General features: G+C 51.6%; 57 protein-coding genes, 1 pseudogene and 1 riboswitch (2 of these 59 running past the window's edge). Of the genes and pseudogenes, 28 read left to right on the forward strand and 30 right to left on the reverse strand.

What is annotated here, in order from left to right; translation table 11 throughout:
* Positions 1 to 145, forward strand: the end of a protein-coding gene (locus ACMGGP_RS22810) for a VOC family protein (RefSeq protein WP_498798951.1). The gene continues 236 nt to the left of window position 1, outside the view; the window shows 145 of its 381 coding nt (coding positions 237-381); its start codon lies off the left edge, out of view; the stop codon is at positions 143 to 145.
* Between the two features lie 205 nt (positions 146 to 350).
* Here ACMGGP_RS22810 and fetB read toward each other — a convergent pair whose 3' ends face one another.
* From fetB to ACMGGP_RS22830, 4 genes are all read right to left on the reverse strand, one after another.
* Complete coding sequence (gene fetB / locus ACMGGP_RS22815; protein WP_010247036.1) at positions 351 to 1,130, reverse strand: iron efflux ABC transporter permease subunit FetB; 780 nt, start codon at positions 1,128 to 1,130, stop codon at positions 351 to 353.
* Positions 1,117 to 1,785, reverse strand: a complete 669-nt coding sequence (gene fetA / locus ACMGGP_RS22820; RefSeq protein WP_182504804.1) for an iron efflux ABC transporter ATP-binding subunit FetA — start codon at positions 1,783 to 1,785, stop codon at positions 1,117 to 1,119. Before fetA ends, fetB begins: the two co-directional genes overlap by 14 nt.
* A 297-nt stretch (positions 1,786 to 2,082) precedes the next feature.
* The gene (locus ACMGGP_RS22825) at positions 2,083 to 2,571 is read right to left on the reverse strand and encodes a hypothetical protein (protein ID WP_187513810.1); all 489 of its coding nucleotides are present in this window, start codon (positions 2,569 to 2,571) and stop codon (positions 2,083 to 2,085) included.
* A gap of 430 nt (positions 2,572 to 3,001) precedes the next feature.
* Positions 3,002 to 4,360, reverse strand: coding sequence for an esterase-like activity of phytase family protein (locus ACMGGP_RS22830; protein ID WP_498798952.1), 1,359 nt, complete (start codon positions 4,358 to 4,360; stop codon positions 3,002 to 3,004).
* A 305-nt stretch (positions 4,361 to 4,665) separates the two neighbouring features.
* On the opposite strand from ACMGGP_RS22830, the gene ACMGGP_RS22835 reads away from it, so the two are divergent.
* On the forward strand, positions 4,666 to 5,265 hold the full coding sequence (locus ACMGGP_RS22835) for a hypothetical protein (RefSeq protein WP_033768909.1): 600 nt from the start codon (positions 4,666 to 4,668) through the stop codon (positions 5,263 to 5,265).
* Positions 5,266 to 5,789: 524 nt separating this feature from the next.
* Here ACMGGP_RS22835 and ACMGGP_RS22840 read toward each other — a convergent pair.
* The gene (locus ACMGGP_RS22840) at positions 5,790 to 6,968 is read right to left on the reverse strand and encodes a methyl-accepting chemotaxis protein (RefSeq protein WP_010247031.1); all 1,179 of its coding nucleotides are present in this window, start codon (positions 6,966 to 6,968) and stop codon (positions 5,790 to 5,792) included.
* A gap of 818 nt (positions 6,969 to 7,786) precedes the next feature.
* On the opposite strand from ACMGGP_RS22840, the gene ACMGGP_RS22845 reads away from it, so the two are divergent.
* A complete protein-coding gene (locus ACMGGP_RS22845; protein ID WP_010247030.1) occupies positions 7,787 to 8,959 on the forward strand; it encodes an EAL domain-containing protein in 1,173 nt (390 codons plus the stop codon).
* Positions 8,960 to 9,126: 167 nt separating this feature from the next.
* Here ACMGGP_RS22845 and ACMGGP_RS22850 read toward each other — a convergent pair whose 3' ends face one another.
* A complete protein-coding gene (locus ACMGGP_RS22850) occupies positions 9,127 to 9,990 on the reverse strand; it encodes a LysR family transcriptional regulator (RefSeq protein ID WP_498798953.1) in 864 nt (287 codons plus the stop codon).
* Between the two features lie 101 nt (positions 9,991 to 10,091).
* Between ACMGGP_RS22850 and ACMGGP_RS22855 the strand changes: the two genes are divergently transcribed.
* From ACMGGP_RS22855 to ACMGGP_RS22865, 3 genes are all read left to right on the forward strand, one after another.
* A complete protein-coding gene (locus ACMGGP_RS22855; RefSeq protein WP_187513813.1) occupies positions 10,092 to 10,943 on the forward strand; it encodes an alpha/beta fold hydrolase in 852 nt (283 codons plus the stop codon).
* Between the two features lie 4 nt (positions 10,944 to 10,947).
* A complete protein-coding gene (locus ACMGGP_RS22860; protein WP_163641302.1) occupies positions 10,948 to 11,550 on the forward strand; it encodes a glutathione S-transferase in 603 nt (200 codons plus the stop codon).
* 918 nt (positions 11,551 to 12,468) lie between these two features.
* The gene (locus ACMGGP_RS22865) at positions 12,469 to 12,816 is read left to right on the forward strand and encodes a hypothetical protein (RefSeq protein ID WP_167423149.1); all 348 of its coding nucleotides are present in this window, start codon (positions 12,469 to 12,471) and stop codon (positions 12,814 to 12,816) included.
* A gap of 163 nt (positions 12,817 to 12,979) precedes the next feature.
* Here ACMGGP_RS22865 and ACMGGP_RS22870 read toward each other — a convergent pair whose 3' ends face one another.
* The gene (locus ACMGGP_RS22870; RefSeq protein WP_498798954.1) at positions 12,980 to 14,380 is read right to left on the reverse strand and encodes an MFS transporter; all 1,401 of its coding nucleotides are present in this window, start codon (positions 14,378 to 14,380) and stop codon (positions 12,980 to 12,982) included.
* A gap of 426 nt (positions 14,381 to 14,806) precedes the next feature.
* Entirely contained in the window at positions 14,807 to 15,970 is a 1,164-nt protein-coding gene (locus ACMGGP_RS22875; protein WP_050679309.1) for a mandelate racemase/muconate lactonizing enzyme family protein, read from the reverse strand.
* Between the two features lie 171 nt (positions 15,971 to 16,141).
* On the opposite strand from ACMGGP_RS22875, the gene ACMGGP_RS22880 reads away from it, so the two are divergent.
* Entirely contained in the window at positions 16,142 to 17,089 is a 948-nt protein-coding gene (locus tag ACMGGP_RS22880) for a LysR family transcriptional regulator (RefSeq protein ID WP_498798955.1), read from the forward strand.
* A 161-nt stretch (positions 17,090 to 17,250) separates the two neighbouring features.
* On the opposite strand, the gene ACMGGP_RS22885 is transcribed toward ACMGGP_RS22880, so the two are convergent.
* Positions 17,251 to 17,403 (reverse strand): DUF1232 domain-containing protein, encoded by a 153-nt coding sequence (locus tag ACMGGP_RS22885; RefSeq protein ID WP_080701291.1) that lies wholly within the window; start codon positions 17,401 to 17,403, stop codon positions 17,251 to 17,253.
* 223 nt (positions 17,404 to 17,626) lie between these two features.
* The gene (locus ACMGGP_RS22890) at positions 17,627 to 18,247 is read right to left on the reverse strand and encodes a TetR/AcrR family transcriptional regulator (protein WP_033773452.1); all 621 of its coding nucleotides are present in this window, start codon (positions 18,245 to 18,247) and stop codon (positions 17,627 to 17,629) included.
* A 173-nt stretch (positions 18,248 to 18,420) separates the two neighbouring features.
* Between ACMGGP_RS22890 and ACMGGP_RS22895 the strand changes: the two genes are divergently transcribed.
* Positions 18,421 to 19,629: an MFS transporter gene (locus ACMGGP_RS22895; RefSeq protein WP_033768890.1), complete on the forward strand. Its 1,209-nt coding sequence runs from the start codon at positions 18,421 to 18,423 to the stop codon at positions 19,627 to 19,629.
* Positions 19,630 to 19,735: 106 nt separating this feature from the next.
* Here the strand turns inward: ACMGGP_RS22895 and ACMGGP_RS22900 are convergent, their stop codons facing one another.
* The 3 genes from ACMGGP_RS22900 to ACMGGP_RS22910 form a co-directional block, all read right to left on the reverse strand.
* Complete coding sequence (locus tag ACMGGP_RS22900; RefSeq protein ID WP_498798956.1) at positions 19,736 to 20,728, reverse strand: MFS transporter; 993 nt, start codon at positions 20,726 to 20,728, stop codon at positions 19,736 to 19,738.
* On the reverse strand, positions 20,709 to 21,173 hold the full coding sequence (locus ACMGGP_RS22905; protein WP_229518700.1) for a cytochrome P450: 465 nt from the start codon (positions 21,171 to 21,173) through the stop codon (positions 20,709 to 20,711). The genes ACMGGP_RS22900 and ACMGGP_RS22905 overlap by 20 nt, the downstream gene beginning before the upstream one ends.
* A 186-nt stretch (positions 21,174 to 21,359) precedes the next feature.
* Entirely contained in the window at positions 21,360 to 22,313 is a 954-nt protein-coding gene (locus ACMGGP_RS22910) for an MBL fold metallo-hydrolase (protein ID WP_495920127.1), read from the reverse strand.
* 81 nt (positions 22,314 to 22,394) lie between these two features.
* Between ACMGGP_RS22910 and ACMGGP_RS22915 the strand changes: the two genes are divergently transcribed.
* Positions 22,395 to 23,321 carry a LysR family transcriptional regulator gene (locus ACMGGP_RS22915; RefSeq protein WP_498798957.1) on the forward strand — a complete coding sequence of 309 codons (927 nt, stop codon included), beginning with the start codon at positions 22,395 to 22,397 and terminating at the stop codon, positions 23,319 to 23,321.
* A gap of 5 nt (positions 23,322 to 23,326) precedes the next feature.
* On the opposite strand, the gene ACMGGP_RS22920 is transcribed toward ACMGGP_RS22915, so the two are convergent.
* Positions 23,327 to 24,196 carry a LysR substrate-binding domain-containing protein gene (locus ACMGGP_RS22920; RefSeq protein WP_249654877.1) on the reverse strand — a complete coding sequence of 290 codons (870 nt, stop codon included), beginning with the start codon at positions 24,194 to 24,196 and terminating at the stop codon, positions 23,327 to 23,329.
* 198 nt (positions 24,197 to 24,394) lie between these two features.
* On the opposite strand from ACMGGP_RS22920, the gene bla reads away from it, so the two are divergent.
* A complete protein-coding gene (gene bla / locus ACMGGP_RS22925; protein ID WP_418795626.1) occupies positions 24,395 to 25,234 on the forward strand; it encodes a class A beta-lactamase in 840 nt (279 codons plus the stop codon).
* 99 nt (positions 25,235 to 25,333) lie between these two features.
* Here the strand turns inward: bla and ACMGGP_RS22930 are convergent, their stop codons facing one another.
* The 6 genes from ACMGGP_RS22930 to ACMGGP_RS22955 all read right to left on the reverse strand — a co-directional run bounded on the left by ACMGGP_RS22930 (position 25,334) and on the right by ACMGGP_RS22955 (position 31,438).
* Positions 25,334 to 26,758 (reverse strand): alpha,alpha-trehalose-phosphate synthase (UDP-forming), encoded by a 1,425-nt coding sequence (locus ACMGGP_RS22930; RefSeq protein WP_476446911.1) that lies wholly within the window; start codon positions 26,756 to 26,758, stop codon positions 25,334 to 25,336.
* Positions 26,759 to 27,212: 454 nt separating this feature from the next.
* Positions 27,213 to 27,722: a GNAT family N-acetyltransferase gene (locus tag ACMGGP_RS22935; RefSeq protein WP_498798958.1), complete on the reverse strand. Its 510-nt coding sequence runs from the start codon at positions 27,720 to 27,722 to the stop codon at positions 27,213 to 27,215.
* Positions 27,723 to 27,768: 46 nt separating this feature from the next.
* Entirely contained in the window at positions 27,769 to 28,446 is a 678-nt protein-coding gene (locus ACMGGP_RS22940; protein ID WP_498798959.1) for an anti-sigma factor, read from the reverse strand.
* Complete coding sequence (locus tag ACMGGP_RS22945; protein ID WP_167430097.1) at positions 28,443 to 28,991, reverse strand: sigma-70 family RNA polymerase sigma factor; 549 nt, start codon at positions 28,989 to 28,991, stop codon at positions 28,443 to 28,445. The genes ACMGGP_RS22940 and ACMGGP_RS22945 overlap by 4 nt, the downstream gene beginning before the upstream one ends.
* A 61-nt stretch (positions 28,992 to 29,052) precedes the next feature.
* The gene (locus ACMGGP_RS22950; protein ID WP_498798960.1) at positions 29,053 to 29,613 is read right to left on the reverse strand and encodes a fasciclin domain-containing protein; all 561 of its coding nucleotides are present in this window, start codon (positions 29,611 to 29,613) and stop codon (positions 29,053 to 29,055) included.
* Between the two features lie 328 nt (positions 29,614 to 29,941).
* Positions 29,942 to 31,438, reverse strand: coding sequence for a methyl-accepting chemotaxis protein (locus ACMGGP_RS22955; protein ID WP_498798961.1), 1,497 nt, complete (start codon positions 31,436 to 31,438; stop codon positions 29,942 to 29,944).
* 389 nt (positions 31,439 to 31,827) lie between these two features.
* On the opposite strand from ACMGGP_RS22955, the pseudogene ACMGGP_RS22960 reads away from it, so the two are divergent.
* A pseudogene (locus ACMGGP_RS22960) lies at positions 31,828 to 32,094 on the forward strand (GrpB family protein); the annotation flags it as partial.
* A 27-nt stretch (positions 32,095 to 32,121) separates the two neighbouring features.
* Here ACMGGP_RS22960 and ACMGGP_RS22965 read toward each other — a convergent pair.
* Together ACMGGP_RS22965 and ACMGGP_RS22970 are read right to left on the reverse strand one after the other, a co-directional pair.
* On the reverse strand, positions 32,122 to 32,643 hold the full coding sequence (locus ACMGGP_RS22965) for a GNAT family N-acetyltransferase (protein ID WP_050679304.1): 522 nt from the start codon (positions 32,641 to 32,643) through the stop codon (positions 32,122 to 32,124).
* Between the two features lie 109 nt (positions 32,644 to 32,752).
* Positions 32,753 to 33,427 carry an SOS response-associated peptidase family protein gene (locus ACMGGP_RS22970; protein ID WP_022624407.1) on the reverse strand — a complete coding sequence of 225 codons (675 nt, stop codon included), beginning with the start codon at positions 33,425 to 33,427 and terminating at the stop codon, positions 32,753 to 32,755.
* 133 nt (positions 33,428 to 33,560) lie between these two features.
* Between ACMGGP_RS22970 and ACMGGP_RS22975 the strand changes: the two genes are divergently transcribed.
* Positions 33,561 to 33,995, forward strand: coding sequence for a hypothetical protein (locus ACMGGP_RS22975; protein WP_163763368.1), 435 nt, complete (start codon positions 33,561 to 33,563; stop codon positions 33,993 to 33,995).
* A 525-nt stretch (positions 33,996 to 34,520) separates the two neighbouring features.
* Here ACMGGP_RS22975 and ACMGGP_RS22980 read toward each other — a convergent pair.
* The gene (locus ACMGGP_RS22980) at positions 34,521 to 34,937 is read right to left on the reverse strand and encodes a cell envelope integrity TolA C-terminal domain-containing protein (protein ID WP_033743904.1); all 417 of its coding nucleotides are present in this window, start codon (positions 34,935 to 34,937) and stop codon (positions 34,521 to 34,523) included.
* A gap of 339 nt (positions 34,938 to 35,276) precedes the next feature.
* On the opposite strand from ACMGGP_RS22980, the gene ACMGGP_RS22985 reads away from it, so the two are divergent.
* Together ACMGGP_RS22985 and map are read left to right on the forward strand one after the other, a co-directional pair.
* Complete coding sequence (locus ACMGGP_RS22985) at positions 35,277 to 35,522, forward strand: ParD-like family protein (protein WP_010247005.1); 246 nt, start codon at positions 35,277 to 35,279, stop codon at positions 35,520 to 35,522.
* Entirely contained in the window at positions 35,519 to 36,304 is a 786-nt protein-coding gene (map, locus tag ACMGGP_RS22990) for a type I methionyl aminopeptidase (RefSeq protein ID WP_010247003.1), read from the forward strand. Before ACMGGP_RS22985 ends, map begins: the two co-directional genes overlap by 4 nt.
* A gap of 35 nt (positions 36,305 to 36,339) precedes the next feature.
* Here the strand turns inward: map and ACMGGP_RS22995 are convergent, their stop codons facing one another.
* Both ACMGGP_RS22995 and ACMGGP_RS23000 read right to left on the reverse strand, forming a co-directional pair.
* Positions 36,340 to 37,434 (reverse strand): sensor domain-containing diguanylate cyclase, encoded by a 1,095-nt coding sequence (locus ACMGGP_RS22995; RefSeq protein ID WP_033773481.1) that lies wholly within the window; start codon positions 37,432 to 37,434, stop codon positions 36,340 to 36,342.
* Between the two features lie 202 nt (positions 37,435 to 37,636).
* The gene (locus tag ACMGGP_RS23000) at positions 37,637 to 37,945 is read right to left on the reverse strand and encodes a hypothetical protein (protein ID WP_498798962.1); all 309 of its coding nucleotides are present in this window, start codon (positions 37,943 to 37,945) and stop codon (positions 37,637 to 37,639) included.
* A gap of 230 nt (positions 37,946 to 38,175) precedes the next feature.
* On the opposite strand from ACMGGP_RS23000, the gene ACMGGP_RS23005 reads away from it, so the two are divergent.
* The 3 genes from ACMGGP_RS23005 (at position 38,176) to ACMGGP_RS23015 (ending at position 39,425) form a co-directional block, all read left to right on the forward strand.
* Positions 38,176 to 38,400 carry a hypothetical protein gene (locus tag ACMGGP_RS23005; protein ID WP_010246998.1) on the forward strand — a complete coding sequence of 75 codons (225 nt, stop codon included), beginning with the start codon at positions 38,176 to 38,178 and terminating at the stop codon, positions 38,398 to 38,400.
* 2 nt (positions 38,401 to 38,402) lie between these two features.
* Positions 38,403 to 38,645, forward strand: a complete 243-nt coding sequence (locus ACMGGP_RS23010) for a hypothetical protein (RefSeq protein WP_498798963.1) — start codon at positions 38,403 to 38,405, stop codon at positions 38,643 to 38,645.
* A gap of 93 nt (positions 38,646 to 38,738) precedes the next feature.
* Positions 38,739 to 39,425 (forward strand): RipA family octameric membrane protein, encoded by a 687-nt coding sequence (locus ACMGGP_RS23015; RefSeq protein ID WP_010246994.1) that lies wholly within the window; start codon positions 38,739 to 38,741, stop codon positions 39,423 to 39,425.
* A gap of 219 nt (positions 39,426 to 39,644) precedes the next feature.
* Here ACMGGP_RS23015 and ACMGGP_RS23020 read toward each other — a convergent pair whose 3' ends face one another.
* Positions 39,645 to 40,694, reverse strand: coding sequence for an NAD(P)-dependent alcohol dehydrogenase (locus ACMGGP_RS23020; protein ID WP_498798964.1), 1,050 nt, complete (start codon positions 40,692 to 40,694; stop codon positions 39,645 to 39,647).
* A gap of 111 nt (positions 40,695 to 40,805) precedes the next feature.
* On the opposite strand from ACMGGP_RS23020, the gene ACMGGP_RS23025 reads away from it, so the two are divergent.
* Complete coding sequence (locus ACMGGP_RS23025; protein WP_010246990.1) at positions 40,806 to 41,198, forward strand: winged helix-turn-helix transcriptional regulator; 393 nt, start codon at positions 40,806 to 40,808, stop codon at positions 41,196 to 41,198.
* Positions 41,199 to 41,227: 29 nt separating this feature from the next.
* On the opposite strand, the gene ACMGGP_RS23030 is transcribed toward ACMGGP_RS23025, so the two are convergent.
* Positions 41,228 to 42,106: a Cof-type HAD-IIB family hydrolase gene (locus ACMGGP_RS23030; RefSeq protein WP_010246988.1), complete on the reverse strand. Its 879-nt coding sequence runs from the start codon at positions 42,104 to 42,106 to the stop codon at positions 41,228 to 41,230.
* Positions 42,107 to 42,304: 198 nt separating this feature from the next.
* Here ACMGGP_RS23030 and ACMGGP_RS23035 point away from each other — a divergent pair, with 198 nt between their 5' ends.
* Positions 42,305 to 43,567, forward strand: a complete 1,263-nt coding sequence (locus ACMGGP_RS23035) for a DUF1479 domain-containing protein (protein ID WP_124890637.1) — start codon at positions 42,305 to 42,307, stop codon at positions 43,565 to 43,567.
* Positions 43,568 to 43,643: 76 nt separating this feature from the next.
* Complete coding sequence (locus ACMGGP_RS23040; protein ID WP_124890638.1) at positions 43,644 to 44,393, forward strand: DeoR/GlpR family DNA-binding transcription regulator; 750 nt, start codon at positions 43,644 to 43,646, stop codon at positions 44,391 to 44,393.
* On the opposite strand, the gene ACMGGP_RS23045 is transcribed toward ACMGGP_RS23040, so the two are convergent.
* Positions 44,390 to 45,409, reverse strand: a complete 1,020-nt coding sequence (locus tag ACMGGP_RS23045) for a LacI family DNA-binding transcriptional regulator (protein ID WP_060679288.1) — start codon at positions 45,407 to 45,409, stop codon at positions 44,390 to 44,392. The two genes, ACMGGP_RS23040 and ACMGGP_RS23045, sit on opposite strands and share 4 nt — an antisense overlap.
* Positions 45,410 to 45,665: 256 nt before the next feature.
* Here ACMGGP_RS23045 and ascF point away from each other — a divergent pair, with 256 nt between their 5' ends.
* The 6 genes from ascF to ACMGGP_RS23075 all read left to right on the forward strand — a co-directional run bounded on the left by ascF (position 45,666) and on the right by ACMGGP_RS23075 (position 52,032).
* Positions 45,666 to 47,132 carry a PTS cellobiose/arbutin/salicin transporter subunit IIBC gene (gene ascF, locus ACMGGP_RS23050; protein WP_498798965.1) on the forward strand — a complete coding sequence of 489 codons (1,467 nt, stop codon included), beginning with the start codon at positions 45,666 to 45,668 and terminating at the stop codon, positions 47,130 to 47,132.
* Positions 47,133 to 47,168: 36 nt separating this feature from the next.
* Positions 47,169 to 48,599, forward strand: a complete 1,431-nt coding sequence (locus tag ACMGGP_RS23055; RefSeq protein WP_187492885.1) for a 6-phospho-beta-glucosidase — start codon at positions 47,169 to 47,171, stop codon at positions 48,597 to 48,599.
* Positions 48,600 to 48,705: 106 nt separating this feature from the next.
* Positions 48,706 to 48,808, forward strand: a riboswitch (TPP riboswitch).
* 68 nt (positions 48,809 to 48,876) lie between these two features.
* A complete protein-coding gene (locus ACMGGP_RS23060) occupies positions 48,877 to 49,578 on the forward strand; it encodes a TenA family protein (RefSeq protein WP_346556504.1) in 702 nt (233 codons plus the stop codon).
* Positions 49,575 to 50,315 (forward strand): ABC transporter ATP-binding protein, encoded by a 741-nt coding sequence (locus tag ACMGGP_RS23065; protein ID WP_122889427.1) that lies wholly within the window; start codon positions 49,575 to 49,577, stop codon positions 50,313 to 50,315. Before ACMGGP_RS23060 ends, ACMGGP_RS23065 begins: the two co-directional genes overlap by 4 nt.
* On the forward strand, positions 50,312 to 51,073 hold the full coding sequence (locus ACMGGP_RS23070) for an ABC transporter permease (RefSeq protein ID WP_060679294.1): 762 nt from the start codon (positions 50,312 to 50,314) through the stop codon (positions 51,071 to 51,073). Before ACMGGP_RS23065 ends, ACMGGP_RS23070 begins: the two co-directional genes overlap by 4 nt.
* Before the next feature lie 23 nt (positions 51,074 to 51,096).
* Positions 51,097 to 52,032 (forward strand): ABC transporter substrate-binding protein, encoded by a 936-nt coding sequence (locus tag ACMGGP_RS23075; protein ID WP_498798966.1) that lies wholly within the window; start codon positions 51,097 to 51,099, stop codon positions 52,030 to 52,032.
* Positions 52,033 to 52,074: 42 nt separating this feature from the next.
* On the opposite strand, the gene ACMGGP_RS23080 is transcribed toward ACMGGP_RS23075, so the two are convergent.
* Positions 52,075 to 53,841, reverse strand: a complete 1,767-nt coding sequence (locus ACMGGP_RS23080) for a sensor domain-containing phosphodiesterase (RefSeq protein ID WP_033768844.1) — start codon at positions 53,839 to 53,841, stop codon at positions 52,075 to 52,077.
* Positions 53,842 to 53,993: 152 nt separating this feature from the next.
* Positions 53,994 to 55,220, reverse strand: coding sequence for an FAD-dependent oxidoreductase (locus tag ACMGGP_RS23085; protein WP_187496406.1), 1,227 nt, complete (start codon positions 55,218 to 55,220; stop codon positions 53,994 to 53,996).
* A 165-nt stretch (positions 55,221 to 55,385) separates the two neighbouring features.
* Here ACMGGP_RS23085 and ACMGGP_RS23090 point away from each other — a divergent pair, with 165 nt between their 5' ends.
* Positions 55,386 to 55,694 (forward strand): YicS family protein, encoded by a 309-nt coding sequence (locus ACMGGP_RS23090; RefSeq protein WP_033780336.1) that lies wholly within the window; start codon positions 55,386 to 55,388, stop codon positions 55,692 to 55,694.
* A gap of 94 nt (positions 55,695 to 55,788) precedes the next feature.
* On the forward strand, positions 55,789 to 56,157 hold the start of the coding sequence (clcA, locus tag ACMGGP_RS23095; RefSeq protein ID WP_132499168.1) for a H(+)/Cl(-) exchange transporter ClcA. The gene runs 1,020 nt beyond the window's last position; 369 of the gene's 1,389 nt are visible here — the first part of the coding sequence; its start codon is at positions 55,789 to 55,791; its stop codon lies beyond the right edge, outside the window.

The following is a 56,157-nucleotide window of genomic DNA, read 5'->3' on the forward strand; positions in this document are numbered from 1 at the left end:
TGACTTCTGGCGAGACTATAAAGCCATGAAATCGAAAGGCGTTACATTCTCCCAGGAGCCTCGTGAAGAGGAGTACGGAACCGTGGTGGTTTTTGAAGATCTGTACGGCAACCGCTGGGACCTTTATCAGAACAGGCAGAATTAAACACCAAAGCCAGTTGTGTATCAGGCATTCAGATGAACAATCAAAGCACGAACCCTGCCGGGATACTTCAGATCAGCGGGGAGTTTTTTGCAGCATCCCCTGAGCACTCAGCTGTCAGTTAAGCGCTCGCAAGCAACCGAGCGCGTCTGATAACAGACTTACTTTCCTCACCAGCTATAACATTCAGATCCGCAAATCAGTTTCACTAATCCAGCGATCTATCCGATATTTTTAGCTGCGCCCTGGCATTATAAAAACGACGATAGGATAAATAGACAGCAATGATCGTTGACAGACTGGCAGTTCCTATCAGCATAAACGTAACCATAATCTGATACTTAATCGCCTTGAGCGGATCTATTCCGGCGAAAATCAGTCCGGACATCATCCCTGGCAGGCTGACCAGTCCGACGGTTTTGGCAGCGTCCACCGTCGGCATCATAGCTGTACGAATGCTGTCGGCAATGATGCGGCCCGATGCCAGCTTCACCGATGCGCCAAGGCTCAGCATCTCCATAATTTTCTGCTGGTTGTCGCTGAAGCGCTGGTTCAGGTTGCTGTAACAGAGCCCTACTGCGACCATGGCATTACCGGCGATCATGCCCGTGATGGGGATGACCTGCATCGGAACAAACGCTATCGCTCCGCTCAGCACCAGAATCGTTAGCGTGATAACGGTGCCACTAAAAATAGCGACAAACGATATCGTAAAGGCGTTATCAATATTTCGTCCGCGTTTACGGGCGTTGATCGCGGCATTAACGCAGATAAACAGCACCATCAATACCGTGAGCCAGCTGTTATTAACATCGAAGATCGACTTTAATACAAAGCCGACAATGACCAGCTGAATTATCGCCCGGGATACACTCCAGAGAATATCTTTGCTCATGCCGAGCTTTTCTTTCTGGCTGATAAGCAGCGCTATAGCCACCAGCGTCAGTGACAGTAACAGCGAGGTGTCACTGATATTATGCTGATTCACGCTTATTCTCCTTTTCTGGCGGCTCAAGCCGAAGCACCTGCTCAGCCTGCTGGATATCGTTAACGTCATGGCTAATCCGCACCACGGCTACCTTTTCTTCAGCTGCGATCCGGTTAATCAGTGAAAGTACTGATAGTCTGTTCTCTTCATCAAGTGCGCTGGTGACTTCATCCAGCAACAGCACCTCAGGCATAAACTGCAGATTGCGCAGTAGTCCGACACGCTGTTTTTCTCCGCCTGAAAGTTGTTCAACAGGTTTATTCAGCACATCCCCTGAGAGATTTACGCTTTCCAGCGCAGCAACAAGTTTGTCCCGCTGAGGTTTCTGACGGCGAATCTGCCATGGCAGCGCCAGGTTGTCATATACCGTCTGACCAAACAGTTGCGGCGTCTGAAAACAGTACGAGACCTGCTGGCGATAGGCCTCTGCTCTCAGCGTGGTGATATCACTGTTCCTGAAGAAAAGTTGCCCGGAGGTGGGGGTAATCAGCGAAGCAAGGATTTTGAGGAAGGTACTTTTTCCGCTTCCGGATGGGCCGGTCAGCAAGACGCAATCACCCTGATATAACTGCAGGGAGACCGGTTTCAGTAGCTGCCTATCCCCGACTGAAAAAGCGACATCCTGCACATCCAGCAGGAGTGAAACTCTGTCCATATTTACGCCTCAGGACCTGACAAATTGAGTGTTGGCATTATCAAAAAAAGCAGGAGTTACCCTTCACAGTCAGATTACCGGTACTGCATGTTGCAGCGCGATCGCACTGCTGTCGTGGGCGCGGCAAATGTACATCAGACTATGAAATATAAGGCATTTAATTGCGGCTATGCATCTTCTGAGTAAAAAATCAGTGTGTGGAGGTGTCCGCCAGCCAAAACTCAATATGATCCTGCGCGAGGAACGTGGCAGGCATCGGGTTTAAATCAGAGTGGCAGACACGCTGCCACCCGACAATTATTTGTTTTTCCAGCTGGTAGAGACCGGGTTGGTTACGGTGTTTTTTTCCTGAGTATAGGTGCCGTTCTGCTGCGCAATGGCTTCACCGGTATCCACAATGGCATTCTGAATAAAGACGTTCTGCTCGTCACCCCTGATAAAAGTTAACTGATGAAAAGCCGTTTTATTGCCCCAGTCAGCAGAAGGCAGAGAGATAAAACGCACCGTGAAAGTTTCATCATCAAACTTGCCCTGCATGACGTAAACACCGTAGTGGTTTTCGCCCTGAGAAATGATTTTATAGGTACCGTTGTCGTAATAATAAATCTCCGCATCCGGAAACGGCTTTTTGTCATACATTTTTCGGTAGTGCAGCACCTGTTTGATGGTGGGCTGGCCGAAGCTGACGGTGAGGTTGTTACCATCTGCCGACGTCGTCAGACCTTCAGCGTGAACACTGCTCATCAGCATTAACAGACTTGTAGCGGCCATTGCGGTTGCTTTCACTCTCTTTCTCCTCAGCGGATTACGGGGACAACAAGCGTATGAGACCCCAGAACTTACACGGTGGTGAGTATCTGTTGAAGAGGCAGATAACATATTATTACACAATGTTATAATCACCCCCTGCAACCTGGCGACTTGAGCCGTAGTTGACCGGGTTGCCCGATATCGAAAGCGCTCGGATGCAGAAGGAAGCGGTTATCGCATTGAAAATAAAAAATAAACGCCAGGCTGACGTTTAAAGTTCGCCAGTGACGCTTAATGCCGCAACGCGGTGGAAAGCTGTTTAACTGCTTAAACGAATATCGGTCTGCTGCCGGCCGCTATAACAAAACGGCGCAGACCGATCTTTCGCGGGTAAATCCGGGCTGTATCCTGCTCTTTTACAGAAAATCAGGCACTAAGCGCAGACAGCCCAGGGCAAGGGGAACGTTTATTTCAGCGGTTCCGGCAGCGTTACGATCCACAACTCGCTGTCCGACTCCGGTTTCTTCAGCGGCTTCACGCCGATCGTCGTTGCAACCGGCTCACCCTCTACAGTAAGTTCCCCCTTTTCGTTAAGCCGATAATCCTTGCGCTTCTTACCTTCCACCGGATTTTGCATGACCGTTTTCACGCCGAAGTCATTGTCATTGGCGACCGCCAGGGTTTTACTGTCGATAAGCGCCAGTCCTTCGGCCTTCTCCTGCTGCCAGCCGAGTTGACGTAAATCGACCACCAGCGTTTTAGCTGCGAGCTTAATGCCTCGCTGCGCCAGCGCTTTCTCGTCGTCCGACTCCGGATACTCACCAGGCTTATCGAATGCGGCAAGATCGGTAGCCGCACTGAGGTCCACCTTATAGATAAGGTTGCGCATCGCGTCGTTTTTATCGCTGCCTTGTTCAATCAAGAGAATATGCTGATTATCGAGCGCCACGATATCGCCAATTTTGGCGTCGCTGTTTTTACTATAAGCCTGGCTGTCGATAGGGTATCCATACATCGCGGTTTTCCCGGTCGCCGGATCGAAGCTCACCAGGCGGGTAAAGCGCGCCTGCTTTTTACTTTTACCGTTGATATCCAGCGTACTCTGCACCGCGGCGATGATGCGCCCGTCCGGCATACGGGTAAGCCCTTCAAAACCACGATTAGGCTGACGCCACTTAAGAATATTAGGCAGTCCGCCCGCAATGGATTTTTCCCCTTCATTAGCCTGCGGCCCGTGAATCGCCAGAATCTTGCCGCGTTGATCAACGTTAATCAGAAACGGGCCATATTCGTCGCACAACCAGTACCCGCCCTTCCCGTCCGGCGTAATTCCTTCCGTATCCAGACCACGGTTATCGCCCTTCAGCACTTTCAGTGTGTCGCTTAACGCGACTTCATTGGTTGAGCCGATGACACCATCCTGTAGCGGCAATCCGTTAATATTGCCCTTGTCGTCATGCAGCGGTCGGGCATCCGTGGCTTCTGCTTTGCCGTTCTGCACCCGAATATTCATCAGCAGCGGAGCGAAATCTGGCGTGACGAAAATTTTTGACTCATGTTTGCCCACATCGGGTGAGTCGGCATTCGGCCCACGATCGGTGACGGTCGCGAAGGTGAGCGCATCCCCCTGCTTACCGGTAAAAAGCAAACCGGAGCCGATTCCCACCGGCAAACCATCCGGAAACGCACTGGCGAACGCGCCGCTGTAGCTGACGCGCGCACCTTCCGGAAAACTGACGATATAGTGCTCAGCCTGAGGTTGCGCCGCAAGACCAGAAAAAGAGAGCGCACAACTGATAATCAAAGAAATCGTTTTTATTTTCATAATATTAAAATCCATGAGGGAAAGCTGACAGCGTAAAGACGATAAATGACAGGAAAATGATATTTGCGGTAAAAACGGACTGCTAACAGGTTGATTTTTCCACCGTTAAGGCGCCGGCTGGTGAGGTGGTGAACGTAGAGTGTACGTTGCCTTGTGCACAACGCTGTCTCCTCAGTGCCAGGATCTGACATTGGCAGAAAAATGATTTTTATTCATCACCCTATTGCTATCATTATGCACTTCCGGATGTGAACCACAGTTGAGAAAGCTTGCGGGCTACTCACTTTTCAAAAAAAGGATTTGATATGTTTATGCGCCGTGCTTCTCTGTTTTTAATGTCAATGATGGCTATATCCCAGGCCCATGCTGCTAACCTGCGGGCTGCCGATGTAATCACCTTTGATGTTGCCGGGGTAAAAACCGGTATGGATTATGATGAGGCCGTAAAAGCCATGACTGAGCACTTTCATGTGCCAGCATCATCGTTAGACGTTGATAAATACCCGGCTCTAAATGTGGTAACAGGAGATAAGCAGCCACAGTATATTGCTTACGAAAAAAACGGCGTCAAACTGCTTGTACATTTTGAAGGCCGTGTTCCTGCAGATCCGAAACATGCGCTGGCTGTGTCTCAGATTTCTTACGAGCTCCCATACTCCACTGAGAATAAAAATGCCATGGCCAAAGCCGCCGTTGAAAAATATGGTGTCCAGTCAAATGCACCTTATACACCAATGGTTTGGTGTAAAGCGCCCGGAAAAATGGCAACCATGGCATGCGGCCCGGATCCTGAGCAGCCGGTACTGAAATTATCAGGCACATCCCTGGAGATGAATGACCCATCGTGGACAAATGCCCGTATTAAACTGATGGACAGTAAACAAACCCGCACACCTGGTTTCTAAAGTGACTGATGCCGCCAGATGATCTTCTGGCGGCTAAGTGCCAGACGCTGATCATGGTTTTATGACAAAGGCTGAAGAGCAGCAGGTGATATTCAGGCGAGATGATTATCAAACGTGATGCGGGACAGATCTGCACAAAGCCAGCTCAGATAAGCTTTCAGTCCTTATTGAAAATTTTTATACACACAGAGCCTCAGCCACCAGCAGGCTGGCATTTTCTAATGACTTTAATCTGACTCAACGTCTCCCTTCCGCCCATAACAAACCTCTATCAGACACATGATTTCTTAAAGCCCAGGCTGATAAAAGATGACAAGGCCATACTCTCTGCTCTGAGGTGCTGAGTAACTCCCAGAGCAAGTTCGCATACTGAAATGTGTACTCGCTCCGGGAGAATTTTCATAGGGTGAAACTGCGAACTGAACTGATGTTCTGTTTACAGTAAATCAAAGACATGCTGTGGTATCTCTTCACCAGAACATCCCTGTATTTACCTGTGGTAAGTGTTCATCAATGTGTGATGTTTATTGTTCAGGCGATTTTTCTATGCCGCTAGCAGAATTACTTATTCGCATCTGAAGACGAGAAATGTGTCCGGTGATATCTGCCGTCCTTTCTGCTAATCCCCGGATAGCACTGGCGATGACAGAAAACCCACGGCCATGTACACCTGCTCTCGCGGCTTCGATACTGGCGTTCAGTGAAATGAGTTTGATCTGCGCAGCAATAATCCCGTTTTCAGAGACGAGTTCGGCAATTTCTTTTGCGGTTTCGGCGGTCTGAATGTTTCGCCTGACTTCGCTTTCCTCATGTCGCCCACGGTCTTTACGGCCCTGAATATCAATAAGCGCGCCGACGGCACGCAAAGGGGTACCATCAGGTGCACGTTTAGTCTGCCCGCGGGCCTGAAACCACCGGTATTCACCACTTCGCAGTTTAAGACGATATTCAATATCAAAACCGGTTTTACCACTGAAGTCCATCAGGTGGCTGACGAAAGCATCGAGCGCATTCTGTTTGTCATCCGGGTGAAGGCGTGATGCCCAACTGTCCATCACATCAGGGAACTCTTCAATGGTTTCAAAACCCAGCAGCTTCCTGAACTGCGGTGACCACCAGAATACGTTGTCGGGATTCAGGGGATTTCCGCCAATAATATCCAGATCCCAGAGGCCGTCATTAAGCATTTCGCGCGACAGGTCAAAACGGGTGGAGACAATATCAAACTTGCGGGACTGTGACGTTTCTTCTTCTGTATTCTCTATAACGGCAACCAGGCGCGGCGGCGTAAATTCACGACTGTATGATGCACGGATGCAAAACCACTGAAAGGTATTTGCGCCAGTTTTGATCAGGCAGCGTAACAGCTTTTCATCACCGCTATGTTTGAGTGTATGACTTATCAAACCTTTGAACGCTTCCCGGAAATCCGCATGGATCATCTGGATCAGCGAAGAGAGCCCGACCTCCTTCTGCAGAGGCAATCCCATAAGCTGGCGTGCTTCAGGTGAAACAAATGCAGGCGCGTCACTTTTAAGATCGGTCGTCTCAACATACCAGTAGCCTTTCTGGCTGAGGTTCATAATACATTTCAGCAGCGTGGCATCACTATGATCCACATCCATCGTTTCATCGATAAATTTCTCAGCGATATCCATCGTTGTCGGCTCTTTGGCGGACTGTTTCCGGAATAAATTCAGCATTATTTCTCCTGGTGAGCATATACAGGCATAAAAATATGCCTGAAAGGGTTATCGGCAGAACCTTCTGGATATTCAGTTAAAGGTCGCTGGTTTGAATTAATACTGTAACAAGATGCTATAGATAGCTCGCCAGCGACAACTACCGGAGCTGATGTGATGGATGAGCCTCACCGCCAGCGGGCTAAATTTATTTTTTTGAAATCATGTGGCGCGAAATTATCTTTGGTCTATGATATCTGAAAAATTTCAGGCCTTATAATCCCGACGCTCCGATCCCCCATGAAGATTCACAGTGAATTGTTATGCTGAGTTTTGACATACGGTTGTGAGTTTATATTTTCCGGCTATCGCAGGTATTAAATGAGTGGCTTAGCTTTGAGCTGCCACCTCTGCCTGCAGACAAAAGTCCGGACATGACTTATTGATATCCATAAGTATAATTCGTCAACGCATAAGAGAGCCTGGCTGCTGATCATATTAAATGCATTAACAGGGTTTAATATTTAACTTAAGCGATATTTTTATGGGATTGGTTTCAATTTGTTTCTGGTTTACCATACCAGATACCATCAGCCTCATGCAGACCCGTGAGTTAAATAAATATGGCATTTTATGTTCATGAAACTTGCCCGCTCACTGACATCATAGCTATGTATCTCGTACTTAATAACCGTAGACAATTTAAGGCCTCCGGAAAAACGACGTTTGCAAAAGATTAATTTCCCGCCGCAAACAAAACAGGGTTTTAAAAAAGGTTTTCTATTCCGTTCCCGCTCAGGTCATCAATGCCTTACAGAAATACGTTTCAGGATATTTAAATGAATGAAAAATTGAAAGATGCTGATGCTCGTGCAACTTATCAGCAGCTAATTAAATCGGGCGAGTTTAAACCTTTTTTTCAGCCGATAGTCTCACTTGAGGATCAGCATGTAGTGGGTTTTGAATTGCTGGCACGGCGTATTTTGCCCGAAGGGCTTATCGTATCTCCGGCTGAGTTCATTCCGGCTATGGAACATCATGGGTTACTCAATGAGCTGATGACAAGTCTGGCCGCTCAGGGATTCATGACAGCGAGCACCTGGCCAGAACACCAGTTTCTGTCTTTAAACGTTTCTCCTTCACAACTGAACGGTAAGCACCTTCCCGAAATTTTAAGAAAACTGGCTGAACGTTATCAGTTCAGCCTTTCGCGGCTCAGGATAGAAATCACCGAGACAGCATTGATCGATGATATTGAGACGGCTCATGCAGAACTCGAAGCATTGTCTGAAATGGGTTGTATGATTGCTATGGATGACTTTGGCACCGGCTGTTCAAGCCTTGCCTGGCTTATCCAGCTTCCCGCCAGCACGATTAAGATTGATGGCAGTTTTATTCGTTCAATGCTTCAGAAAAAGGATAGCCGGAAAATTATCTCCAGCGTAGTCGGTTTGGGCCGCAGCCTGGATATGGACGTCATTGCTGAGGGTGTTGAAACAGAGGAACAAGCTGAGATGTTGCGGGGTATCGGCTGCGCTTATGCACAAGGCTACTTATTCAGCAGGCCGATCCCGGCTGAAGAAACACATAATTTTCTCACCGCTGGCTCTGGCCGTAAATTTCATAGTCGTGTGGCACGAATGTCTCTTGAGCAGCGCGCGCATCAAATTTCATCGATGTTTGCTGCGCCTGACACCTCTATCTGCTTTCTTAGCCCTGAACTGATGATTGTTGACGCAAGTGATACCTTTGCAGCGCGGGTTGGCTGGCCAATGCAGGACATTACCCATCGCCATATTTTTGAAGTGATACCGTCTCAAGCTGAGAAGCTGCTTTGGTTGCAGGATTTCAGGACAAAAGGTCTTCCTTACCCTCCGTTTGAAGTAAAGCTGCCCGGCGGTAGCACCGATTTGGTTATGATTACGCGGGTGGAGGATGAGGCAAAAGATTTACTGGGGTTTTGTGTGTTTGGCTTTAACATTGACCGTCAGAACAGCCTTGTTCAGCCTTAGTGCCAGTTTACGACATCAGATGATACTTCCCTGTCGCTAAAATAACCTTAACGGTGCAGGCTTCAGTTTCAGGTTGTTAGCTGAAGATGGGGAAAATGTCCGCCTGGTCGGAAGCGGACATTATTAACAACGCCTCTTTTCATCAACTAATTGCAGCCACTTCACTTTCAATCTTTATGCATCAGCCGGGTCAGCATCTCGCAGAAGGCTTCGCTTGCTGGGTTAACGCGGTATTTGTTCAGGCGTAGCAGGCAATCAACCGAAGGCAGAGGCATCAATTTCTCAAGTTCAGACACGCTACAAATCGCTTTATCAACGCTGTATTGATTGAGTATTCCCACCCCCAGCCCCGTAGTTATTGCCGCAAGCATACCTGCTACTGAAGGACACTCCAGCATCACAGCAAATGGAATGTTTGCCTGGCGAAGTTTCTCCTCAGCCAGGTTACGGTAATAGCAATCCGGTCCCCAGGTAATAAGCTTCAGGCTCTTATCCGAGTCATGTCGCCAGGCAGGCGTTGCGTACCAGTATAAATTTTCACTCCACAATACCGTATCTTCCGTCGATGCCGTGCCCGTGAAATCCTGATGTAAAATGATCTCCAGACTTCCTTCAGAAAAATGCTGACGCAGGAGATGACTTTGCTCCACCACCAGTTGTATATCCACCTCTGGATGGTGGTGAGTGAAGGTTGAAATCACCCCGCATATTTCAGTCATTGAGATGTGTTCAGTGACCCCGATTCGCAGCTTGCCACGCAGTGCCGAAGGCGAAAAATAGGCTACGGCATGATCGTGTTCAGTAAGTATTTTTTCCGCATGTTGCAGCAGAACGCTGCCCTTTTCTGTCGGAACGGCTTTTCCGGCGATGCGCGTTAATAGCTGGCATTGAAGTTGATCTTCAAGCCGTCTGAGCTTCCAGCTTACAGCGGACTGGCTCAGGTTGAGGAGTAATGCGGCCTTACTCATATTGCCCGTTTGCAGCACGGTCCGGAACACTCTGAGTGAGTCAACGGAGAGTCGTTTATTCATTTTTGTATGACAAAAGTAGGATTACAGCGGGAAAGAATGTCACTGGTGTCATATTCAGTCAACGGATAGCCTGACTGAAACAAACACAACGGAGAAAGTAGATGCCCGCTAATAACCCATTACTGAATGACGACGTTCTGATAAACGGTTGTCGCATTGCGACCGGAGTCCATGGTTCAGGAAGACCTCTGGTGCTGGTTCATGGCACGCCCGCACACTCAATAATCTGGCAGTCACTGGTGCCGGTATTTGTCGATGCGGGTTTTCATGTTCATCTGTATGACCTGGCTGGGTTTGGCGCGTCAGAGCGCCCTTTGACGGCTGATACTTCGGTTACCGCTCAAGTCAGTTTTCTGCTGAAACTGCTTGAACACTGGCAGCTCGAAAAAACAGATCTTTTTGGTCACGATATCGGCGGGGCCATTTCACTCAGACTGGCGTTCGACAACCCATCCCTTCTGAAGACGCTTACGATTGCCGATATTCCGAGCTACGATTCCTGGCCTTCGCCCACATGGAAAGATATGCGGGATCACTATGCGGATTATGCGCTGATTCCCGCCACTGAGCATTACCGCGCGATGTGGCGCCAGTTAAAGATGGCTGTTTTTAATAAGGATCGTATGACAGAGCAGCGGCTGGATAGTTATCTTGCACCGCTTTGTGGTGTGGTAGGGCAGCCTTCATTTTATCAGCATCAGGTTGCGCACTATAATGAATGTTACACCAGTGACTTTGCAGAAAAATTGCCGCAACTCCGGCTGCCAGTACAGATTTTATGGGGCGCCGAAGATGAATGGCAACCCGTTGAGTATGCAAGGCGTTTGCAGCGCAACATCGTCTCTTCCACGCTGCATATCTTTGAACAGGCCGGACACTTTTTAATGGAAGATGCCCCCTTGCCAGTCGCCGCACAGGTAATTGATTTTGTTAATCAACATAATATGAGGTAGAGCCATGATCCTGATCGGAATGCTGGATTCACCCTATGTCAGACGGGTTGCTATTTACATGAAAGTAATGGGTATTCAATTCGAGCATCGCCCGCTTTCGGTATTCGGCGATTTTGATGCCTTAACGAAAATTAACCCGGCCGTTAAAGTTCCAACGCTTATCACAGATGATAATCAGGTGCTGATCGATTCCACACTAATCATTCATTACCTTGAGAAATATTGCGGTCATTCGCCTGCACCTACATCTGCGTCCGGCGTGGAAGAGCTCCGGGATCTGCATCTTACCGGCTTCGCCCTGGCAGCCTGCGAAAAAGCGGTGCAGATTGTGTACGAACAGCGTCTCAGGCCTGAAGAAAAACAGCACCAGCCCTGGGTGGATCGCGTAACTCAACAACTGCATGGTGCCTGGCAGACGCTGGAGAACGGGCTGCGGGAAAGTCATCCTGACATGCTGTCTGTGGCCGGTATCAGCATCGCAGTGGCCTGGAGTTTTACAGAATTGATGCTGCCGGATACCATCAGCCATGCGCAGTATCCGGAATTGGCCGGGTTTACATTGCTGGCCGAACAGCGACCGGAATTTCTGGCAACGCCTTTGATTTAATGAGGATGGGTTTTGTATATGAGAGCCCAATGATGCCTTACCTAATGTATAAAGAACTTATAGCTTTAGAATTAGTCGATAGCAAAAGGTGACTCAATGAGCACCAATTGAATATCTTCATACAATATAAATAACTCTTAATAATCTAATAAAGGCAAATAAACGTAACATCCGCTTTTTGCATATAACGGGCAATGCTCTGCTCTATGCCAGAAACGGGCGTTTATGATTTTGAATTAAGCATAAAAGTGCATACGATTTCAGAAAGCATTAACTTCCCGATACGGATTACAGAGACAGGCCTGACTCAGCAATAAAAACGATAAAGCAGCGTATTCTCGATGAGAGATATCGGCTGGCCGGCTAGAGTGCCGAGAAATACCCCTGCCTGGTACAGTAACCGGGCAATACCTCTTTCAGTTGCCCCGAATCCAAAGATTCACGTACGACAAAATCGGGCACATAGCTGATACCCATACTGACTGGTCTGCTACACGGATAACAACAATATATGAGTCAGCACCTGATGTCATACTGATGGCCTCGGGTTAAACGTGACGGCAGGATTTAGAGATGAGCGATTGAAGAGCGCGAAAAATCTTAAACTTAATCTGATGTTCATCCTGTTAAGTGGCTGAAACACACAGCTAACGCGTTGCGCGTACAGATAAATACATTCCCCACTGGAACGAATAACCTGCCACCTGCTGGCCTTTCCTTAAGTCAAATCCGCGCCCCGACGCCATGATCGGGTTACACCTCAGTTATTGATAGTGCCAGCGAAAACTGGAGTAAAAATAACGCGCGTTATCGTAACCTTAGAACTCTACATTTTTCATTCAAAAACAGTAACTTCTCCTCTGATTACAGTTCGCCTATGCTGGCTGCTCATTAAATTTCACTTCAGAAGGATCTGTTATGTTTGTTGTGCCCGCATCCTACAGTGCAGAGGCTGTTCAGTGCCTGTATGAAGTTATCGGCATACTCAACCTGAACGGCGTACGCTGCCACGTTATCTTTGACAGTCAGGCATCCCGCGCCGCAGTGATCCAGGCGGACGCAATAGAGGAACATGGCGAAATGCGCCATCCTGTGCTGGCCGTACTGGAAATGGAACGCGTAACGAGTATCAACACTATACTGCGCATCAAATCGTTCTGGACCGATTCCGAGGGCGCTCAATCAGGTGTGGAACCAGGCACGCTGGCAAAAGCGTTGTATAAAGCGCTGACAATAAAGAAACATATCACGCTGGTGGGATTGTAGGCATTCTGAAGCCCGTGAAGTACGGGCTGTAACAGTCAGGTATTGAGAGAGATACACGCCGGGGATGAGCATGATAATTCCACAGGTGCACAAGAGTGCTTAATGCTGATCCGCGCATCCTGACCGATCGGGCGTTCGATGGCAGTGTGAAGATTCCGCTTTATTATTGACGTGTTGATACTGCTCTGTGTGAAGACACAGAAAATGCCTTGCTGAAGTCCCGAATGCGTTCCTCACGTCCCACGGCAAGGGCAAACAGCACGCCACCCACAATTGAGAACAGCCCCAGAACGCCCCATGCCAGCGTCATATCACTACCGCCACCCAGATGCTTGAGGTATCCGGCAATAAGGGGACCGCCAGACTGGCCAATGAAGTTGCTGCATGCGCCGACAAAAGCCACCGCAGGGACTGCTTTCTTTGTCGGGAGAATTTCAGTCAGCCTGACGTAAACCAGTGGCACCAGCATCTTCATTGTCAGGCCGACAAACATGAACAACCCTATCTGAGCCCAGTAATATGACAGCGGTACAAAAGCGGCAGCCAGTAATGCCACACCACAGAGGACGGTGGGAATAGCGGCATGCAGTCGTCGCTCCTGGTTGTACTTATCTGAACGCCGGGTGATATACCAGATGCCCAGCATCGTCATCAGGAATGGCATCCCGCTGATAAGACCGACCATAAATTCACTGAGCGTGCCATACCCTTTGAGAGCTGTCGGCAGCCAGAGCGTAAAACCGTAAGCGAGCATGCTATGCAGGGAGTAGCCGATCAGCATCAACCAGAGGGCCGGTATTTTGAGAATGGTCCACCAGGGATCGGATTTCTCATTCCTGTAGTTTGACTGCTCAGCGGCCAGGTCTTTCTGGATATAATCCTGATCTTCGGCACTCAGCCAGCCAGCGGCCTGAATACTTTTAGGGACCAGATAAAACCAGATGATGCAGAACAGCCAGGCCGGTGCACCTTCAATTACCATCATCATGCGCCAGTTATGATGTGCAAGGATCCAGCCAGATATCGGACCGGCCAGAAACGCGCCCGCACCCAGGCTAAGATTCCAGATTCCGAATGCCCGCCCCCGCTCAGGCTTCATAAACCACTGGGCCAGGAACATGGCCGTGGCGGCCTGAATTGGACCTTCAGCGATGCCCAGTAAGAAACGGATCGCTACCAGTTCACCGAAGTTACGCGTCAGGCCGGTAAGCATTGCGCAGGCCCCAAACAGAAACAGGCTGATACCTATTATTTTCCGTGATCCAAAACGGAGAGCCAGCCATCCTGCGGTAAACTGCGTGGCGACGTAACCCCAGGCAAATGCGCCGCCAAGCCAGCCGGCTTTAACAGGACTCAGGCCCATTTCAGCTGTTATATGGGGCAGCGCCATGCCTATATTCACCCGATCAAAAAATGAAATGGTATACATGATGAATACGGCAGGTAATATGATTGTCCAGCGTTTATTTCCGATAAGCACATTACCCTTGAGAGTTTTCTCACTCATGATAACTTCCTCATTTAACACTGTGGCAGGGGGAAGAAATGCTGATTTCAAATCCATCTGAATATCAGTCAAAATGTTTTATTCATTACCCGTAGGATGTAACGGAGAAATGAGCAGCCTGAGAGCTAAAGGCGCGGATAAACAGGTCGGGCACCAGGGTTAATGAGTGGTTCGAAATGCCTGATATTTCTCAAAATTTCCAGTGCATATCTAATCCAAAAATAATATCTGAATGCCGATAATTCAATGGATGGCTGATATACCTACAAGAAGATGTTGTGCCTGAATCAAAGCCAGCCCTTCAACCCGAAATTATTAACAATGCTACCAGTTGCCAGTTCAATAACGAACTCTCCTCTCAGATTCAGATAAATTTATTCTTCCTGAGGCGTCAGGTTAATTAAGAGATTGATATTTTTCCGCAGCCCCTCGGCTTAACGAGGGGCGCAGTGACATTAAACATACCGTAATGTAAGCGAAAACTTATTCAGCCAGCGCCCGCATCTCTTTAATAAGGTCTGATTTGCCTTCGAATCCGATACCCGGCAGTTCCGGCATAATAATATGGCCATCTTCAACTTTCACCGAGTCAGGGAAACCGCCGTAAGGCTGGAAAAGATCGGGATAGCTTTCGTTACCACCCAGACCGAGGCCGGCGGCGATATTCAGGGACATCTGATGGCCGCCATGAGGTATGCAGCGTGACGGTGACCATCCAAACTGCTCCAGCACATCCAGTGTGCGCAGATACTCAACCAGCCCATAGGAGAGCGCGCAGTCAAATTGCAGATAGTCGCGATCCGGACGCATACCGCCATAACGCAGCAGGTTTCGCGCGTCCTGATGTGAAAAGAGGTTTTCGCCCGTTGCCATTGCGCCTGGATAGAACTCCGACAGGGCTGCCTGCAGAGAATAATCGAGCGGATCGCCAACCTCTTCGTACCAAAAGAGCGGATATTCACGCAGCATTTTTGCGTAGGCAATACCGGTTTCCAGATCAAAGCGACCATTGGCATCAACGGCGAGGCGCGCTTCGCTGCCGATTTCTTCCAGTACGGCCTCAATACGGCGGCGGTCTTCGTCCAGAGAGGCACCACCGATTTTCATTTTCACAACGTTATAGCCGCGGTTCAGGTAGCCGCGCATTTCCTGTCGCAGTGCGCCAAGGTCTTTACCCGGATAGTAGTAACCCCCAGCCGCATAGACGAAGACGCGCGGATTAGCCTCAACGCCCTTCATTTCGGCCAGCAGGCGGAACAGCGGCTTGTTTGCAATTTTTGCCGTTGCATCCCAGATGGCCATGTCCAGGGTTCCCACTGCAACTGAACGCTCGCCATGACCGCCAGGCTTTTCGTTGCTCATCATCACAGCCCAGACTTTATGCGGATCCAGGTTGTTACCTTTGGCATTCAGCAGGCTTTCGGGATCGGCTTCCAGGATGCGGTCACGGAAGCGTTCCCGGATGAGGCCACCCTGGCCATAACGGCCGTTAGAGTTAAAGCCGTATCCCACTACACGGCGCCCGTCGACTTCAACATCTGTCACAACGGCGACCAGGCTTGTCGTCATCTTGCTGAAATCGATGTACGCGTTACGAATAGGGGAAGCAATGGGTTTGGTAATTTCTACAACATCAAGGATGCGCATGATCTCTCCGGTAGTTCTCAGTCAAAGACTGTTTTACTAAAATACCTACGCAATCAGTTATTTCATGCCATCTGTTTATCGGCATTCATCGGCACAATGAAGTAGCGTAGTGTTAAAGGACCTGATTGTTCTGTCTGCTATTATCCTAAGCAGTACGTGGGTTCCGTTCTAATGCCAAAGAGGCAGCCTGTAATGCAAAATCGGCATCATCTGGAGTTAACCTGGCTTGAAGACTGTATTGCGCTGGCGCAATCACTCAATTTTTCCCGTGCGGCAGCTTCACGATATGTGACACAGCCTGCATTCAGCCGCAGAATCGTCTCGCTAGAAGAGTGGCTTGGCACGCCAATTTTTGAAAGAAATCGTCGGGGCGTCAGCCTGACCCGCGCCGGAGAGGTTTTCGTCAGGCAGGTGCCGGAACTTATTCGTGCGCTTTATACCCTGAGGAGTGAATCTATCGAGGCCGCAGGAGAGGCCCGGCCGGATGTTATTTTTTCCGCCACGCATGCACTGTCATTTTCTTTTTTCCCGGCACTGATGCGTAACAACGAAAAAATTGCCCGCTTCGGATCTTTTCGACTGTTATCAGACTCATTAAGTGCCTGCGAACGCATGATTGAGAAAGGTGACGCGCAATTTCTGCTTTGTTATTACCATCCTCATATGCACATTCATCTCGATCAGTCGAAATATCTCAGCGTCCGGCTTGGACGGGAAGTTTTACAGCCGTATTCACGATGCGATCCGACAACGCGTGAGCCTCTATTCCATGCGTCAGGCCGTAAGAAGTTTCCTTTCCTCTCCTATTCTGCTGAATCCGGCCTGGGCCGCATCCTGTCTAATACCTCACAGGTTAACCGGGCCAGACGTGGAATGGATATCGCCTTCACGGCCGATCTTGCTGCCACCTTACTCGCCATGGTTAAAGCCGGAGATGGCGTTGCCTGGCTGCCGGAAACACTGGCAGCGCCGGATGTTGATGCTGGATCGATTGCCGTAGCAGCTCATAAGGAGAGCGCACTCTGGATACCCATAGAGATCCGGCTGTTCAGACCCGCAGCGAGGATGTCCCGGGCGGTAGAAGCGTTGTGGGAAATTTTCTTAGATGGCCAAATCTGAGCGGAAAACTATTTTGAGCCGATCGCGACAACATCTGAAAGGAATAAAGCGAGAACACATCAGAACCACAAGCTGACGCTCTAAGTGGCCTGACAAGCAGAGTAGCACAAACTACCCATATCAATATAAACACCGCTTGCCTTCATGCGACCGACCGGAGATTAACTAGCTTGCGCTGCGGTTTCCCGGTTTTCACGCATGACATCGACTGGGTAAGACGTCCCAGGCACTATAAGCAGGTAATCGGGATAACCGATGATGGGAATGAAATCGGGTATTAAATCAAGTGGGTTAAACAGTATAGGCTGCGACAGTCAACGCCAGCACTTCAGCGAGCATCGGCGTGCGGAGATCGCGGGCGGCAAGCCATACCGCGTGCAGTCCCGTTTGATGTCTCACACCCATTGTCTGGTGTCAGCAATAAGTTTGATACTCACTAACAGGCATTAACTTATTGAGACGTGCTTACTTTACGCTTCCGCATAGTTGCTCTCTGACAGGCACAAGCTTCGTGCTGAAACTAAGCGCCGTTCTCTGTCACTCAACAACGTTCAGTGCATTAGCATCCCAGGCTTTCATCGCGGTTGATACCGCCGAATCGAGTTCATTGCCGGTTGCGCCATCACGGGCTTCAGTCGACAGGCCGATCTCAAAACTGTGAAGGGTCGTGGCCAGCGCGCGCACGTCGGTATCGAAAGCCAGGAGTCCCGCCTCTTTCGCTCTTGTGACACATCGCAAAAATCCCGCCCTGGTCCGATCGCGCTGCGCTGCCAGAATCTCACGAATGTGCTCGTTCGCTGGCGAACAAGTATTAACGGATAGCGCAATCAGGCAACCACTGGGATGCCCCTGTTCTGTCTGCATTTTTGCAGAACGACGCAACGCCAGTTCAATAGCGTCACGGGGTTCAAGCGTGTCATCCCATAGGCAATCGTTAACCTGACCAAAAGTCGTCATATAACAATCGACAACCTCCTCAAACAGCGCTTCTTTTGAACCAAACGCGGCGTAGAAACTTGGGGCGGTGATGCCGTTGCCGAGGTTTGACTTGAGCATGGCAAGCGAAGTGGACTCGTAACCATGCTGCCAGAAAAGGGTCATCGCCTGACGAATTGCCTCGTTCCGGTCAAATGTCCGTGGGCGTCCCATCTGAGCCATATCCGCTCCTTTTTCGCTTATCGTACATAAATACTAATCGATACATATATACTTGACAAGCCTCAGTGTGCCCTATACTTTCTGATATATACCGATCGGTATATATATTGTAAAACCCGTTATCCGGAGGGTTTCGCAATTTTTAGTCGTTACAAACTAAAAAAGGGGCCAACGTGCACGCCAATACAGTATTCAGTGAGACCACAACACAACGGGGTCTGCCACTGGCTTCCCTGCTGGCATTTGCCATGACAGGCTTTATTGCCATCCTGACCGAGACCCTTCCGGCGGGTTTACTTCCGGAAATTGGAATGGGTCTTGACGTATCTCAGGTGATGGCGGGTCAGCTGGTCAGCATTTATGCGCTGGGTTCGCTACTCGCGGCAATACCTCTGACGGTTCTGACCAGTGGCTGGCGTCGTAAAAAGGTACTATTACTCGCCGTAGGTACCTTCCTGATTTTCAACACTATTACCACCCTTTCGTTCAGTTACTGGCTGACGATGGCAGCCCGATTCATGTCGGGTGTGGCTGCAGGACTTGCATGGGGAATTCTGGCGGGCTATGCCCGCCGCCTCGTTCCTGCTGAAATGCAGGGCCGCGCTCTCGCTATTGCTATGGTTGGAATACCGGTTGCCCTGTCCCTTGGAACCCCGGCTGGCGCATGGCTTGGCAGCACGATGGGATGGAGAGTCCCCTTTGGTATCATGGCAGCATTGGCAGTCATTCTGTTCATCTGGACATGGGTGGCGGTTCCTGACCTGCCGGGACAGCAGGCCGACCGCCGACTACCGGTATGGCAAGTTTTCCAGATGCCCGGAGTCAGACCTGTTCTGGCGGTTATCTTTCTATGGATGACGGCACACAATATTCTTTATACATTCATCGGACCGTTCCTGCAGTTGTCGGGGCTGACCGGAAATGTCGGGCTTATCCTGCTGATTTTTGGCATTGCGGCACTTATCGGCATCTGGATAACCGGGATGCTGGTGGATCGCCATCTGCGCAATCTGGTTCTGCTCAGTCTGGTGGCACTGGCGGCGGTTTCTGTGGCACTCGCCGCAGGCATGCGGGAACAGATTGTGGTCTTTGTGGCCGTCATCGTATGGGGATGGTCGTTTGGCGGCGCGTCAACTCAGATGCAGACGGCTGCCGCTGATGCGGCAGGCAATCATGTCGATGTCGTTCAGGCAATGGTTACAACTGCCTGGAATCTGGCTATCGCAAGCGGCGGCGTCATTGGTGGTCTGCTTCTCAATAATGCCGGTGCGGTATCTTTCCCATGGGCGCTACTGATCTTTATGGCTGTTGCGTTGATTATCGCCTGGTGCGCGAAAAAGCATGCTTTCAGGCCCGGTGCAAGAGAACCTTTAGTAAAATAGTGACTTCCAGGGACGTCCGGAACGGACGCCCTGTTTTGGCACCAACCCCCTGCTTTGGATATCTAAAAGAGACCTCAGTTATTTAAGTCGTCCATTTGGGCACTCTTTAAACAGAACTATCGGATTCGTTGCTTCCCGAAATATTCTTTTGTTTTTTGTCTGGAAGACAAGCCATTGAGATAATGCCAGTGAGTACGATGAGAGAACTCATGCCTGCAAAAACAACCATCAGACTCGCAGCGGCGGCCAGTCCGGAAAGGAGACCAGAAAGTGCTTCAGCAGTATTAGCCAGGGTAGAAAACGTGCCGAATGTCTTGCCTGTGTTCTCTGCAAAAGACCAGGACTGTATGAGTGTCACCAGAGAAATATCAACGAATGCACCACTCATACCAAGGACGAATGCTACCGGCAGCAGAGCCTCGAGCGAATAGAGGGCAATAAATGACATTAAAATCAGTAAAATTCCGTAAAAGAACCAATTGCGCATAACATTCAATTGTGAAATATTTATGGCAAACCGTCCGTAAATGAGCCCCCCGGTAATTGTGCCTGCAGCCATTAGAGAAAATATCCAGCTGGTAAATATCTCCCCATTCCCCTGACTGACAGCTACAGCGGGAATAATAAAACGAAGTAATGATCCGGTAAAGAGAATGCAAACAGATGAACCAAAAATAGCAATAAATAAGCCAGGAGCTTCCTGAAATAAACTTTTAATGCAGGATAGATTCTCCTGATATACTTGTTTCAATCTGAACGCCGACGTTTTATTCTGTGAATTTTCTGAAAACGTACAAAGTATAACAATTGAAATTGCATACGTTAATGTATTGAACATCAGCACCCAGGGCTTGTCTGCCAATGAGAGTATAACTGAACATTTGATGCGCCAATTGTCTGCCATCCAGCCACCAGCGGGGCCGAAAAATAGAAAAGGAATAAAACGAAAAAAATAGACGCAGCCGGCAAGAAGATAATTATTATGCGTGTTCTCGAGCACAATAAACACAAAAACGACCTCATATACATAATCGCCCAACTTCGAGATGAAAAGAGAAGCGAGTAACGTGCGGAAATCTTTAATTTTCAGCCAGTTCATTGAAGTCTATTCCAATATTAAAATCTGAAGCACCTGGCGCAGACACACCCTCTGCAAATTCGATTATGCTAACGTCCCTGAGCATGTAATGTGAGTTTATGTGGCCAATAAACGACGAAGCAAAGCTGAGTGCTATGCCCATACCAATACACATATGCATGCCCGTGCCGAATGATAGTGGCTTTTCTTTTCGCCCCGCAATAAAACGGAATGGGTTATCGAAAACTTTTTCATCGAAGTTAGCCAGCGCCGTGTAAAACATGACCCTGTCACCTTCTTTAAGGTTCTGGCCTCGGAAAATCAGGTCCTGCGCTATTACTCTACCTACAGAAAGAACGGGACTGTATAAGCGAGAAGCTTCTACAACGATATCCCGAACATTGACTGTATTCACCTTCAGGTTGAAGTGAGAAATGGCCCAGAGCGCAGCGACAATGAGTGGCATAACGCTGTCGACTTTATCAGCCCCATAACCTCATTGATTACTAATCTGTACGGCAACGCTCTGGTCCCTCTTACAGAGAAGCCTCTAAACTAAAAGACATTATTCAATTTGTTAATATTGAAGCGCCGCCTGTTAACTTACATCAAAATTTTCTCCCTGATATTATTACATTTTTTAGTTAACAACCTACTGCCCGAGCTGCGTAGTGTAATTAGCGGGCACCCAGCGATAAGCGTTACCTTCATGCTGAACATGGCCCAGGCCAGGGAAGGCGATATGCGCCGCAGCCACCCAGTAGCCCTGATCTGCAGCCTGTTTCAGTACCCTTTCACGTGTAGTGATAGCCTGTTTCTGATCGACATCAAAATGGATGGCCACTTCAGGATCGGGCAATTGCACCGCTTTGGCATGGATGATATCTCCCCACAGCACCAGGGTCTGACCTTCACTCTCTACGCGATAAAGTACGCTACCCGGCGTGTGCCCAGCTGTCGACTCTGCACGGATTCCCCCCGTTAATGTGGCTGGTGCCATAAACGTTTTAAGCAGGCCAGCATTGATGACTGGGCGAAGAGTCCGTTCAGATTCTGCAAAGGTATGGGCCTGACTGGTCTCTACCCTGCTGACGTTAGCCGGATTAAGCCAGAAATCGACATCCCGTTTATCCACGAACACTTCGGCCTTTGGAAAAGCAGGCTTGCCCGCGCGTGAAACACCGCCTGAATGATCGGCATGAATATGGGTTAAAAGTACGGCATCGATCGACTCTGCCGGATAGCCAGCGGCGGCCAGATTAGTCAGCAGATGTCCGCCATTGTGTCCAAAAAGCTCACCGGCTCCGGTATCGACTAAAATGCGCTGTTTACCATTATCAATAACGAAGGCATTGATTGATGTTTCGGCCTGCGGCGTCATCGAATCTCTGGCCATTTCCTGGTTTAGTTTTTCAGGCGAAATGTTAGTCAGTAATTTATTCAGGGGAACGGTCACCGTGCCGTCCGAAACTGCGGTAATGCGTAATTTCCCCAATGTCATCCGGTAATAACCCGGAGCTTGCTGATCCCGTGCAGAGGTCTGTTCGGCAGCATAGACCGGACTGAACGCAATAAGAGACGCCACCAGCATCAGTAAAATTTTCATAAATATCTCTCCAGAAAGTTTCATCACAACGTGGTGGGCAGTATCCTTACGCAACCTGTATCACTCAAATTGATTAAACTGATGTTCACTATCAGAGAAAATGATTTTCATCGAATCGACCTGAATTTACTGACGGTGCTGTTAGTTCTGAAGCGGGAAGGCAGCGTGTCGCGTGCGGCAGAAAAGCTGCATCTGGGTCAGCCAGCAGTCAGCAATGCACTTGCCCGGTTGCGGGTCATGTTCAGCGATCCACTGTTTGTGCGCACGGCGAAAGGCATGGAGCCTACCCCGCGTGCTGAAGCGCTGATCGCTGAGCTGGGCCCGTTAATGGCACAGATGCAGAACGTATTGTTTCAGCCAGCATCCTTCACGCCTTCTGAGGCGACACATGTTTTTCGGCTGGGGATGAGCGACTGGGTTGAACGCTGGCTGATGCCGGGACTGTATGCGCGCATCACGCGCACCGCTCCCGGCGTGACGCTTCAGGTTACGGCCAGCGATCCCTTCCGGGATGCGGAGCTGGTCGCGCGCGGAGAGATCGATCTTGCCATTTCGGTTGGCGAGAGCACACCCGCCACGCTCCAGCGCGAGAAAATTGTGTCACACAACTTTTGTACGTTGTGGCACCCGGAACAGCTTTCGTTGCGTGCACCGCTGACGCTGGAGGATTATGTGGCGCATGACCATCTGCTGGTTTCCTATCGCGGGGCGAACTGGAGCGCCATCGATGACCAGCTTGCGGCATCAGGAAAGGCCCGTTCGATTCGCTACGTGACGCCACATTTTTCCTCTCTGCCTCCGCTGCTGGCGCGCGCACCCGCGTTAGCCACCGTTCCCGCCGGGCTATCGGATGAGTGGGTGACGCATTACGGTTTATGCTGTAGCCCCGTTCCCGTTGAAACACCGGAAATAGCCCTGTCACTGCTCTGGCATAAACGGTTTGATAACGATTTGTCACTGCGCTGGCTCAGGGAGGAACTGCGTAGCGTGATGACAGAACGAACCTGAAAAAATTACGGCCTAATTATTTGCTCAATAATCCATTCGCGAAATATTTCCATCGACTGGGTCATCTTTCTGGCTCTCTGCCAAGTTAACCAGTACCCATCATGACCAGAATAAATATTAAATGGTCTGGCGAGCAAACCTTGCTTTATTTCCGTTTGAAACATGACATCAGGTGCCAGTGCCAGGCCGCCAGTGATCATCACAGCATCAATAATAAGGCGTGAAGAATCGAATACAGGTCCATTAATTCTGAATGGGGAAATACCCGCCGCAGCAAACCAGTTATCCCACTCTTCAAGACGGTAAGAACGTAATAACGTCTCGCCGGATATATCGCCAGGTTTTGTCAGTCTCTTCGCCGTTTCAGGCCGGCATAACAGGGTCAGCGGCGCATCCAGCAATAGCTGGTTATGCGATGACGCCCATTTACCCGAACCGTATCTTATAGCAAAATCCACTCCCTCTCCGGCAATGCTTACGACATTGTTGTTCGTCTGAATACTCAGTTCGATAGCGGGATGTCTCTGCTGAAAATCTTCAATTTTTGGTAAAAGCCAGCCCAGCGCAAAGGTGCCCACACAGGATATCGTCAGTGCCTCCCTGACTTTACCTCCTTCAAACTGACGATAAGCCTTCTCAATACGATGAAATTCTTCTGAAATTTTTGAGAATAGCAACCGCGCCTCATCGGTCAACTCCAGGCCCCGGGAAAGCCTTTTGAACAAAGTCACCCCTAATTTCTCTTCCAGCAGCCTGACCTGCTGACTGACCGCAGCCTGAGAGACAAAGAGTTCCATGCCTGCCCTGGTAAAGTTGAGGTGGCGGGCAGATGCTTCAAATGCACGCAGCGCATTGAGTGGGATATCACTTTTCAAATCAGCCCCCAGAAAAACTTATGACTGGCATCAATTTATACCGTTTTTTCTTACAAGGAAATTGATTTATTTTGGGGCAAATAATTTAAGGGATGCATTTTTTCTGCGTGACTTAAAAGACCCCATGATTTTATTAATGCCAGAATAAGGTAATGCAAGATGATAAACTTTAAAGGAAGCCTGACCGGCATGTTACTGATGGCCGCAACAGGTTGTCCAGTGTTAGCCCATGCTGCTTTTGACCAGCTAACGCTAAAGAGCCAGTTTGAGACACTGGAAAATAAATCTGGTGGCAGACTCGGCGTTGCAGTCGTTGACACATCGGATGGTTCTGAATATTCATGGCGGGGCAATGAAAGATTCCCGCTGTGCAGCACAAGTAAAGTAATGGCAGTAGCAGCGATATTAAAGAAAAATGAAAGTGACCATAGTTTGCTTGATAAAAAAATTCATATAAATAAAAGCGACATGGTTAATTATAATCCCATCACACAGAAACATATCGGCTCATCAATGACTGTTGCTGAACTGAGTGCTGCGGCGTTGCAATACAGCGATAATGCCGCGATGAATAAATTACTTGCGTATCTGGGTGGCCCGCAACAGGCTACGCATTTTGCCCGAACAATCGGCGATAAGGCTTTTCGCCTGGACAGAAAGGAACCAGAACTCAATACAGCAATCCCGGATGATGTGCGTGACACTACGACTCCTTCAGCGATGGCTGACACGCTTAATAAGCTTGTTCTCGGGACCGCCCTCAAAGGAGAGCAGCGAGCCAAACTGTCAGAATGGATGAAGGGCAATACAACAGGTGCAAACAGTATTAAAGCAGGCCTGCCGGCTGACTGGATAGTGGCTGATAAAACCGGCAGTGGTGACTATGGCACAACTAATGATATTGCCGTCATCTGGCCGAAGGATCAGGCACCCATCATCCTGACGACCTACTTCACCCAGAAGGACAAAGACGCGGTCGCGCGCAAAGACGTACTGGCCAGTGCGGCAAAACTAGTTGTGGACGCAATCAGTAAATAATTAGCTTCAGCTTCAGATAATCGGCTCAGAGTGGGCCGATTATCTGGCTTTCGCCCCGCTAACCCGCGCACCAGCGAAATACCACTTCAACTCAAAAACTCAGTACCTCGCCCGGCTACTGCTCAGGTGCGGAAAAAAGGCAGGCGACGGCAAGGCTTCCGGGGCAGTTGGCTCAGCGTTCAGCATGCGCAAAAATGACTCAGCCCAGTGATGGCTGTTGTGCATATGCAGTCCCTTCATCAGACGGGCATGCAGAGACCGCCGTTCGTGTAACGGCATCTGCAATGCACGATGTACCGCACTGGCCATTGCATCAGGATCATAAGGATTGACGATGATGGCACCCTCCATCTGCCCGGCTGCACCGGCAAACTGCGAGAGGATAAGCACCCCGGGATTTTTCGGATCCTGCAGGGCGATATACATTTTGGCCATCAGGCTCATGCCCGCCATTAACGGCGTCACCAGCGCAACGCGTGAGGCACGATAGATGCCAGCCTGCTCTTCGCGGCTGTAGCCATGAGTCAGATAGTTCACCGGATACCAGTTCATTGTGCCATGTACGCCATTAAGCTCCCCACACAGTGCTTCCAGAGCGTGACCGAGTTCTGACGCATCATGTGCGTGTCCGGCTGCCGGAGGCGCCAGCTGCAACAGCGTGATATTTTTCTGGTAGCAATCATGTTTTCGCAGCAGCACCTCCAGGGTGCTGATTCGGTAAGGCAGACCTGAACTCTCATCAAGATGGCCGCCGCTTAGCACGGTATTTTCGGGCAGGCTTTCGCGGCACTGCATCTCCATGTAAGCACAGCTGTTGCTATCACGCAGAGACTGGACATCGTCAAGGTCAATTCCGACAGGAAACACACCCACCCTGATAATCCGGCCATGAACACGAAAGCTTTGCGCCTCCAGCCGTTCTATACGGAATTCGCTCTCCAGCCAGACCAGGAAGTTATTCATATCCTGCACGGTCTGAAAGCCAATCAGATCACAACATAACAGAGAGTCAGTGAACCAGCGCCATTCGGGTATGGTTTCAAACATTCTGCCAGCCGGGAAAGGCTGATGCAGAAAAATACCCACTAAGTTGGTCAATCCTTCTTCACGGATATAGGTGGCACAGCCTAGCAGATGGTAATCCTGAATCCAGATAACATCGTCGGGTGCGGCGTTTTCGCAGATGGCGCGCGCATAGGCTTTATTGATGTTTTTATATTCCTGATAGCCGCTGGCAGAAAAACGAGCCATGTCCGGACGCTGATGAAAAACAGGCCAGAGCCCTTTATGAATATAATTGTGGTACCCCTCATTAAGCTCGCCAGGCGTATACGGGAAGGTCACGGTTTCATACTGACCCATCTGCTGCACGGCGTAGGGTCTTGACGCATCCGGAGGCATCACCCTGCTTTCACCATCCCAGCTAATCCAGACGCCTCCCTGACGGGAAAGGATGCCGTCATAAATTGCAGTAAGCGTCGAACGTTGACATTGATTATGCGAAACAAGAATAAGGCCTGACATGCTGTATTCCTTAAGAACCCGCTGCGGAGAGGCACCAGTGCCTGGCAGCGAGCCGCTATTAATAGGAGGTCGGAGAATAAACTGGAGAAAACCACTCATGAATGTACACCCCGTCCACTTATTGCCTGCAGACGCTTTATGCAAAATCGGGTTGTGACTGCCATCGTGTAACGTTGTCACGTAAACGCCCGGTGCCGTTAATTAAACCGAACGGCCTGTAAAAAAGGCGTAAAAAGAGTCTGATGAAGTGTAAAAACGCTGCAAATCACGCGCCCGATATAGCATTAGCGGACAGCGATGGCGCAAAAAGTCAGTGAGTTGAAGACAGGGAATATACGCGGGTATAAATAAGGCGGGTTGGCCCGGTTCCGCTCACCCTCAAAGCTGGTTTGATAAATGCGTGGCCGGGCCGTTTTATTGCGGAAACAGAGAACCTAAAAATCTCTTTGTTAATTCAGAGCTGAGCGATCATTGTCTGGAATGATACGCCGTTAAAAAATTTGACCTCCCCGACTTTTTTAAATCCCCTTTTCTCATAAAAAGGGACGGCAATGAGTGAAGAACGTACGCTAATTTCTGCACGCAGTTCGGGAATCGCCTGCTGCCAGAGTGCCTTCGCTACCCCTTTACGCTGACATTTCGGATGTACAAAAAGGTATTTAACTAAATTGCCTTCGAAAAGGGTGAGTACGCCTGTCACCTCACCTCTTTCCACGGCAATCAGCCAGAGATAGTCATCTGAAACAATCAACGGTTTAAGCGCATCGGGTTTTATGCTGTCGATAAACCATTGCGGACAGGGTTCCGTCTCTGAAAAATTACATTGCATCGACACAATATGTATCAGCTCACTGATGCCTGCCGCATCAGACTCCAACGCCGTTCTGATTTCCATTCTTTTATCATTCCCTCCTGATTTGGTTAAGGCAAGGGGATGAGGTTTGCCATTTGAAAAGCCATCCACTCCCCTATCCCGCTGAATCCCGGTCCGTGGACCCGCGTCCTGATGATTAAAGCACCGTGACTTTGCCCTGGAAAATCACCGGACCGGACGGCCCGCTGAGCTTAGATCCCCCCACCGGCTCCAGACTTACCGCCAGTACCGTCTGATTATCTAACTCGCCAGGCGGTAACCGGAAAACATTACTGTCGCGGTGATTGATCAGCCCCAGAGATTGTGGCGCAGCACTGCCCCTGATCAGCCAGAGCTGCAGGTTTTTATTCTCTGGCAGCGTGATGTTCAGCGCCGAAACCTGAAGGAGTGAAGCTGACTTATCCAGATTCACCACAAACTGTGCATCGGGCTGTGCGCCGCTGAGTACCGCAATCGGCTGCAGGGATTGTGGGGCATCAGGCTTGCTTAAATGGGTGAAAATGAGGATGCCAGCCATTGCCGCCGCCAGGCCCCAGCCGAGCCAGAAGCCAGGATGCTTGCGGATTGATGTCGTGCCAGAGACGCCTGCATTCCGGCCAAGATCCTGCTCAATCTGCTGCCAGACCGCATAAGGCGGGATAACGTCGTGTGTGAGCAGATCAATGCCGCTGAACGCTTTCTGCCAGTTCAGCACCTCCGCGGCGAATACTGAATCGTCATTGAGGCGTTTATCCAGCCGATGACGGGTCTCATCGTCGGTAAGGCCGAGCACATATTCCGCCGCAGTAAGATCATGTTGTTCCTGACCAGTCATAGGCCTATGCACTCCCGAAGATGGGTTAACGCGCGACGGATCCAGCTTTTCACCGTTCCTTCAGGCTGACTCATTGAGAGCGCAATCTCACTCTGTGAGAGGCCACGATAATAGGCGAGCGAAATGCTTTGTCGCTGCTCAGAGGGTAAGTGCGCCATGCAGTGCTGAAGGCGACGCGCCTCCGCATGACTCGCATCGGCAGGAAGTGGCGTCTGGAAACCCGCTTCCGCTTCGCTGACCTCCTCCACGGAACAGCTTCTGTTTTCATGTTTACGAAGGAAATCAATCGCCCGATTTCTGGCGATGTGACTGAGCCAGATATGCGGCTCACTGCGCTTATCGTCGTAATAGTTAGCCGACTGCCAGATTTGGATAAACGTATCGTGAAGGATCTCTTCTGCCCAGTCCCGGCGTCTCACCATCCGCAGGATGATCCCATAGAGTCGGGGCGACAGAACGCGGTAAAGCTGCTCAAGAGCAGCTTTATCACCGACGGCTATCTGATTCATTAAACCGGCCTGAATATGGGGCACATTTTTTGTCATCGGCTTCCCTGTGAAAGATGTAGCCACGCGATAAGTGGCTACACACAGTATAGGTAACGCTTTACGGCATCAGCACGGTATCAATAACGTCAATCACACCGTTACTCTGATTCACATCATACGTGGTGATACTGGCAATATCGCCCTGAGCATCCTTAAGCTGAATATTGTGCGGGCCATTTGCCATCACCCACAGTGATTCGCCATTCACCGTTTTCAGCTCGGCTTTACCGCCACCCGCTTTGATTTTTTTCTCCAGCGCTTTCATGTCCAGTTTTCCTGCAACCACGTGATAGGTCAGGATGCTGGTGAGTTTTTGTTTATTTTCTGGCTTAAGCAGGGAGTCGACGGTGCCCTTAGGCAGTTTTTCAAATGCGGCATTGGTGGGCGCGAAAACGGTAAACGGCCCCTTCCCTTCAAGTGTCTGGACCAGACCGGCGGCTTTAACAGCCGCGACCAGCGTGGTGTGGTCTTTCGAGTTAACAGCATTCTCAACAATATTTTTCGATGGGTACATGGCGGCACCGCCGACCATCACCGTGTCGCTGTCCATGCTCGCCGCGTAAGTGGCGCCGCTGAAGACTAATGCAGAAAAAATCAGAGTTGGCAGGAATGGTTTCATTTTCACTTCCCTCATTGAGTTAACGGACAGGGCGAGAGCGCCCTTATCTGTTAATACGAATGAGCAGCGAAAACGGATGCAAAAAAATTTAAAATTTTTTTATCTGAGGGGGTTCAGGCTGAGGCGATATGCAATAAGCCCACCAGAGGTGGGCTTATCATAACGAGTCCATACTGCGTCAACTTCTGCTTTTCACGAACAGCAGACAGCCGTCATTACTGGCAAGAAATAGCTCCCGGTCATACATTCCAGTAATGTAAAAACCTATGACCCGGACAGCTCAGATGCTCTCCACCCACGTCTTTCGCCGTGAGTTATGCGCATGAACCTAAATGCGAAAAGCATTCACTGCTTCACGTAAAGCGTGTGCCTGGGCTGAAAGCGACTGTGATGCCGAAGAGGACTCCTCAACCAGCGCGGCGTTATTCTGCGTGACGCCATCCATCTCGTTCACTGCGATGCTGACCTGTGAAATGCCCTGCATCTGTTCAGCTGAGGCGAGTGAGATGTTATCCATCGCGACGGCAAGTTTTCCAACCATCGCATTGATATCAAGAATGCTCTTGCCGGTGCCGGTTGCCACGACAACACCACTTTCGACCTGCGCCACAGCCTCTTCAATCAGATGTTTAATATCTCTGGCTGCCGTTGCACTGCGCTGTGCCAGCGTCCTGACTTCACCCGCAACGACGGCGAAACCTCGACCCTGTTCGCCCGCTCGTGCTGCTTCGACTGCCGCGTTAAGCGCCAGAATGTTGGTCTGAAATGCAATTCCTTCGATAACGGAGGTAATATCCCGGACTTTCACCGCGCTTTTTGAAATATCATTCATCGTCTCTGACATGCGCTGCATATCGTGTTCACCCGAACGCGCCAGCGCAGCGGTTTCACGGGCTGAATCCGCGGTCTGCTGTGCGCCCGCTGCATTACTTTTTACCGTGACCGTAAGCTGCTCAATACTGGCGGCGGTTTCCTGCAAAGCGGCGGCCTGCTGCTCTGTACGGGAAGAGAGTTCAGTATTGCCCTGGGAAATTTCATCAGCTGCCATGGCGACCGAAGCGGAAGAATCTTTAATCTGCGAGACCAGGTCACGCAGATTGCTCTGCATGCTATCCAGAGAAGCCATCATGCTGACGGTATCCCCCTGACGCAGGGTCACTTTTGTCGTCAGATCGCCCGCCGCAATCGCAGCGGCCAGGCCCTGCGCATGCGAAGGTTCTCCACCCAGCTGAGTCTTGATCCAGCGGGTGATCAGCCCACTCATCACAAATCCCATCACAACAAACAGGGTGGTCAGGCCTGCCAGCGTCATATAAACACCGGAGAGCGCCTGAGTCGACGTTTCCGCCGTTTTACTCGTTACCCTCGCCTGATAATCAACCATCCCATCTACCGCACTACGGTAGTGCGAAAGCGCAGGGATCAGTTCACCACGGAGTTTTTCCGGGAACGGAGTGGCGTTCTGCATAAATAGGTTTTGCTCTGCCTGATGTAGCGGACCCGCTGCCACTTCGATTTTATTTAATTGCGTGGAAGCCTCTTCTACTTCAGCAAGATTGATCCCCGGAATGCTTTTGGCACCGTTGATAAGCTCGCGAAAATGCGCGGTGGTATTATCATTGTTGGTCTGCAATGCAGAGAACTCGTTTTTTACAGTGGCCTCTGCCTGAGGCTGAGTGTCTGAAGCCACGGATAGTAAAAGGACAGTTTGCTGAGTTAAATTATCTTTTAGCGTCTGCAGGGCCTGGAGATCGCCCAGCCGCGCGCGCGTCAATTCCTGCTGATCGCTGGCCGTATTGAGTTTAAATCCGGCAAATCCTGTCACAAAAACGCCCGTTAAGATGACAGTAAGGAATGCCGCAGTGAGCATGACGCTTAATTTTATTTTTTTGTTCCGATACATAGGAGACCCCGATGTTTGAATTAATAAGTTATCACCGACGTTCCGCTTCTATGGCTCGCTGGTACTGGATCTGTTATCGGCAGCGGGGAAAAAAATTACAGTAATGAAAGGGGTAAGAAGCGATGGTTCCTGGGCTGAGTAAAAGGGTAAATCCCTGACGGATGCCCTTAAGGCAGTGAGTGTTATTCTCGTAACTTGTCGCCTGAATGCGGATAAAACTATTCCAGCTTCGCTTGTGGCACCACGGATTTAACAGACTCTTCAGCGTCATTTGAGATGACTGACAATAGAAGTGTCCTCGTGGTGAGAACGGAATCTCAGACCGCAGATATTTCATTAAGGGTGGAGAACGGCGCAGCCATCAGGTGCATGCGTTTGCAGCTGGAGACGAACAGATAATAAGGCACCTTGCTTTCCGTGATTACCTCAGAGAAAACAGAGATATCGCAGCAACCTATGCTGAGATAAAGCGTGAAGCAGCATCACTCTGTAACAACGATGCTCAACGCTACAGCGCGCTCAAAGCGAACTTTATAGCGCATCATCTACAGCTCGCACTGATTGACCTGAAACGATAGGTACTGACAGGACAGGATATATCCTCCTCACCCCCGTTTTTGATTCCATTCATCCTGACTCAGGGTAAACAGCATGCTTGCGGGCGCATTTTCCACATCATAAATATCCCGGGTATGACGGAGTCCGGCCTTAATCAGAACCTTTTGTGAAGCCAGATGATTCGCTCTTACGACTGCAGAAATTTCAGCCAGTTTTATCTCTTCGAACCCATAACTAACTGCATAGTTCGCAAATTCCGTCGCCAGTCCTTTCCCCCAGGATTCCGGAGAGAAACGATATCCCAGATTATTGATCGTGATATCGGCAAAGCTTCTGATGCTCAATCCCCCAAAACCGATGATTCTTTCTGGATTATCCTGAAGCGAGATAGCCCAACTGCCGAAGCCATTCAATTCCCAGTGACGGATAGAGCGCGATAGCACTTCCCGTGAATGATGGATATCCGGATGTGGGCCCGCGGGATTAAACGTATTCGTCGCAGGGTCGCCGTAGATCCTGTAAAGATCATCGGCATCTGATGGGGTGACTGGCCGAAGAAACAACCGCATAGTGTCTTGCTGCAAAATAAACGCTCTCAGATTAAGAAACGAGTGATCCTGTTTTTATAACGGGAAACGGTGCGGGAAACTATGTAAATCTCTCACCTCATCAGTCTGTTCAGTCAGGCTTGATCTCTTTAATAAGCGCTTCACCCTGATTGTGGATGTTGCCGACTTTGGCTGTAACAGGATGCCAGGTAAAGTCCTTTTCCGGCAATGCGGCTTCATGTGCAATTTCCTGAGCACGTTCTGACGTGGTTTCGGCACTGAGCCATTCGCGTACAGCATCCGCACTTAAAACCAGCGGGCGTCGGTCATGGATATCAACCATGCCTTTATTGCTCGCTGCCGTTACGATAACAAAACCCTCATGCCCATGATCTTTACCATAAGGAGCTTTGCCGATAGCGGCGAAGAACAGCGGTTCTTTCTCTTTGTGGTAGATAAAGTAAGGCTGTTTTTTGTCGCCCTCTCGCTTCCATTCATACCAGCCATTGGCAGGAACAATGGCGCGGCCATGCTCCCACAGCGGTTTAAACATGCGTCCCGTCGCAGCGGTTTCACCACGCGCATTGATAAGCGGTTGTTTGTCCCACCACTCCGGACCGTAACCCCAGTAAACCGGATCAAAGTGCAGTTCATTATCCCGCTCATTGAGCAAGAGCACTTTGGTGCCTGGCGCTACGTTAAAGCGGTCTATCGGCTCCGGATCATAAATAATTTCATCGGGCTTCATCCCCAGGGATGCAAAGTAATCGTCTCTGCTGCTGTACTGCGCAAACCGTCCACACATGGGCACCTCCTCTCATAAGGATAGCGCAGCGTTGAACGAGTTAAATAAATCTAAAAAAATTGTTCTTCTGGCTGAAGATATCGTGATTTTTGACGAGAACATGATTAATGAATATGAATAAACTGGAGCAGTAATGAAGGGAATTATTTTAAGTCTGACTATGGCGTCACTGATGGCTGCCTCGTTTACAGCTGATGCGCGCGGCCATCGTGGTGGGGGTGGGCATAGAAGCTACAGCCATAGTTTTAGTTCAGCTTACTCATCACAAACAACGACACCCAGAATCAAGAAGAGATATTCCAGCAGCAAGCGAACGGCCAGATATGCTACTGCGGGCGTGGCGGGTTATGGCGCATACCAGGCCCATAACTACACGTCATCCTACGTGCGTGAGAAGGGCCGTCAGGCCGCAAGAAAACCCTCAACGAACAGCTATGACAACCAGTATCCAAATCAGCCCCAGGCTCAGCCAGTTAGCCAGAATATGGCACCGACATGTTCACCCTTATCTATGGTAAGCCAGCCGGGCTATACAAACCTGCCTGTATGCCTGGGCAGTGTTAATTGATTTCAAGCCTTGTAGCGATGAAACGACGATGAATTGATATTTTTCAGGAAGACACATTTTACAGAATGCCACTTACCGCACCCCGGAGAGGTCATATTTTAGTGACTTCGTAGGGACACGAACCTTTAATAATATGAGATATAACTCATGACCATAGTTTTTATACCTGCCCTCATCCCATTACTGATGAGAATTGAGAATGAGAAAGGAAGCCCGCTTACTGAGCAGGAAGTCAGTAGCATCCGTGATAATGCCACAACTATCGAAGTGCCGCGTGATGTTGCTCTCGCCATGGCTGAATGCCGCGGTTACTTCGATATCAACCCTGAAAGTTGCTGGGCTGAATGGAGCTTGTACCGGAGTAAGAGTTTGCTGTCTGTTGCTGACAACGGATAACTGCATCGCGGTGCACAGTTTTAGCAGCCGGTATCTGACGGCATAGCTTCAGAGCAGCACGGTGCCTTATGGGATTGTGAGTTTAGACATTTAAGTGCAACGCTTAACACTTTCCTTAGCTATGTAATCTTATTGCGGAGCAAAATGTATCGGGATTTCATCCTTCATAAAGGCGGGTCTCATTGGAAAAGTGTGGGCATCTGCAGCTTGTTTGATTGCTTTAATTGCAGCAGCGCACAGAGCTGGATCTCCGCCCTGAACGTTGATGCTTACCGGAGGCTCGCCTTCCGGCTGCCTGATCCTTACATCACATGTTTTACCGCGATAATTATCTGCATCGAAAAACCGATATTGTATTGCTGTAACAGCCTGGCAGAGCCAAAGCTGAGTTTCACGCTCTTGAGTTTGCTGTGGTGTCTGAGATTCACACTGACTTTTAATCTCTGACGCGTCGGGAGTCTTAATTCCCTTTTGTCGGATGTGATTTGTGCTCATATGGCATCCTGAAACTGCCAATGCGGCAGTCAAAGCAATTATTCTTTTCATGATTACATCCCTGATCTTTGCCCATATTTTATACCATTAATTCTACTGACTTAATATCCACAGCCACCAGAACAACCCAGTATTTCATCTGCTCAGTCATCAGCTAACCTTTCAGCAAATAGCCAGTGTGTCAGTGCTTTTTCGGCGGAGCTTGCACTACTGTTACCTGGCCATACACACCTCTCTATTATCTATAAATTTTCTATCCCCACCGAAATGCGTGGCCGTGGGTCATCATTCTGTACCCTGCTTCAGACGCGCAACAATCTCCCCCCTCTTTTCAAATCACGCCGATAACGTTAAGCTATACGAAACATATGCGTTTCATATAAGGCTTGCATGGGTATCGTAAAAATCTCCGACCTGATGCATGAGAATCTGCGCATCGCCAGTCAGGCGATGAGCCGCTCAATTAATGCACAGGCAGAACACTGGCTAAAACTCGGTATGCTGGCAGAACTCTATCCGCAGCAGACCCAACATCAACTGGCGCAGATGCTAATCCGGCTTGAACTGGAAGGCAGCGCTGATATACGCAATATGCTCCCTAAAGAGAGCCTCACCACACAAGGAGACGTGTCATGAACAGCGTTAAAATTCATACCGCAGCGGAAATCGAAATGGCACGGGCAGCCGGACAGGCTGCGGCTCAGGTGCTGGCGATGATTACACCTCACGTCCGTCCCGGCATCACCACGGAAGAACTGGATGATATCTGTCACGACTTCATCGTGAATGAGCTTAAAGTGACGCCAGCAAACATCGGTTATCACGGTTATACCCGCACTACCTGCACGTCGGTCAATCATGTGGTCTGCCACGGCATCCCGGCCAGCAAAAAACTCAAGGATGGCGATATCGTTAATATCGATGTAGCGATCATTAAAGATGGCTGGTATGGCGATACCAGCCGGATGTACTTTGTCGGCACACCGTCAGTCCGTGCAAAACGTCTGGTCGAGATCACCTATCAGTCGATGGTCGCCGGTATCAAAACCGTCCGTCCTGGCGCGACGCTGGGCGATGTGGGCGCGGCCATCCAGCGTGTCGCTGAATCGGCTGGCTTCTCGGTGGTTCGTGAATATTGCGGTCACGGTGTCGGCGAAATTTACCACACTGATCCACAGGTGCTGCACTACGGCACGCCGGGTGAAGGGATGCCACTGAAAGCAGGCATGATTTTCACTATCGAACCGATGATTAATGCTGGTAAAGCCGGAACCAGCGTACTGTCAGATGGCTGGACGGTGGTCACCAAAGATCGCTCGCTCTCGGCACAATGGGAACATACTGTCGCTGTCACCGATGAGGGTTTTGATTTGCTCACGCCCTGGCCTGAAGGCACCGGCGACTACCCGGCGATTTAATCTCTCAGCCTGAGACAGGGTCTCAGGCTGCATTGTTAACTGCCCCTGACTTCACTCAGCGTTTCCAGCGTGCCAGAATGCCACAACTGCACATCGTTACGTCCGGCGCGCTTGACCTGATACAGCGCCTCATCGGCGCATCTCAGCCATTCATGAATTGTCGCCGCATCGCATGCCGGTGCAATCCCGATACTCACCGAGCACTGAAAGGTAGATGAAGCCGGCAGCCGCAGCAGGGCAATCCCCTGTCTGATCTGCTCTGCCAGCAACATGATGCTGGTTTCATCCGCATCCCGCACAATCACACACAGCTCATCGCCGCCAAAGCGGGCAGGTATATCTTTCAGGCCGACGCTGTCACGCAGCAGTGCCGAAATTTCTGCCAGCAGGAAGTCGCCGGCTTCATGCCCGAAGGTGTCGTTAACCTGTTTGAAGTGATCGACATCCAGCAGCATCAGCCAGGCTTTACCCTCACCTCGCTGTGTACGTAAAAACTCGCTTTCAAGCCGCCGCTCAAAGAGACGTCGGTTAGGTATTTTCAGACCAGGATCCATCAGCGCAATGCGTTCCAGCTCCTGATTCTTCTTTCGCAGACTCAGGGTCAGATTGTGTGAAACCACGCTGAGCGCCAGCAGATAGCCGCTGGCGAGCGGCAGAGTCAGCCAGACGGTGCGGGTAGAGAAGGTCAGCTGCAAAGGCGCCTTTTCGGCTAACCAGGCCAGTAAAAAGGTCAACAGAAAGGCCTGCAGAGCAGACTTCAGCTGAACCCAACCGCCCGCCGAGTAACGATCAGAGATCAGTACCGCCATGATAATAATCGAGGGAAGCGGACTCAGCGCCATGGTTGCCACCCAGAAGCCGCCGAATGCGGCATCCAGCGTCAGATTCTTACGTTCAAAACCCGTGGGATCGCGCGATCGCAATGCCAGTCTGAAAGCGGCATAGGGCCAGACAAACGCATTAGTAAATAGCAGTGCGCAGAGTTCCAGGCTTTTTCCCAGCTCCATCAATACTGACAGAATGGGCAGGAAACAGAGAAAGGTGCCGAGCTGGCGCATCATGAACATGCGGCGCACAAATCGCGTTGATCGGCGCTTCAGCTGAATATCGTCAGGAGTGTAGTAATTCATATGCAGACTGAAGCAGCAACAGGTTATGGCAGTTTATCGGCAATTAATGAATTAAGGTAAACTATTTACAGAATATTCTTATTGCGGGCCGCGAAAGGCATCTCGTCAGCCTGTGACTTGTGTGCCGGGGACGATGGCAGTCAGGGGACATTAGCAGTAATGTGAGAAGATACCGCGCGCCATGAATACGCGCGGAAGCTTTTTATCGGCGGCCTTTAACCACTGAGGCAGACCAGTTGAAATCGCTGATTTCACTGGCGGTCATTGAAGAAGGTTTTTTCTTACGCAGCGGTTTTTTCTTCTCCTTCTCAGCCTGCGCCCTCTCCTTCTCCAGTTTGCTGGTCATGATGATCTGACGAGCTTCACTATTGAATTCTTTCTCTTTTTTGCTATCAGGCTCTTTACCGGTTCGTTGACGGTACTTCTCGGCCAGGCCCTTATAGGTTTGCTCGACGGCCAGTCGTTCATCAGCGTTGAACTGATCAATGGAAATCATCTTTTTATCGTTCATAGCGGCGTGTCCTGTGGCGAGTTATTCCGGCAAGTGTACCGCATTTGCGGTCCGTTAACGCAGGGAATGGCATTAATCCGGTGAGCTGCTGATTCCGTCAGCACATGCAGCCCGGTAATTTCTCTGAAACCTGCGCTTAGCCCTGTAAAAAATAGGGTTATCTCTTAATATAAAACTAATGTTCATCAGGTTTACTGGCAGTGACCACGTACTGCCGAGGAGCTGAAGGAATGATAAAAGAGACCGATCGCCTGTCACAGGCACTATTACGGCGGCATGGGATTGGCGTTAAACAGAAACGTATACACTTCCGTGGCAGGGATTTGCTGTTTCAGCTGCACAACGCCCGCTATGAGGTGTTCAACGGCGATCGCTGTATTGCAACCGTCGATACCAACAATATCAATGAAGCCATTAAGCAGTTTAAAGCGCTGGACCATCCAGGGGAGAAATAGCCATGCCAGACTATCGTCTGTTTCAGAAAGAGCAAACAGTCAGAGCCGTGAACACTGAGCGGCAGGATCAGCAGGACGCGTTAATGGCTGATGGCTATAAGATGGTGTGGGACGTGGTGCATGCCGATAACGCCGATGCCGCGCTGCTGCGCTATCAGCAATTGCGTCACGAAGAGGATAATGCTGAGCAGAGTTTCGCAACCGATTCAGTTTCAGGTAGCCTGATGAAACTGATATCCCGCTGAGTCAGTGCGGGGCTGAAGGTATAAAGCCAAAGTTACTGTTAATTCATGCTGTGCTGATTAGAATAAAGAAAATTTCCCGAATACAGGTTTCTGATGAAAATCACCATTCACAAAGAAGATGAGCTGTTTATGCACAACTTCTTTGCTGCGCCATGCCACACCGTTGAAACAGACTCACCACAGGCACAACAGATTCAGCAATCGCTTCAGCTGGCCATCCAGCAAAAAGGTGCAGAGGCCGATGGCGACTGGAAACGTAGCCTGACTTTTCTGATTCTGTTTCTCTTTTTATATGCTGCGCTGGGTGCCTCGCTGACGCTTGATCTCAGCACCACTGGCACGCCTCATAAGAGTATTGAATATGCGCTGGAAGCGATTCCGGTGCTGATCGCCTTCTCCGGCTTCTTCATCTCTATTCTCTATCTGTTCCTGACCCGCGCCAGCGCGCGTAAACAGCGTAACTGGGAAAGGACTATCCTGGTGCTGGAGAAATACTCCATCGGAAATCTGTTTAAAGCGACGCATACCCAGGGCGGTGGTACCAGCAACTACTCCGTGCCCAACCTTTCTATTTCGCTCGCGCTGTTTATCTGCCTGACCTGGCTGGTGATTTATAACTATCTGACATTTACCACCAGCGGAGTGTTTGGCAGTGTCATCTCCCTGTTTATCAGCACCATGGTGTATGTGATTCTGGATATTCAGCTGCTTAAGCCTTTTACCCATGTTGTTGAGAAAGAAGAAGCGGAAAAGAGTGACACGGATAAAGAGCAGGATTAACTGCGCCTGGTAAACGTCAAAACAGATACCCGGTCAATGAGCCGGGTATTTTTTTTCTAATCAGAACGATCTTGCTGTAAGACCCCTGCCGCACGGAGTTCAATGAGGTGAGTTGATATTAAAACATTTAAGTATGTTGTAACTATATGCAGGGCTTTATCTTTCGGGTTCAGCCCGTGTAAAAGTCTGACGGCCCGCTTTCACAGCGGGCCGTATTCATCACCAGTGGGTTTTCTGCATATCAATGACAAAACGATATTTCACATCGCTGGTCAGCATACGTTCAAAGGCAGTTTCGACCTCTTCACCTGTGATCATCTCAACATCAGCCGTGATGTTGTGCTGACCACAGAAGTCAAGCATCTGCTGCGTCTCCTGGATGCTGCCAATTGAGGTGCCAGTGATGCTCAGGCGACGAAACACCATCGGTGTCACATTCGGTGACGGATGAGGTTGATCGGGAATGCCCACCAGCACCAGCTGACCATTGGTTTTCAGTGCACCGAGATAAGGATCGAGGTCGTGTGGTGCAGCGACACAGTCCAGAATGATGTCCAGTGACGCCTGGCAGTCAGCCATTTGTGCGGCGTCTCGCGAGATCACCACGTTCTTAGCGCCGAGCCGGCGTGCATCTTCCCCTTTCGCCGGAGAAGTCGTAAACAGGGTGACTTCTGCGCCCAGCGCGCTGGCCAGTTTAACCGCCATATGGCCCAATCCTCCGAGCCCGACCACACCCACACGATCGCCTGCTTTGACGTTAAAATGCTGCAACGGTGACCAGACGGTCACGCCAGCGCACAGCAGCGGTGCCACCGCATTCAGCGCCAGATTGTCGGGCACCGTGACCACAAAGTGCTGGTCGGCGATGACATGCTGGGCATAGCCGCCAAATGTCGTATTGCCGGTGTATTTATCCGTGCCGTTGTAGGTCGGCGTGAAACCCGCCTCACAATATTGCTCTTCCTGCTGCTGACAGAAATGGCATTCACCGCACGAGTCGACCATCACGCCAACGCCAACCGTTTCCCCGGCGGCAAATTTAGTGACGTTGCCCCCCACTGCCACAACGCGTCCGACAATTTCGTGACCGGGAACCAGCGGATAGCGGCTGACGCCCCATTCATTACGGGCCATATGCAGATCGGAGTGACAGACACCGCAGTAAAGAATTTCGATTTTCACATCGTCAGCCTGCACCTCGCGTAACTCTACCTGGCCTGCCCGCAGCGGCTGGTCTGCCTGGGACGCTATCAGCGCGTTAATTTTCATCTGTTGCCTCTTCTCACCTGGTGGTCGTAAAGAAAGCGGCCCACTATAGACACACGGAAACCCATTTGGTAGTAGTTACCTTTTGGTTACCATACTAATTGGGAAGTCACTATGCCGGTCTGGGTTGAAGGAAAACTTTGCTTTTATGCGGATTCACCGCCGCGCCGCCTGCTGGAGCTCTTTTCGGTGAAGTGGAGCACGATGGTGCTGCATGCGCTCTATCACTGGCCGGAAAATCGGGCACGCACGGGTGAACTGGAGCGCAGCCTGCAGGGTATTTCGAAGAAGATGCTGATTCAGACGCTGCGTGAGCTGGAGCAGCGCGGACTGGTGTCGCGTCAGGTGTGGCAGGTGGTGCCACCAAAAGTGGAATACAGCCTCACGCCGCTGGGGCATACCTTCGCACAGCCAATAGAGCAGATGTATCAGTGGGGACTGGAGAATCAGGCTGCGCTGGATGAAATGGAACATCACGCGCGCAGCCATCAGGAGAGTGGCGGATAGAAGGCCGCCAGTTCTCACGCAGTGCAGGCTTAATCGAACGGGAATTCGCGCGCCAGCACGCGGGAAATGACATTCAGCGCGCCTTCATCATTGTTGCTCTGAGTCTGATAGCGCGCCACGGCAGCGACCGAATCAGCGGCATTGGCCATTGAGAAACTGAAGCAGGCCTGACGCAGCATCTCAATATCATTGGCGCTGTCACCAATCGCCAGCACTTCGCAATCGCTGATGCCCCACTTTTCCTGCAGCAGCGCAATGCCGTGTGCCTTATGGCAGCCGGGAATAATGAGATCAATAAAGCCAAAACCGCTGGATACCGGATGCATGATGTTTTCCAGCTCGCCCAGACGGGAATGCAGTCTTTGCAGCAGTGCATCAACCCCTTCGTGCTCCAGCTTCAGCGAGAATTTGAAAATGGTGTCGTCGATGGCATAGAGGTCATCGCGTTTTTCCAGCCGGTGATAGTGGTTTGCAAGCATTGCCATCACCTCATCAGAGGTGGATGAATGCATATAGGCGCCGTTGCGTCCACAGACCACGACCGCGATGTCAGGTTCATGCGCCAGGATATCGAGGATCTTATGCACTTTCTCCTGAGCTAACTCTCCGCAGAAGATCTCTTCATTACAGTCAGAAACCCATGCGCCATTTTCCGCCACGAAAGCGATCTCATCTTTGATGTCGGGAAAATAGCGCTGCAGCTGGTAATACTGATTACCACTGGCCACCACAAAACGGATGCCCTTCTGCTTCAGCAGCGCATACTGACGTGAAAACCGCTGAACGTTGTACTGCTTATTGTCGTCCAGAAAGGTGCCGTCCATATCCACCGCAATCATCTTAACCGCCATCTCGCCTGCCCCTATACGTTCGCCGTTCTGTCCTTTCGGCTGATTGATTTGATTCATAAAGCTTACTCGCTGTGTGGATTAATGAGAATGCAAATAGTGACTTTGCTAACGGCTTTCAGAGCGTTCCGGTTCCGGAGTTGTGTTATCACGCACGTTTTTTTTCGTTAAAAGGATGTTAACCTCAGTCGAATATTACGAATGAAGGTTATTTTAATTACATTCGTAACTCAACCCCCAGATATTCAGGAGCACGAGATGCGTGAAGATTCCCGATCAACCCCTTTACCTGACGACGTCAAAACCGCTATTCGCGAGATGAAACAGCAGTTACGTCAACAGATTGGTGATGTCGATGCCCTTTTCCGTCAGGTTTGCGACAACATCACTGCTGCGATTGCTGAAGCAAAAGCAGATGAAAAGCGCACGGGCAGTGCCTGGCCGGTAGTGCCCATGCAGGACATTGCAGCGGGAAAGGTTTCGGATGAAACCCGGGCGATGATTAAACGTCGCGGCTGTGTGGTAATTAAGCAGCACTTCGCGCGTGAGCAGGCGCTGGCATGGGATAAGTCGATGCTCGACTATCTGGATCACAACCGGTTTGACGAACACTATCGCGGCCCCGGAGATGACTTTTTTGGATCGCTGGCCGCCTCCCGCCCCGAAATCTATCCGATTTACTGGTCACAGGCGCAAATGCAGGCGCGGCAGAGCGCGGCAATGGCTGACGCGCAATCTTTTCTGAACCGGTTATGGAAGTCTGAATCACAGGGAAAGCAGTGGTTTGACCCGGATGTCAGCGTTATCTATCCCGATCGCATCCGTCGCCGCTTGCCGGGCACCACCTCGAAGGGATTAGGCGCCCATACCGATTCCGGCGCGCTGGAACGCTGGTTACTCCCCGCGTATCAGCAGGTTTTCAGTAAGCTGTTTCACGGTGATTTTGCCGCTTACGACCCCTGGGATGCAGCTCACCGCACCGAAGTGGATGAGTATGATCTGCCGGGTACCACCAAATGTTCCGTGTTCCGGACCTTTCAGGGCTGGACCGCACTCTCCGATATGATCCCCGGTCAGGGCCTGCTGCACGTGGTGCCGGTGCCGCAGGCGATGGCCTATGTTCTGCTGCGCCCGCTGCTTTCAGACGTACCTGAAGATGAACTGTGCGGCGTCGCGCCGGGCCGGGTGTTGCCCGTTAATGAACAGTGGCATCCGCACCTGATTGCAGGACTCTGTTCGATACCGGCCTTAGAGGCGGGCGATTCGGTATGGTGGCACTGTGATGTGATCCACGCCGTTGCACCGGTTGAAGATCAGCAGGGCTGGGGCAATGTGATGTATATCCCCGCTGCACCTATGTGTGACAAAAACCGCGCCTATGCCCGGCGGGTTGCACAGGCCCTGGAGCAGGGACGTTCACCGGGAGATTTTCCGCCGGAAGATTATGAAACAGAGTGGGGCCAGCGTTTTACGCTGCAGGACCTCAATCTTAACGGACGCCGGTCGCTGGATTTGTCCTGATCCCAATCCCGCGTTGTACACCAGCGCGGGATATCCCTGTTACACTGGAGCTTCTTTTTTTCTGCGAAACGCAATTATGAACCCGCGACATCATCAGATTATTCAACTGGTTAATAGCCGGGGCAGCGTAACGGTCAGCGAACTGGCGCAGCTTACCGGGGTTTCTGAAGTGACGGTGCGGCAGGATCTCACGCTGCTGGAACGCGACCGGTTGCTGCGGCGGGTTCACGGTTCCGCGCTGGCGCTGGACAGCGATAACGTCGGCACCCGCATGAATACCCGCTATCCCATCAAGCAGGCGCTGGCACGACATGCGGCCAGTCTGGTTCAGGCGGGTGAATCGGTCTTCATCGAAGGCGGCAGCACCAATGCGCTGCTGGCGCGTGCGCTGGCTGACCGCGCCGATCTTACGCTGATTACCGTCAGTCACTATATTGCCCAGCTTCTTCGGGAAGCCACCTGTGAGGTGATTGTGCTCGGTGGCCTGCTGCAGAAAAGCAGTGAGTCAGTAGTCGGCCCGCTGACGCGGTATTCCATCCAGCAGGTTCATTTTCACCGGGCATTTGTTGGCGTGGATGGCTGGCATCCGGAGACCGGTTTTACCGGCCGCAACATGCTGCGCTGTGATGTGGTGGATGCCGTGCTGGCGAAAGGCGCTGAGAGCTATGCCCTGACCGACGCCTCCAAGTTTGGTCAGATTCACCCTTATCCGCTTTCATCCGGTTATCAGGTCGGGCACGTGATTACCGATGAGACGCTGGATGCGGCGGCGGCAGCGCAGCTCAGGGAAAAGGCGATAGAGGTGATACAGATCGCCGCAGGTTAAGCAGAACGGCCGGGGCCTTTAGTAACGGAGTCCCGCATCATCAGGCTGGCCGTGAAGGGTGCCTGAGTATGCCAGTCTCCGCCATCAAGCATGTTCAGCAGGCGGTTAATCGTCTCATCGATCATCTCGGTGACCGGCAGTTTCATGCTGGATAACGACGGCGTGATGAAGGGCGCCAGCGGAATATCATCGAAGCCAATCACCGAAACCTGCCCGGGTACCGCGATGTTGCATTCAGTCAGACGTTTGATGGCACCAATCGCCATCTCATCATTACTCGCCACCAGCGCGCTGAATGTCACCCTGCGTTCCAGCAGCTGGTCCACGGCCGCCATACCGCTCTGCGCCGTCCATTTACCGGTCACGATTCGCCGGGAATCGGCTTCAATGCCCTGTGCGGCCAGCGCAGCGTGATAGCCGGAAAGTCGCTCGACGCCGGTCGGCGAATCGAGTGAACCGGTGATAAACGCGATCTCGCGATGCCCCTGATTCAGCAGATGGCTCACCGCCGTGGCGCTGCTGGCGTGCTGATCGCTGTAAATGCAGTAGCTATGGTTGACGCGCAGCCGCCGGTTGATCACCAGTATCGGCTGTTTGTGCCGGGAGATAATCGCATCCAGCGCGTCAATGCTCAGGAAGCGCGGATAGATAATAATGCCGTCACAGCGCAGATCGAGCAGAAACTGTATCGCCGCCTCTTCCTGCTCAGCGGTGTGTTTGCCGTCCGCCAGAATCAGCTGGCGGCCCTGCTGCTCCAGTATGCGCGCGGAGTGTGCCATTAGTTCAGTGAAGTAGCTGCCGCTGTAGAGCGTATTGGTGATCACCAGTCCAATGGTCTGAGAGGTTTTTGTCGCCAGGTTGCGCGCCAGCAGATTGGGCCGGTATCCGGTTTCGGCAATCGCCTTCAGTACTTTTTCGCGCTTTTCCTGCCCGACATAGCCATTGCCCGAGAGCACACGTGACACTGTCGCTTTTGAGACGCCCGCCCTGTTTGCCACTTCCTGAATCGTTGCCATGGTGATGCTCCTTTGCTGCGTCGTCCTGCAGTCTACCTAAGCCTCTCAATCTTGGAAATATTTACCCCGCCTTAGTATGAAGTTACCTGGCAGCATCAGGTGATGGAGTTCACAAAAAAGAGATCTTGATGATTTTGGCGCTTGTCGGCGCTGTGAAAGCACTTCATGATTTTGTGAAACCGGTTTCCTATTTGCCTGTCCGCAGGCGCAAAAACATAAAAACTTTGACCGATTTACCCTACAGAGAAGAGCGATCATGCCCAGAAATTATGCCGAGGTGTCACGCGCCATTGTCGATGCGCTAGGCGGCCTCACCAATATCGAAGCCGTAACCCACTGCATGACCCGCCTGCGGTTTGTGGTGAAAGATGAAACGCAGGTCGACTACCCCCGCCTGAAAGCAATCAATGGCGTTATGGGCGTGGTGCACAATGATACCCAGTGCCAGGTGATCATCGGTAATAACGTTGCGCAGGCTTATCAGGCGGTGCTGGAACTGGGATCGCCCGGTGCGGCTTCGACTCTCCCGGTGAAACGCAAAATCACCCTGAGAGGCATCGGCGCGGGTATTCTGGATGCGCTGGTGGGCACCATGTCGCCGCTGATTCCGGCCATTATTGGCGGGTCAATGGTTAAGCTGCTGGCGATGATCCTGGATATGGCGGGCGTGTTTGAGAAAGGCTCATCAACGCTGGTCATCCTCAACGTGATTGGCGATGGCGCATTCTTCTTCCTGCCGATCATGGTGGCCGCCTCTGCGGCGCTGAAATTCAAAACGAACATGTCGCTGGCGATCGCCATTGCCGGTGTACTGGTTCATCCCAACTTTGTTGAACTGATGGCGAAAGCGGCACAGGGTCAGGCGGTGGAATTTGCTTACATCCCGGTGACCGCGGTGAAATATACCTATACGGTGATCCCGGCGCTGGTGATGACCTGGATCCTGTCGCACATCGAGCGCGGCGTGGATCGTATTACCCCTGCCGTCACTAAAAACTTCCTGAAACCGATGCTGATTGTGCTGATTGCGGCACCCATTGCGATTGTTCTGATTGGTCCGATTGGTATCTGGATCGGCAGCGGCATCTCCGCGCTGGTCTACACCGTGCATGGCTATCTTGGCTGGCTTTCCGTCGCGATTATGGGCGCAATCTGGCCGCTGCTGGTGATGACCGGGATGCATCGGGTGTTCACCCCCACCATCATCCAGACCATTGCCGAAACCGGCAAAGAGGGCATGGTGATGCCGTCAGAGATTGGTGCCAACCTCTCGCTGGGAGGATCGTCGCTGGCGGTGGCGTTCCGGACCAAAAACCGTGAACTGCGCCAGACCGCGCTGGCAGCGGCGGCATCAGCGATTATTGCCGGCATTTCAGAACCGGCGCTGTATGGCGTTGCGGTCCGCTTAAAACGACCGCTGATCGCCTGTCTGATCAGTGGTTTTATCTGTGGCGCGGTCGCGGGCATTGGCGGGCTGGCCAGCCACTCCATGGCCTCTCCCGGCCTGTTTACCAGCGTACAGTTCTTCGATCCTACCAATCCCATGAGTATTGTCTGGGTCGGTGCGGTCATGGTGTTGTCTGTGGTGCTGTCATTTGTGCTGACGCTGCTGTTAGGTTTTGAAGATATTCCTGAAACCGAACCCGAAACCAAAACCGCACCCGAAAGCGCAACGCAACCTGCGCCCGTTACCGAACGCGCTAACGCGATTAATAGCCACTAAAGGAAAGGGTCACGCTGACCCGGAAAAGAGGATTGCATGTCTGATTCAAGGTTTCCGCAAGGATTTTTATGGGGCGGCGCACTGGCCGCCAACCAGAGTGAAGGCGGCTTTCGTGAAGGCGGAAAGGGCTTAACCACCGTCGACATGATTCCACATGGCCCGCACCGTTTGCCGGTCAAACTCGGTCTGGAAAAGCGTTTTACCCTGCGTGACGATGAATTTTATCCCAGCCATGAAGCCATCGATTTTTATCACTGCTATCCGGAAGACATTGCGCTGATGGCGGAGATGGGGTTCAGCGTGTTCCGCACGTCGATTGCCTGGAGCCGTCTCTATCCCAATGGCGATGAACTGACGCCCAATCCGCAAGGCATCGCCTTTTACCGCGCGGTCTTTGAGGAGTGCCGGAAATATAATATCGAACCGCTGGTCACGCTCTGTCACTTTGATGTGCCGATGCATCTGGTGACTGAATATGGCTCGTGGCGCAATCGCAAAATGGTCGACTTTTTTGCCCGCTATGCCCGCAGCTGCTTCGAGGCATTTGATGGCCTGGTGAAATACTGGCTGACCTTCAATGAGATTAATATCCTGCTGCACAGCCCGTTTTCCGGCGCCGGTCTGGTGTTCGAACCCGGTGAGAACAAGGATCAGGTAAAGTATCAGGCGGCCCATCATGAACTGGTCGCCAGCGCGCTGGTGACGCGCATCGCGCATGAAGTGAATCCGATGAACCAGGTCGGCTGCATGCTGGCAGGCGGCAACTTCTATCCCTGGTCGAGCAAACCGGAAGATGTCTGGGCTGCGCTGGAAAAGGATCGCGAAAACCTGTTCTTTATTGATGTGCAGGCGCGCGGAGCCTATCCGGCCTACGCCGCGCGCGTGTTCCGTGAAAAAGGTGTGACGCTTGAGATCGCTGACGGCGATGCCGACATTCTGAAAAACAGCGTCGATTTTGTCTCGTTCAGCTATTACGCCTCACGTTGCGCCTCGGCCGAGATGAACGAGCAGAACAGCAGCGCCGCCAATGTGGTGAAATCCCTGACCAATCCGCATGTACCGCGCAGTGAGTGGGGCTGGGGTATCGATCCGCTCGGCTTACGCATCACGATGAATATGATGTATGACCGCTATCAGAAGCCGCTGTTTCTGGTGGAGAATGGCCTGGGCGCGCGCGATGAGATCGAATCAAATGGCGAGATCAACGATGATTACCGCATCAGTTATCTGCGCGAACATATCCGCGCCATGGGCGACGCAATTGAGGATGGCGTGCCAGTGATGGGTTACACCAGCTGGGGCTGTATCGATCTGGTTGCCGCCTCAACGGGTGAAATGAGCAAGCGCTACGGATTTGTCTATGTTGACCGCGACGACCTGGGTAACGGCACGCTGGCGCGCACGCGGAAGAAATCCTTCTGGTGGTACAAAAAAGTCATCGCCAGTAATGGTGCGGATCTTGAGTGACAACGTCACTTAAATTCTATCGTCATGCTGTTACTGTCGCGACAACCACACCTGAACAGAACGCTTATTTCTGCCGTTGTACTCCGGCAGTAATTATCGTATAACCAATGTCTCCGAGGGGTGTCCTGTAATGGGCTGAGATGGCGTAAGCCGAACCCTTTGAACCTGATCTGGGTCATGCCAGCGAAGGGACGGGTCGGCAGATTTTCTGCGTCATCTCCTGCAACATTCCCTGTTCCAGACCGTATGCCCGGATCTCCCTGTTACTGGAGATCCTATGTCACATCCGCTTTTCGACACCGGCTTTTATGGTCGTCTGCGCCAGCAGGCGGGCAGTCAATGGCACGCCTATATCGGGCACGATTTTGTGCGGCAACTCGGTCAGGGCAACCTGCCACCCGCCGCCTTCCGCCACTATCTCACCCAGGATTATCTGTTTCTGTTGCACTTCGCCCGTGCCTGGGGCCTGCTGATCAGCAAACTTTCCGAGCCAGCAGCCTTACGCAGCGCAACGGCATCGCTTAACGCCATCGTCAGCGAACTGCCACTTCACCAGGCTTACTGCCAGCAATGGGGCATCAGCGAGGCGGCTATGGCGAGTGAACCCGAAGCCGTGGAAACGCTCAACTACACCCGCTACGTGCTGGACGTGGGTCACACCGGGGATGCGCTGGAACTGCTGACCGCGCTGATGCCGTGCGTTGCCGGTTACGCTGAAATTGGCCTGACACTACTGCATGATCCCGCAACCCGCTTTGAGGGGAATCCTTACGCGGCATGGATAGAAAATTACGGCGACGAAGCCTATCTGGCTGGCGTTCGCTCCTCACTTTCACTGTTTGAAACCCTGGCCCGGCAGCGCGCCGGTGAACAGCGGTTTAACCCGCTGGCGGAGATCTTCACCACCGCGACCCGGCTGGAAGCCGCCTTCTGGCAGATGGGTCTCAACCATGCTGCCGCCCAGCGGATCAGCTCATGAACCTGCCGTGCAGTCCGGTGCCGCCAGGCATTTCAATTCGCCAGCTCAGCCTGAATTATGGCCAGCAGCCACTCTTCAGCCAGCTTGATCTGGAGATCGCGGGCGGTGCTTTTACCGCTTTACTGGGTGCCAGCGGCGTCGGAAAAAGCAGCCTGATGCGGGTCATTGCGGGTCTGACGCCACCCACCGCCGGGCAGGTCAGCGGCAGCGACGGCCTGCCACTGACCGGACGCATCGCCTGGATGGGGCAACAGGATCTGCTCTATCCGTGGCTGACGGTTGAACAAAATGTCTGTCTCGCCAGTCGCCTGAAAGGTGAAAGGGCCGATCGCGACTGGGCGCAGCATCTGCTGATGCGGGTAGGTCTTAGCCATTCTGCAAATGCGCGACCCGCGACTCTTTCCGGCGGGATGCGTCAGCGCGCCGCGCTGGCCCGCACCCTCTACACCCGTCAGCCCGTTGTGCTGATGGATGAGCCCTTCTCCGCACTGGATGCACTCACCCGCGCTCAGATCCAGACGCTGGCCGCAGAAGTGCTGGTCGGACACACCGTGCTGCTGATTACCCATGACGCCGCTGAAGCGAGTCGGCTCAGTCACCACGTGCTTATGATCGGTTCTGCGGGAATTGAAACCTGCCCGCCCCTGGCGGGCCAGCCACCGCGGGCTGCAGACGACATACAGGTATTGCAGAGTCAGGCCGCATTGCTGAAGCAGCTGAGCAGGATAGCGGGATGAGATTACACAAAGGTTTTGCCGGTCTTCACCGCGGAGTGATGCTGTTTGCCGGACTGATTGCGCTGTGGTGGCTCGCCACGCTGACTTCGGTTCCGGCCTTTCTGCTGCCCTCACCCGCTGCGGTCGCCATCGAACTGTGGCAAAACGCAGGTTATCTCGGCCATCACACTTTGATTACCCTGACCGAGATCGTCAGCGGCATGGCCCTCGGCGTGCTGCTGGGGAGTGTGCTGGCGCTGGGCATGACCTTTTCGCCATGGCTGCAGCGCTGGATGATGCCGCTGGTGATCACCAGCCAGGCGATTCCGGTTTTTGCCCTGGCGCCGCTGCTGGTGCTCTGGTTTGGTTTCGGCATGGGCGCCAAAGTCGCGATGGCCGTCCTGGTAATCTTCTTCCCGGTGACCTCCGCCTTTTTTGATGGCCTGCGTCGCGTCACGCCCGGCTATCTCGATCTGGCTCGTACGCTGGGCGCATCACCTGCAGCGCAACTGCGCCATGTCCGGCTGTTAGCCGCGCTGCCAGCCCTGGGCTCAGGATTGCGGATGGCGGCAGCCGTCGCGCCAATAGGCGCAATCATCGGTGAATGGGTCGGCTCGGCCGAAGGGCTGGGCTACGTGATGCTGAATGCCAACGCCCGGATGCAGAGCGACCTCTGTTTCGCCGCCTTGTTTATTCTGGTGCTGATGACGCTGGCCCTGTGGCTGACCCTCGACATCCTGCTACGCCGCCTGATTACCTGGGCACCCGAGACACATTAATGACCATACCAATGAGAAAACCCATGACAAAAATGCCTTTGTTTACCCTGCTGTTCAGCGCCACTTTAGCCACACAGGCTCAGGCGATGGAGAAACTGACACTGGTGCTCGACTGGTATATCAATCCCGATCACGCACCCATTATGGTGGCCCAGCAGACCGGCGCGTTTGCGGCAGAAGGGCTGGAGGTTAACATTGTGCCGCCTTCCGATCCGGCGCTGCCGCCGCGTCTGGTGGCAGCCAGGCAGGCGGACTTAGCGATTACCTATCAGCCGCAGCTGCATTTCTTCGCCGATCAGGGATTGCCCTTGATGCGGGTGGGTACGTTGATTAACAGTCCGCTGAATACGCTGATGACGTTAGACGAAACGGTAAAAAAACCAGCCGATTTAAAAGGGAAACGTATCGGCTATTCGGTCAGCGGCATTGAACAGGCGACGCTGGCGACCATGCTGAACCATGATGGCGTTAAGGCCGATCAGGTTAAGCTGGTTAACGTCAATTTCCAGCTCACCAGTGCCCTGATGACCGGGCAGGTGGATGCCGTTATCGGCGGCTATCGCAATATTGAAGCGCTTGATATGAAACAGCACGGTAAAAACCCGGTAGTCTTCAACGTCGAGGATTATGGTGTTCCGGCCTATGACGAACTGATCATCGTCGCCAACCGTGATGAGGCACACTCGGAGAAAATCAAAAAGTTTTTGCGGGCACTGAAGAAGGGTAATGCGCAGTTGCAGGCGCACCCGGAGGAGAGCTGGCAGGCTTTTGCCCGCGCGCATCCGGAGCTGAACACGCCGCTGAATCATCAGGCATGGCGTGCTACCCTGCCGCTGTTCGCTGCCGATCCGGCAAAACTGGATCGCGCACGCTATCAGGCTTACGAGCAATTTCTGTTTGATAACAAGCTGATTAAAAGCATCACGCCGGTTGAGCGCTACGCCACCGGCAGTGAGTAATAAGAGAGCCCGCAACGATCGCTGCGGGCCATTTGCCTGGCATCACTTCTGATAAAGCCAGTGTTCAATATCGCTGGCTGGCAGTGGTTTTGAAAAGAAGTAGCCCTGGATTTGATCGCAACCGTAAGTTTTCAGCAACGTCAGGGTGGCTTCCGTCTCAACGCCCTCAGCCAACACGGTATAGTTCAGCTCTTTCAGCATCTGAATAATGCATCTGACGATGATTTTTGATGCATCATCTTCACCCATACGCGAGATCAGGGATCGGTCGATCTTGATCACATCCAGCGGGATATCCTGCAGATAGCTGATGTTGCTGTAGCCAGTGCCGAAATCATCCAGCGAGATCACAAAGCCGTGTGATTTCAGCGCTTCCAGCCCGCTGATCGCCACATTGGTTTTGGTGATCAGTTCATTCTCCAGGCACTCAATGCCCAGAATAGAATTGGGTAACTGAGCCGCCGCTAATTTTGCCACCAGCCGATCGGCAAAATCGGGCTTTGCGAAGTCGCGTTCGCTGACGTTGATCGAAACCGGAATCAAATCGTACTCGCGATCCCAGCGCGTAAGCTGCTCAATAGTGTGATCGATAACCCAGTTGGTCAGATCGGAAATCAGGTTGGTTTTACCCGCTAACGGAATGAATTCTGAAGGGAAAAGCTCGCCCCGCTCAGGATGATTCCAGCGGATAAGCGCCTCCAGCCCGACCGTTTTACCGCTTTTGAGACACACTTTAGGCTGCCAGGCCAGGTAAAGCTCTTCGTCTTTATTCAGCGCCTGAGCCAGATCGTTCATGATCATAAAGTCATCGGTGCGCCGCGAGTCGTAACTCTCTTCAAAACACATTGCACTGATGTTCTCATCCACCGCCTCATGCAGCGCGCTCACGGCCTGACGCACCGTTTCATTGGCATCCATCTGGCCCGGTACAAACTCTGTTTCACCGGTAAAGACATCCAGGTCGAGCGTGATATTTTCCGCCAGATCGGCCTTCATGCCCTTAAACAGGTCGATCATGTTATGTGCGGTATAACGACCCGAGTAAGGCTGAACAATGGCAAAACGGCCTGGGGCGAAAGTATAGAGCGTCTCATTCTCCGGAAGATTGAGCCGGTGAGCGACATCCTGCGCCATCTGCTTTAGCAGTTTCTCCATCGGCGCAATGCCCACCGCACGGGAAAGCTCATAGGCGCGAATGATGTCGAGGCAGTCGATAAGAATCAGGCGAAAGCGGCTCTGTGGTGCGACAAGGGTCAGTTGCTGAATATCACGAATCAGACGTGGGCGATTCGGCAGGTGCGTAATGACGTCGGCAAAACCCGCATTGTTCCAGGCATCCAGAAATGAGGTGACCAGCGTAGCCAGTGAGCGCAGCGTAGCGAGTTTCTCATCCGTAAAGGGATGTGGCTGGGTGTCGGTGACGCAGAGCGTGCCCAGCACCGCACCGTCGAGGTTCTGCAGCGAGACACCGGCGTAGAAACGAATATGCGGATCGCCTTTCACAAATGGGTGCGTGACAAAGCGCTCATCCAGTAAGGTGTCATACACCACCAGATGTCCCTCACCATCAATGACGTGGCGGCAAAGAGATTCATCACGGGTCGATTGCTTAAGATCGAAGTTGCGGGACGCTTTAATATATTGGTTATGATCGTCAATAATTGAAATGAAGCTGCCAGAAATACCCAGCACCTGGCTGGCGAGATTAACGAATCTTTCCAGCACCTTATCCCGGGCTTCATCCGGGGACAAAAGTGCCTTGATCGCACTCAGACGTTTTACGTCGCTGCCATTTTGCTCGTTATGCACTGAAACCTCTCCTATGCAGGCGCAAAAATCGAAAATAATTTAGCTCAGAAATGCTCAATTAGCGCCCAATTATCAGATAAATAGCGGCTCAATCTGACAGTACTTTCACAGTGAAACAGTGTCGCATGATATCTGATCGCTGTCGAAATCATTTAACGCTCTTCTTTCATGTGCGCAACCTGCGGCGACTCCGTCCTGAAGCCCAGACCGATCAGGCGTCCCAGTACAAAACGCAGAAACGGCAGGCGCTGGATAATCACGGGAACCTTGCTGCTTCCCGTAGGTTTTCTTTTTGCTTTGCTGCGGCTCATTTTGATCTGCAAAAACTGTGTGGCGACGGTAGGGAACTGACGGCGCTTCTGCACTTTTTCCAGGTCGCGCAGCTGCAGTTCTCCTCGCTTCAGAGGATCGGTCAAAAGATTCGCCGTCGCTACCGCATCCTGAATCGCCAGATTTACGCCAACCCCACCAATCGGCGACATGGCATGCGCCGCATCACCAATGCAGAGAAGCCCGGGCTTCGCCCACTTATCCAGGCGGTCAATACGTATCGTCAACAGTTTGAACGCCTCCCAGCTCTCGATTTCCGCCATGCGCGTCGCTTCAAAGGGCGAAAGGGCCGCCACTTCTGATTTAAACGCGTCGAGTCCGGCGGCCTGTTTCGCTTCAAACTCCCCTTTCGGAATGGTCAGTCCGCACTGCCAGTAGTCGCCGCGATCGATAACAATAAAGTTCTGGCGTGGCCCTTTATGGCCCATGCCCAAATCGGGATCCTGCGGCTGTTTACTTAAGCGGAACCAGATGACATCGCGTGCTGCGCCGAACTCCTGTCCGGTCAGTCCCGCCGCTTCGCGTACGCGTGAATGGCGGCCATCTGCACCGACCACCAGTTTACAGCGGATGTGCAGTTGCTGATTCCCGCGGGAAGCTATCACACCACCGACCTTGCCATTTTCAACATTCAGCGACTCAAAAGAGGTCGACTGCAGCAGGCTGAAGCCCGAATACCGGGCGCTCTGTTCAGCCATATAGTTCAGGAAATCCCACTGCGGCATAAAGGCGATAAAACGGCACTGAACCGGCAGGCGTGAGAAATCGGCCATCGTAATACTCTGTCCGCCGATTTCCGCCTCCAGCTTTTCAGCACGCTGATGCGGCAGCGTCAGGAAAGATTCCAGCAGACCGAGCTGGTGCATAATTTCCAGCGTCGAGGGATGGATGGTGTCACCGCGAAAATCGTGGAGAAAATCGGCGTGCTTTTCGATCACCACCACGCGCAGGCCTGCGCGGGCGAACAGATAACCCAGCATTAATCCGGCCGGGCCACCGCCGACGATACAACAGTCAGCGGTGAGAATTTCAGTGGAATGTGGCTGCATGTCAGCTCCCTGTCACGCCAGTATTGCTATGATTATTGCGTCGACCGTGGCGACATTGCCGCAGTCGGTCGGGGATATTGTGCTCAGGCTAATCACTCAATGCGATTAATATCAACTGAAAACTGCCGAAGACCCGATCCTGTCCTCAGCAGTCAGGAGACCATCATGAACGTGATCCGCAACACGCTGTTTATTCTGCCGCTGTTAAGCCCGCTGATTGTGGCAGCCGCACCCTACGACACGCTGAAGTTTGCGCTGCGTCAGCAGCAGATAACTGACGATCTGCGCCAGAAGTGCCAGTTATCACCAGCCATCTCCGATGAAAAACTGCGTCAGACGTTTCTTAACGATAAGCATAACCAGAAGCAGAATCAGGTCACGCTGACTGCGGCGGCTCAGGCGCTGAAAAACCAGGATGATCCAGCCTACCGCGAACGCATGGCGCAAGTGGTTTGTCCACCACAGACGAATTAACCCTTTACCCCGATGAAATTGATCCTGACGTTTGTTTTCACCCTATCACTCAGTAAACTGGCCCGCTGGTCTGGTTGAACAAGAATGTCTCTCAATGAATGAAGAATCACCGCAGCCGGTTTATGTTCCCCGCTCCATCGCGGCGCGCAGTCGGATGTTTCGCGTCCTGCTCTATCGTGATAAAACGCCGCTGGCGATGCTGTTCTGTGCCGCGCTGGTCGGTACGCTGGTTGGCCTGGCGGGCGTGGCGTTTGCCCGGGCCGTTGAAACAATACAGCAGTGGCGTGCTGACACGCTTATACCATCGCAGTTTCAGGGCTGGATGCTCTACGCCGCCGCCTTTGCCATCTCGGCTCTGCTGGCGATGGTGGGATATTTTCTCGTCAGGCGCTTTGCTCCCGAAGCGGGTGGCTCCGGTATCCCTGAAATTGAAGGGGCGCTGGAAGAGCTGAGGCCTGTGCGC

It is taken from the genome of Curtobacterium sp. BNK-1 (assembly GCF_048685235.1).
In the GTDB taxonomy this organism is placed as follows: Bacteria; Pseudomonadota; Gammaproteobacteria; order Enterobacterales; family Enterobacteriaceae; genus Pantoea; species Pantoea agglomerans.

Coding starts and splice junctions, on each gene's coding strand:
- fetA (WP_182504804.1), bottom strand. CDS start 1,785: ATGGACAGAGTTTCACTCCTGCTGGATGTGCAGGATGTCGCTTTTTCA.
- ACMGGP_RS22830 (WP_498798952.1), bottom strand. CDS start 4,360: ATGAAAATAAAAACGATTTCTTTGATTATCAGTTGTGCGCTCTCTTTT.
- ACMGGP_RS22835 (WP_033768909.1), top strand. CDS start 4,666: ATGTTTATGCGCCGTGCTTCTCTGTTTTTAATGTCAATGATGGCTATA.
- ACMGGP_RS22840 (WP_010247031.1), bottom strand. CDS start 6,968: ATGCTGAATTTATTCCGGAAACAGTCCGCCAAAGAGCCGACAACGATG.
- ACMGGP_RS22845 (WP_010247030.1), top strand. CDS start 7,787: ATGAATGAAAAATTGAAAGATGCTGATGCTCGTGCAACTTATCAGCAG.
- ACMGGP_RS22850 (WP_498798953.1), bottom strand. CDS start 9,990: ATGAATAAACGACTCTCCGTTGACTCACTCAGAGTGTTCCGGACCGTG.
- ACMGGP_RS22855 (WP_187513813.1), top strand. CDS start 10,092: ATGCCCGCTAATAACCCATTACTGAATGACGACGTTCTGATAAACGGT.
- ACMGGP_RS22860 (WP_163641302.1), top strand. CDS start 10,948: ATGATCCTGATCGGAATGCTGGATTCACCCTATGTCAGACGGGTTGCT.
- ACMGGP_RS22865 (WP_167423149.1), top strand. CDS start 12,469: ATGTTTGTTGTGCCCGCATCCTACAGTGCAGAGGCTGTTCAGTGCCTG.
- ACMGGP_RS22870 (WP_498798954.1), bottom strand. CDS start 14,380: ATGGATTTGAAATCAGCATTTCTTCCCCCTGCCACAGTGTTAAATGAG.
- ACMGGP_RS22875 (WP_050679309.1), bottom strand. CDS start 15,970: ATGCGCATCCTTGATGTTGTAGAAATTACCAAACCCATTGCTTCCCCT.
- ACMGGP_RS22880 (WP_498798955.1), top strand. CDS start 16,142: ATGCCAAAGAGGCAGCCTGTAATGCAAAATCGGCATCATCTGGAGTTA.
- ACMGGP_RS22890 (WP_033773452.1), bottom strand. CDS start 18,247: ATGGCTCAGATGGGACGCCCACGGACATTTGACCGGAACGAGGCAATT.
- ACMGGP_RS22900 (WP_498798956.1), bottom strand. CDS start 20,728: ATGAACTGGCTGAAAATTAAAGATTTCCGCACGTTACTCGCTTCTCTT.
- ACMGGP_RS22905 (WP_229518700.1), bottom strand. CDS start 21,173: ATGCCACTCATTGTCGCTGCGCTCTGGGCCATTTCTCACTTCAACCTG.
- ACMGGP_RS22910 (WP_495920127.1), bottom strand. CDS start 22,313: ATGAAAATTTTACTGATGCTGGTGGCGTCTCTTATTGCGTTCAGTCCG.
- ACMGGP_RS22915 (WP_498798957.1), top strand. CDS start 22,395: ATGTTCACTATCAGAGAAAATGATTTTCATCGAATCGACCTGAATTTA.
- bla (WP_418795626.1), top strand. CDS start 24,395: ATGGCCGCAACAGGTTGTCCAGTGTTAGCCCATGCTGCTTTTGACCAG.
- ACMGGP_RS22930 (WP_476446911.1), bottom strand. CDS start 26,758: ATGTCAGGCCTTATTCTTGTTTCGCATAATCAATGTCAACGTTCGACG.
- ACMGGP_RS22940 (WP_498798959.1), bottom strand. CDS start 28,446: ATGACTGGTCAGGAACAACATGATCTTACTGCGGCGGAATATGTGCTC.
- ACMGGP_RS22945 (WP_167430097.1), bottom strand. CDS start 28,991: ATGACAAAAAATGTGCCCCATATTCAGGCCGGTTTAATGAATCAGATA.
- ACMGGP_RS22950 (WP_498798960.1), bottom strand. CDS start 29,613: ATGAAACCATTCCTGCCAACTCTGATTTTTTCTGCATTAGTCTTCAGC.
- ACMGGP_RS22965 (WP_050679304.1), bottom strand. CDS start 32,643: ATGCGGTTGTTTCTTCGGCCAGTCACCCCATCAGATGCCGATGATCTT.
- ACMGGP_RS22970 (WP_022624407.1), bottom strand. CDS start 33,427: ATGTGTGGACGGTTTGCGCAGTACAGCAGCAGAGACGATTACTTTGCA.
- ACMGGP_RS22975 (WP_163763368.1), top strand. CDS start 33,561: ATGAAGGGAATTATTTTAAGTCTGACTATGGCGTCACTGATGGCTGCC.
- ACMGGP_RS22980 (WP_033743904.1), bottom strand. CDS start 34,937: ATGAAAAGAATAATTGCTTTGACTGCCGCATTGGCAGTTTCAGGATGC.
- ACMGGP_RS22985 (WP_010247005.1), top strand. CDS start 35,277: ATGGGTATCGTAAAAATCTCCGACCTGATGCATGAGAATCTGCGCATC.
- map (WP_010247003.1), top strand. CDS start 35,519: ATGAACAGCGTTAAAATTCATACCGCAGCGGAAATCGAAATGGCACGG.
- ACMGGP_RS22995 (WP_033773481.1), bottom strand. CDS start 37,434: ATGAATTACTACACTCCTGACGATATTCAGCTGAAGCGCCGATCAACG.
- ACMGGP_RS23000 (WP_498798962.1), bottom strand. CDS start 37,945: ATGAACGATAAAAAGATGATTTCCATTGATCAGTTCAACGCTGATGAA.
- ACMGGP_RS23005 (WP_010246998.1), top strand. CDS start 38,176: ATGATAAAAGAGACCGATCGCCTGTCACAGGCACTATTACGGCGGCAT.
- ACMGGP_RS23010 (WP_498798963.1), top strand. CDS start 38,403: ATGCCAGACTATCGTCTGTTTCAGAAAGAGCAAACAGTCAGAGCCGTG.
- ACMGGP_RS23015 (WP_010246994.1), top strand. CDS start 38,739: ATGAAAATCACCATTCACAAAGAAGATGAGCTGTTTATGCACAACTTC.
- ACMGGP_RS23020 (WP_498798964.1), bottom strand. CDS start 40,694: ATGAAAATTAACGCGCTGATAGCGTCCCAGGCAGACCAGCCGCTGCGG.
- ACMGGP_RS23025 (WP_010246990.1), top strand. CDS start 40,806: ATGCCGGTCTGGGTTGAAGGAAAACTTTGCTTTTATGCGGATTCACCG.
- ACMGGP_RS23030 (WP_010246988.1), bottom strand. CDS start 42,106: ATGAATCAAATCAATCAGCCGAAAGGACAGAACGGCGAACGTATAGGG.
- ACMGGP_RS23035 (WP_124890637.1), top strand. CDS start 42,305: ATGCGTGAAGATTCCCGATCAACCCCTTTACCTGACGACGTCAAAACC.
- ACMGGP_RS23040 (WP_124890638.1), top strand. CDS start 43,644: ATGAACCCGCGACATCATCAGATTATTCAACTGGTTAATAGCCGGGGC.
- ACMGGP_RS23045 (WP_060679288.1), bottom strand. CDS start 45,409: ATGGCAACGATTCAGGAAGTGGCAAACAGGGCGGGCGTCTCAAAAGCG.
- ascF (WP_498798965.1), top strand. CDS start 45,666: ATGCCCAGAAATTATGCCGAGGTGTCACGCGCCATTGTCGATGCGCTA.
- ACMGGP_RS23055 (WP_187492885.1), top strand. CDS start 47,169: ATGTCTGATTCAAGGTTTCCGCAAGGATTTTTATGGGGCGGCGCACTG.
- ACMGGP_RS23060 (WP_346556504.1), top strand. CDS start 48,877: ATGTCACATCCGCTTTTCGACACCGGCTTTTATGGTCGTCTGCGCCAG.
- ACMGGP_RS23065 (WP_122889427.1), top strand. CDS start 49,575: ATGAACCTGCCGTGCAGTCCGGTGCCGCCAGGCATTTCAATTCGCCAG.
- ACMGGP_RS23070 (WP_060679294.1), top strand. CDS start 50,312: ATGAGATTACACAAAGGTTTTGCCGGTCTTCACCGCGGAGTGATGCTG.
- ACMGGP_RS23075 (WP_498798966.1), top strand. CDS start 51,097: ATGACAAAAATGCCTTTGTTTACCCTGCTGTTCAGCGCCACTTTAGCC.
- ACMGGP_RS23085 (WP_187496406.1), bottom strand. CDS start 55,220: ATGCAGCCACATTCCACTGAAATTCTCACCGCTGACTGTTGTATCGTC.
- ACMGGP_RS23090 (WP_033780336.1), top strand. CDS start 55,386: ATGAACGTGATCCGCAACACGCTGTTTATTCTGCCGCTGTTAAGCCCG.